We start from the raw sequence: 57,671 nt of genomic DNA, 5'->3' as shown, positions 1-57,671 counted from the left end.
GCCGGCAACCCCGGCGCACAGCCTCCAGCGCCAGGGTCCGGGTCTCCTCGGTGGTGCCCGAGGCGGAGACGGCGATGACCAGGTCGGCGGCGCCCACCCAGCCCGGCAGACGGTAGGAGCGCACGGTCAGGATCGGGATCGGGACCCCACCGCCGCACACGGCCGCGAGCATGTCGCCGGCGATGGCGGAACCGCCCACACCCGCGATCACGACCGCCCGGGGACGGTCGCCGGCCGACAGCCGGGAGACGCCCGCCTCCAGCGCGCCGCGGTGCGAGGCGCGCACCTGCGCGCCGGAGGACGCCACCGCGGGCAGCATGCCCGCCGGATCGGTCTCGGTCAGGAACGCCGCGTCATCCAGCCGCTCGGGCTCGAACGGGCTCACGCCTTGCGAGCCTCGTCGACCAGCAGCACCGGGATGTCGTCGCGCACCGGATAGACCAGCCCGCAGGTCTCGGAACTGCACGCCAGCTCATCGCTCTGGGTGACGGCGTTGAGCGGTGACTTGCAGGCCGGGCAGGCCAGGATGTCGAGCAACCAATCGTCGATCTTCACGTCAACTCCTCACGACGGCGAGGACCGCGTCTCGGGTCGCCGCCATTAGCTTCTCGTCGGCCGCCTCGGCATTCAACCGGAGGAGCGGCTCTGTGTTGGACGGACGGAGATTGAACCACCAGCCGGACCCCGACACGGTGAGGCCGTCGAGCTCGTCCACGGTCACCCCGTCACGGCCGGCGTACTCGGCGCGGACCCGCGCCAGGGCCGCGGCCTGGTCGGCGACGGTGCTGTTGACCTCGCCGGACGCCGCGTAGCGGGAGTAGCGCCCAAGGAGGTCGGACAGCGGGTGAGGCTGCTCGCCGAGGGCGGCGAGCACGTGCAGCGCCGCGAGCATGCCGGAGTCGGCGAACCAGAAGTCGCGGAAGTAGTAGTGGGCGGAGTGCTCGCCGCCGAAGACGGCCCCGGTGCGGGCCATCTCGGCCTTGATGTAGGAGTGCCCCACCCGGGTGCGCACCGGGACGCCGCCGCTCTCGGCGATGATCTCGGGCACCGCCCTGGAGGTGATCAGGTTGTGGATCACCCTGGACCCCGGGTGCTTGGCCAGCTCACGCACGGCCACCAGGGCGGTGATCGTCGAGGGCGACACCGACTCTCCGCGCTCGTCGACCACCCAGCAGCGGTCGGCGTCGCCGTCGAAGGCCAGGCCGAGATCGGCGCCCTTGTCGAGCACGGCCTTCTGCAGGTCGCGGAGGTTGTCCGGCTCGATCGGGTTGGCCTCGTGGTTGGGGAAGGTGCCGTCGAGCTCGAAGAACAGCGGGGTGACCTCCAGCGGAAGGCCCTCGAACACCGTCGGGACGGTGTGACCCCCCATGCCGTTGCCGGCGTCCACCACGACCTTGAGTGGCCTGATGCCGGAGAGGTCGACCAGGCCGCGCAGGTGGGCGGCGTACCCGTCGAGCAGGTCACGCCTGGTGACCTCGCCGGTGCGCCCTCCTGCGGCCCGGACGCCCGAGGCGAGCAGCTCGGCGGCGCGGTCGCGGATCTCCACCAGACCCGTGTCGGACCCCACGGGGACGGCGCCCGCGCGGCAGAGCTTCATCCCGTTGTAACGGGCCGGATTGTGACTGGCCGTAAACATCACGCCTGGTAACCCGAGGCTGCCGCTGGCGTAGTAGAGCAGATCGGTCGAGCCGAGCCCGGTGTCGACCACGTCGGCGCCCCGGCCGGTCGCCCCGCGGGCGAAGGCGGCGGCGAGCGGGCCGGAGGACGCGCGCATGTCGTGCGCCATGACCACGGCCTCGGCTTCGAGCACCTCGACGAAGGCGGCACCCACTGCCTCGGCGACGCCCTCGTCGAGCTCGCCGGGCACGACGCCACGGATGTCGTACGCCTTGAAGATCTTGGCGAGGTCGCCCACTGCCGCTCCGCACCTAGTCACGTCTGTTCGACCCGAGCCTACTGCGTTACTCCGAGGCCTTTCACGAAGATCGGGAAGCGGCGGCGGGCCGGCACCGCGAGAGGATCAGGCGGGCTCAGCGCTCCAGGTTCTGCTGGGCGGACCGCAGGACCCGAAGGTGCCCGCGCCGGCCGACCTCCACGCCCTGCCCCACGGGCTCGCCCGAGGAGGGGGTGGGCCTGGCCGCCTCGCGCACGGCGTTGGCGAGGGCTTCTAGATCGTCGGTGCTCGGTTGCCCCGCCTCCGACGGCAGCCGGACGACCTCCCATCCGCGCGGGGCCGTCAGCCGCTCCGCGTGGTCCGCGCACAGGTCATAGCAGTGTGGTTCGACGTACGTCGCCAGCGGTCCGAGCACGGCGGTCGAGTCGGCGTAGACGTACGTGAGTGTGAAGACGGCAGGCTGCCTGCAGGCGGTACGGGAACAGCTGCGGACGGGGCTCACGGAGGGACCGTATCCGGTCCGCGTTCACATTGCCACCACCTGGCAGCTCTTAACGAGCGTGTCGCCACAATTCGGACACTTGCCGTCCCTTTACGGGCTGTATGGCCGGGCCCGGAAACCGCTTGGCGGACAGACCGTTCGCCTGGACGTCAGGGAGTGGGCGCGGGATCAGAGAGGCACGATCTAGGCTTGCTGTGTGAGTTCGGCCCCCGGCGGCAAGGCCCGCCCCAACGGCCCGCGGCGGCGCGACCGGCACGGCCGCGGCATGCGCGGTCCGCTGGCCCCGTCGCACGTGCCCATAGCGCGCTCCCGCAGCGAGCGTTTCGACGATTTCGTGCTGGACGCGGTCGACCGGCTGAAGCCGAAGTGGGGTGGGCAGCTCTCCGCCGTCGAGTTCGCCGTCGAGGAGGTTCCGCCGGCCGACGAGCTCATCGACGGGCCGGGCAGGCTCTCGTCCGACCCGATCCCCTTCGGCCGGGTGCAGCCCGCCGCCGGCGGCTCCCCGGCGGTCGTCGTGATCTACCGCCGCCCGCTGGAGGCGAGGGCCCGCGACCGCGACACGCTGGGCGCGCTCGTGCACGACGTGGTGGTCGAGCAGGTCGCCAACCTGCTGGGCCTCTCGCCCGAGACCGTGGACCCCGGGTACGACGACCGCCACTGAGCTCGCGGCACCACTGAGCTCGCGGCACCACTGACCTCAGGGCAGCACCACGGTGGGCGACTCCGCGATGCGCGGGACGATGGCCCAGGTGCGTGCCAGGCCCAGGGGCTGCGTGGTGAGGAGCAGGCCGTCAGGGGCGTGCTCGTCCATCACCCGCCCGCCGTAGACCGGGCCTGAGCCGGGCAGCGGCAGCACGACCACGCTGAAGTCGCCCCGCACACCCGGCGGAGCGAGCTTGATCTCCTTCGTGCGCGACGCGGGGATCCGCACCTCCACGGCCGGGGGCGCGGCGCCCTCCCGCGGCAAAGTCTGGACGCTGACCTTCCCCGCGGCGGCGGGCGCCGAGAGGATCAGCCGGGAGGAGATCTTCTTGCCCGTGCGGTTGTCGGCCACCACGCTGCCGATGTCGATCGGCACCGCCCCCGCGCTGAACGCGACGTCCTGCTTGGTGCCGGTGCCCGTGGCCATCACCCCGGCCACGATCGGGACGTCGGCGGTGAGCACGAGGGCCGACGGCTGCCCGCCGATGCCGGTCGACACGTCGATCGAGGCCGTGGACCCGGCGGTGACCTCGAGTGACTCGCGGTTCTTCATGGCGTAGAACCCGTCGGCCGTCAGCGCCTTGACGCGGACGACGGTGTCGGCCTCCCCCGGCGCCGTGACGTACAGCTCGCGCAGCCCGCCCCCGCCGGGGATGCCGGGGACGACGACGCTGGTCGCGGGCTCGGCGGCGGCGGGGAGCCAGTCGGTGCCCCTGCCCTTGCCGAGGACGGCCTTCGCGGAGGCCGCCACGCGCCCGCTGATGCTCCGCACCTCCACCGCCATGATCAGGGGAGAGGTCACGAGGTCGCGCACCCGTACCGCGCGGTGCTCTCCAGGCTTGAGCACGAGGCCGTTGCCGGAGTCGTTGACCACGGGACCCTCGCCGGCGTAGACCATGACCTCAAGGACGGCCTGGGCGGCGTCCGCGTTGGTGAGATAGAGCACGACGTCGGCGGCGGCCGGGCCCGGGCCGACGAACCACGCGCTGGAGCCGGGCTCGGCGCACCGCACCCCGGCCAGCCCGCGTGCCGTGCCGTCGGCCTGACGGGTCGTCTGGGTGGCCTCCAGCCCCGCCGCCATCACGCCGGCGCCGGCGATCTCCAGCGGCCCCGACCTGGCGGGCACGTCGCGCTGCCACAGCCGGCCGGGCTCGTCGAGTCTCGCGAGCGGCGAGGACTTGGCACTGACCTCGGAGATCGTGGTGCGGCCCGCGCCCTTGCCGCCGGGCGGGGTGATCGTGCTGACCCGCGCGCCGCCGGGGTCGGGGCAGACGGTCGAGACCGTCTCCACGGCCACCTTGTCCAAGGTGACCGCGGGCACGGCGACGACGCCGGGGCGGGTCACGAACGCCACGCCGAACAGGGCGGTCAGGACTATCAGGACCAGGGCGAAAAACCCGAAGCGGCTCTCGATCAGCGCCCTCACCGGACCAGCACTCCCTCGGTCTCGCGCTCCACCGGCATCTCGGCGTACTCCTCGGCGGCCTCCGCGCTCCGTGCGCCGGGAGAGGCCAGGACGAGGACCAGTGCCACGAGCGCGACCTGGCCCCAGAGCCAGACATCGTGCCAGAACGCCCCGTGCTCGGCCGTGACGCGGCCACCCGCGGCGGGAACGTCGAAACCCTGAGCCCAGCCGTCGACGGTGCGCCCGGCGAGTGACGAACCGCCGGCCGTGGCGGTCCACCCCCCGGCGGGCTCGGCGAGCACCAGAGTGCGCGTGCCCTGCCCGGCCGGCACCGCGGCCGTCAGGCCGCCGCCCGCCGCCTCGGTGTACTGGACGGGCGTGCGCACCCCGGCCTGGTCCTGGAGGTAGGCCCGGCCCAGGGGCTGGGCCATGGCCCACAGCCCGGCGGTCGCCGAGAGGTTCACCCGGACCAGCGCGGGATCGGAGTCGAGCGAGCGCCGCACCTTGGGATCGATCGGAGCGGGGACGGCGACGAACCGGACGCCGTAGGTGGCGAGCGTGAGGGCGTCGTCGCCGCCGCGCCCGGACACGACGCCCGCGACCAGGTCGGAGAGCCGCCCGCGCATCGCGGCGGACACCGGCAGGTCGGTCTCGCCGATCAGGGGGGTGCGGCCGCGCAGCACGGTGAAGGTGAGCCGCCCGTCGGCCTCGGAGCGGAGCACGACCGTGCTCTCACCCTCGGTGGAGCTCGCGGCGGCGAAGTCGCTGATCACGCTGGGCACGCCGCGCTGGAGCGGCCCCCGCGTGCCGTCCTTGATCCACAGAGCCGCCGCGGCGACGGGCGTGGCGCAGGCCACGAGGACCATCAACGCCGCGCCGGCCCTGCGCAGGCCGCCGGCCTGGTTGAGCTCGATGATGCGGTGCCCGGTCAGCGCCGCCGCGACGATCAGGCCCGTGGCGGCGAACGCCAGGGGCACGCCTGGCCAGGCCGCCGTGCCGTCCACGGGGACGCGGCTGGCCACGATCGCGACCAGGACGCCGAAGACCGTGACGCCCCAGCCGACGATGACCACCATCTGGTGCCGCCGGAACAGCAGGGCGGCCAGCGCGGCGGCGACCAGGCCACCGGTCACCCACACGGGCGGCACGCCGGGGCCGCCCGGGCTGAGCAGCAGCAGCGCCTCGGCGGTGAGCCGGGGATCGGCCAGCCCGGGGCGGTGCAGCCCCGCCTCAAGAAGGATGCGCCCGGGGTCGCCCGCGATCTGGACCAGCCACGGGAACAGCAGCACGATCGGCACGGCCATCGCGATGCCGAGCGAGAGGCCCACCCCGCGCCGCACCCCGCCGAACGACACGGCGGCGAGGCCGCCGAGCACCGCGACCAGTACGTAGACCAGGGGCGCGAACGCGGTGCCGACCGCGAGCAGCAGGCCGAGGGCCCATGCCGCCCGGCGCGCGCTGCGGCGCTCCCCCATGATCACCCTTGCGGCCAGCGCGGCGTAGGCGGGGAGCAGGACGAAGACCACCGCCGTGCCGAGCCGCCCGCCCGCGACGGCTCCGGTCGCCACGGGAAGCAGCGCGTACGAGGCGGCCAGCCAGACCCGGGCCAGCGGATAGGAGATCATCGAGCGGGTCGCGACGTAGGCGGACAGGCCCGCGAGCGGCACGCATCCGAGCAGCAGGACCGAGACCGCGAGCCAGGTCTTACCGAGGAAGATCGTCGACAGCGCCGCGAGGACCGCGACGTACGGCGGCGCCCAGCCGTCGGAGCCGAGCCCGGTCGCGTGGTATGCCGAGGTGTAGAACTGCCACAGGTCGGAGGCGCCGCCCACGACCGGGACCAGCGCGCCACCGCCGAGCAGCCCGCCGTAGAGCAGCGACCGCTCGGCGACCAGCGTGACGGCGATGAGGGCGAGGCAGAGCAGCACGCCGGGGTTGCCGAAGACGCGCTGCATGAGACCTGCGTCGGTCAGCAGCTCGTCGCCCTCGTCCTCCTTGGAGGGCTCGGAGATCACCGCGTGGTGCCGCCCGGCGGAGTCGATCGGCCCCGACCCGGACAGGTAGTTCTGGACCATGTCGGCGAGGCGCCGGTAGGCCATGCCCGAGGGCGTGAGCAGCCGCTTCACGTGGGCATAGCCCTGTTTTCTGCCCTGTTTTCGCGCCTTTCTGGCCTTCATGAGGCGGCGCGGAGCGGCCAGCACGGACGCGAGCGCGACCACCTCGTCGAGGGCGTTGGCCGGCTGCTTGGCCAGCAGCAGCAGGAGCGTGCGGAACAGCGAGCCGAAGATGTTGCGCACCAGCGACCACACCAGCGACCGGAAGGGGAGGTTCGCCATGATCACGAACATGGCGTTGCGGCGGTCGAGCCTGCGGGGATGGTCGGTGCTCGCGGTCATGCGGCGCCTGCGGCGCGTCGCGGCCTCGGCGTGCCAGGCGACCGCGTCGGTGACGTTCAGCACGTGGTAGCCGGCGGCGGTGGCCCGCCAGCACAGGTCGAGGTCGTCGCGGAAGAGGGGCAGGCCGGGGTCGAGGCCGCCGAACTGGTCCCACACGTCGCGGCGGATCAGCATGCCGGCCGTGGACACCGACAGCACCTTGCGGGTGCCGTCGTGCTGGCCCTGGTCGTACTCCCTGGGCTCCAGGCCGGTGTCGCGGCGGCCCGACCTGTCGACCGTGACGCCGACTTCGAGCAGGATGCGGCGGTCGAGCCAACTGCGGAGCTTCGGGCCGAGGATCGCGACCTTCTCGTCCTCGGCCGCGGCCCACAGGAGTGCTTCGAGCGCCCTCGGGTGGGGCGCGCAGTCGTCGTGGATCAGCCAGATCCACTCTTGGCCACCGGTGCGCGGCAGCCGCTCCAGCACCGCCGCCACCGCCTCGCCGAACCCCGTCGAGCGAGGCAGGGTCAGGATGCCGTTGGCGCCGAGCGCCTCGGTGAGGATCTTGCCGCTGCCGTCGCGGCTGCCGTTGTCGACGCCGACCACCCTGTCGAGCGGACGCGTCTGCCGGAGGACGCCCTCCAGTGACTCCCTCAACCAGCGGGCCCCATCATGGGCGACGACGATCGCTGTGACGGATTGACGCGGCGGGTGCACGGAGGTGGTGTCCTTGGGGGCTCGTGTGGCTTGCGCCGATCACGATACGGCACCCCGAGCGTGCCGGGTCTGCCACTCTTCCAATCAGGTCCACCGATCGCCGGCCGGCGGTCACGTCCCCTCGCCCGGCCTCCGGCTATGGCCCCCCTAGACCCTAGCCGTTTGCCGTGACCGTGTTCGCTCAGTGTTGACGGTGGAATCTCAAACCGTAACCGTCCGCCTCGCGGCGGCTACCCTTCCTCAGCCGGCCTCTCGCTTGATCCGGCGGCGCTCACGCTCGGACAACCCTCCCCAGATCCCAAATCTCTCATCATGCTGTAGTGCGTACTCCAAACACTCGGCCCGCACCTCGCAGGACCGGCACACTTTCTTGGCCTCCCGGGTGGAACCGCCCTTCTCCGGGAAAAACGCCTCCGGATCCGTCTGCGCGCACAACGCGCGCTCCTGCCATCCCAGCTCTTCCGCGCCGAGCACCTGTGCCATGACCAGATCGGTCAATGCACACCTCCTGCCGATCGCCCGCCCGCCCCGCAACGGAGCCCCCCTTTTGAACACCTTCCTCAATACCCACCCTGTGAAAGGCGTAACAACACAGTTGTAATTACACGCGTGTGCCGCGTGTGGCGTCAAGCAGCATGGCAGTATCCGGGGAAAGACCAGCTCACCCCGGTATGCGGGCCTTGGCGGAATATGCGGCCGTCCTCGGCGTACGCCGTCTAGGCGGGATCCGACGGCGTTCTGTTATCCCCGATCTTCAATGCCCTCAGCGGTCGGAACCGTACCAGCGTGATCCCTGATCTACACCTGGACCTGCCGGTTCTCTACTTCCGCTTTCCTCTGGCCTTGCCTGGGCCGACCGGTCGGGGGCGTAGATCGCGGTCGGGTCGATCGGCTCGTCCCTGTGCCCCTGCGGCCCGGACGGGGGCATGGGGGCGTTCAGCGGGTCGTTCTGGAAGGCCTTCGGGTCGAAGCGCACCGTCTTCTCCACGGCCGGCTCCTCCCAGGCCTGCTGCTGCGGCTGGTACGGCTGCTCCTGCGGGTACGGCTCGGGTGCCTGCGGGTACGGCTCGGGTGCCTGCGGGTACGGCCGGTCCTGCGGCTGGGGGTAGCCCTGGTCCTGCGGGCGCTGGTACGGCTGGTCCTGGTAAGGCTGTTCCTGGTAAGGCTGCTCCTGGGCGGGCCGGTAGGGCTGCGCGTCCGCCGGGGGGCGCGAGTAACCCGAGGAGTCGCCCGCCGACTGCGGGTGGCCGAACGGGCTGCCGCTGTAGCCGGGCGCGTACTCCGGGGTCCTGACCGGCTGCGTGCCGGTGGTGTACTCCTGCCCGCCCGGGGTGCCGGTGTGCTCGGAACGGCCCTCGGAGGGCGACCCGCCGCCCTGCGACTGCTGGTAGCTCTGCGCCTGCTGGTAGGCCTGCGCGATCTGCTGCTGGCGCGCGTCGGCCGCTTCCGCGTACAGCGGCGACGGCTCGGGCTGGCGGCCGAAGTCGGCGCCCGAGTAGCCGCCGTACTGCTCGCCGGCCTGCGTGCCCATCTGACCGTAGACCTGGGTCTGGTCCATCGGGTTCGCCTGCGGGCCGCCCTGACCGTAAGACGACTGGTCCAGGGTCTGCGGACCGGTCTGACCGTAAGACGGCTGGTCCACGGCCTGCGGACCGGTCTGACCGTACGAGGGGGGCTGGTCCAGGGGGCCCGTCTGGCCATAGGCCGGGGCCTTGTCCAGCGGGTTGGTCTGCGGACCGGTCTGACCGTACGACGAGGACGGCTGGTCCAGCGGGCTCGCCTGGCCGTACGGGCCGCCGCCCTGCGCCGGCGGCCGGCCGTAGGCGTGAGGCTGGTCGAAGGCGGTCGGCGCCGTGAGCGGCTCAGGCACGGCCTGGCGGGCGCCGGTCGTGAAGGCGTCGTGCATACCGAAGGCACCTGCGCCCCCGCCCGAGGGCGCGTACGGCGAGGCCGCCTGGGGAGCGTACGGGTCGGAGGTCTGCTGGCCCGGCTGCTGGTTCTGTTCTCCGTAGGGAGCGGAGGGCTGTGGAGCGTACGGGGACGCGGGGGGCTGCCCGTATGACCCGGACGGCTGCGAGGACGCGGAGTCGCCCTGGGAGCCCTGAGGGCCCTGCCCGTACGGCTCGGACCTCAGCGCCGCCGCGTAGGCGTCGAGCGGCTGGGAGTGCTGGGGAGCGTAGGCCGTGTCGCCGAGGGGGCCGGCCTCGCCCGCGGGGGCGTACGGCCGCGCCTGCGACTCGTCCTGCCGTCCGAACTGCTGCTCACCCTGCTGCCCGAACTGCTGGCCGAACTGCGGCTCGCCCTGGCGGCCGAACTGCTGGTCACCCTGCTGCTGGCCGTATCGCTGCTGCTCACCCTGCTGCGCGAACTGCGGCTGGTGCTCTCCGGAGAACTGCGGCTGCTCTCCCTGCTGGGAGAACTGCGGCTGCTCGTTCTGCTGGGCGAACTGCGGCTGGGGATAGGGGTCGGCACCCGGCTGCTGCCCATAGGCCTCCGCGGGCCGCTGGTCGCCCGGCCCGTACGGCTGCGGGGGGTTGTGCGGAGCCGGGGGCAGCGCGGGAAGCGCGGAGGCGGGAGCGTTCTGGGCAGGGGCGTTCTGGGCGGGCCCGTACGGCGGCTGGTCGGGATGCCCGCCGGGTCCGTACCCGGGGTGCTCGCCCTGGAAAGGCTGCGGGGGGAACAGCCCCTGGCCGTTGCCGTGCGGCGCGGGCTGCTCGGCGTGGCCCTGCCGGGGCCGGACGGCCGAGGGCGCGCCGGGCGGCAGGATGGAGAGCGCGTACACCAGGGAGACCGCGGTGAGGGCGAGGGCGGGCACGCCGGTCAGCAGGTACTCGATGAGACTCCAGCCGCCCGTGCCGCGGCCGAGGAGCACGCCGACGAGGCTGACGAACCCGAAGAGCGCGGCGGCCGCGAGCGCGGCGACGGCGACGAGGTTCACGAGACGGGCACGCGGGGTCGGCTCGCCGAGCCTGGTGACGAGCACGACGGCGCCGATCGCGAGCGCCAGGGCGAGCGGAGAGGTCAGCGTGCCGAGCGCGCCGGCCGACTTGGCGCCGAACGGCCCTTCTCCGAAGACCAATGTCACGACCGCGACCAGAACCTGTGTGCAAACAACCGCAAGCATGATCAACGCCGCAGGCTCGCGGAGCCGTCCGGGCTCAACTTTCACCACAACTACCCCCCAATGGGTCCATACGGCATCCGCAGTTTCGCACATCTCCCCACTTCGAGGACGCCGGACCCAACAACCTCATTGATCACACAAGCCCCGCATGAAAGTCATTCAACCCTTTCCACGAGCCCGTGAGCAGGCGTTTCACAGATCAGTTCGCGGATCGCCCGGCCCGGGCCCAGGCAAGAAGATGGCAATGGAACACTTGACAGCATGCGCATCGTGTCCCTAGCCGGTGGAATCGGCGGCGCCCGTTTTCTCCGCGGACTCCTGGCCGCCGTCCCCGACGCCGAGATCACCGTCATCGGCAACACCGGTGACGACATCACCCTTTTCGGACTCCGGGTCTGCCCTGATCTCGACACCGTCATGTACACCCTCGGCGGCGGCATCAACGAGGAGCAGGGCTGGGGCCGGGCCGGCGAGCAGCACCTGATCAAGGAGGAACTGGCCGCGTACGGCATGGAGCCGCAGTGGTTCGGCCTCGGCGACAAGGACATCGCCACCCATATAGTGCGCACCCAGATGCTGAACGCGGGCTATCCCCTGTCGGCGATCACCGAGGCGCTCTGCACGCGCTGGCGGCCGGGTGTCCGGCTGATCCCGATGACCGACGACCGCGCGGAGACCCACGTGGTCATCAGCGACGAGCAGGGCCGCCGCGCGATCCACTTCCAGGAGTGGTGGGTGAAGCTGCGCGCGTCGGTCCCCGCGGAGCAGATCCTGCTGGTCGGCGCGGACGAGGCCAAGCCCGCCCCCGGCGTGATCGAGGCGATCGAGGAGGCCGACGTGGTGATCCTCCCGCCCTCCAACCCGGTGGTCAGCATCGGCACCATCCTGCAGATCCCCGGCATCCGCGAGGCCGTCGAGGCCAAGACCGTGGTCGGCGTCTCCCCCATCATCGGCGGCGCCCCCGTCCGGGGGATGGCCGACGCGTGCCTCACCGCGATCGGCGTGGAGACCAGCGCCCAGGCGGTCCTGGAGCTGTACGGCTCGCGCCTGGTCGACGGCTGGCTGGTCGCCGAGGAGGACAAGGACGTCGCCCTGGACGGGGTTCGCGTGGTGGCGAGGCCCCTGCTCATGAGCGACCCCGACGCCACCGCCGCCATCGCCCGCGCCGCGATCGAGCTGGCCGGATGAGCGGCACCACGGCCGCCCACGAGAGCACGGTCACCGTCCAGGGGGTGCACGGCCTGCCCGAGGTACGCCCGGGCGACGACCTCGCCGAGCTGATCACGCGGGCCGTTCCCGGCCTCGCGGACGGCGACATCCTCGTCATCACCTCCAAGATCGTCAGCAAGGCCGAGGGACGCGTCCGGCGGGGCGACACCCGCACGGCGGCCATCGCCGAGGAGACCCGGCGAGTCGTCGCGCGGCGCGGCGAGACCGTCATCGCCCAGACCCGGCACGGCTTCGTGATGGCCGCCGCCGGAGTGGACGCCTCGAACACCGAGCCCGGCACCGTGCTCCTGCTCCCCGAGGACCCCGACGCCTCCGCCCGCCGCATCCGGGCCGGGCTGAAGGCGAAGGCCGGGGTCATCCTGTCGGACACCTTCGGGCGTCCCTGGCGCAACGGCCTGACCGACGTGGCGATCGGCGCGGCGGGCGTCCGGCCGCTGGACGACTTCCGCGGCAGGTCCGACACCTACGGCAACCCGCTTTCTGCGACGGTCACCGCGCTGGTCGACGAGATCGCGGCGGCGGCCGAGCTGGTCAAGGGCAAGCTCGACGGCGTGCCCGTGGCGGTCGTCCGGGGGCTGTCCCACCTGGTGACCGCAGAGGACGGCCCGGGCGTCCGGCCGCTCGTGCGGCCCGCCGACGAGGACATGTTCCGGTACGGCTCCGCCGACGTGCTGTTCGCCCGCCGGACGATCAGGGAGTTCTCCCCCGAGCCCGTGGACCCGGCCGCGGTCAGGCGGGCCGTGGACGCCGCGATCAGCGCGCCCGCCCCCCACCACACGACCCCGTGGCGCTTCGTGCTGCTGGAGTCCCCCTCGGCGCGCGAGAAGCTGCTGGACGCCATGCTGGAGGCCTGGATCCGCGACCTGCGCGCCACCGGCTTCACCGAGGAGTCGATCACGCGCAGGGTCAGGCGCGGCGACGTCCTGCGGCGGGCGCCCTACCTGGTGGTCCCCTGCCTGGTCATGGACGGCTCCCACACCTATCCCGACGACCGCCGCAACGCGGCCGAGCGCGAGATGTTCGTCGTCGCCATGGGCGCGGGCGTGGAGAACCTCCTGGTCCACCTGGCCGTCGAGGGCCTCGGCTCGGCGTGGGTGTCCTCGACGATGTTCTGCCGCGAGGTCGTGCGCGAGGTCCTCGACCTGCCGGAGTCATGGGATCCCATGGGCGCCGTGGCCGTGGGGCACCCCGCCGCCCCGCCCCGCGACCGTCCCCCGCGCGACGCCGCCGACTTCGTCGTCACCCGCTGAGCCCTGGTAGCCGCCCCGGGCGCGGCGGTATCTCGGGTAGAGCGCCAGCAGCACGAGCGCCATCGCCACCGGGCCCGCCAGGGCGAGATGGCCGGTCACCTGCCTGATCACCTCGGGCGCGAGGTAGCGGCTGAGGGTGACCAGCGTCGCCGCCCACGCGCAGGCGACCGGCACGCTCGCGCTCGCGAACGTGCGGTACGGCAGGCCCGCCCAGCCCGCGAGGCGCGGCACCAGCGTGCGGGCGCTGCCCAGCCACTGGGCGCCCACGACCGCCCACACCCCACGGCGTACCACCAGGCGGCGTCCGCGCTCCCAGAGGCCGGGGGCGAGGCGGTCGGCGAGGACGTGCGCGGACGGGGAGCCCCTGCGCCGCCGTCCCCACAGGTAAGAGAGCTGGGTGCCGGTGACCGCCGCGGAGGCGGCCACCGCGATCGTCACGCCGAGTGGCAGCACCCCGAGGTGGGAGAAGTAGCCGAGGGCCACGAGCACGCTCGTCCCAGGGAGCACGACCCCGATCAGCAGGCCCGCCTCGGCGACGATGAGCAGCCAGCCGACGGCGAGCAGCAGTGGCGGGGAGAGCTGCCCGAGCAGGTCAGACATGCTCGCCCGCCTTCACGGACGGGTCGCGGGGCCTGCGGCACACGTAGGTCATCCCCGGGGGGATGTTCCGCCAGACCGGCCCGGTCGTCAGGACCTCCTCGAAGACGCCCCTGAGCCGCCGCCGGAAGGCCCTCGCCCTCGCCAGCGGGAGGGCGTGCAGGTAGGTCACCGTGGTGAACGCCCCCGCGGGGTCGAGCACCCGGCCGATCTCGTGGAGCATCGCCGACTGGCGCGCGTCCGGGAACAGGGACCACGGCAGCGTGCTCACCACCGCGTCGACCTTCCGCACCCCGGCCGCCGCCAGGAGCGCGCCGAGGTCGGCCGCGTCGCCGTGCACCACCTCCAGCCACGGCTTGGCGCGGCGCAGGTGGGCGACCATCGACGGCTCGATGTCGATGGCGAGCTGGCGGGAGCCCGGCGCCAGCCTGGCGCGGATGGCCTCGCTGATCGGTCCGGTGCCCGCCCCGAGCTCCACCACGACGGAGGGGCCCGACGAGGGGACCACCGCCGTGAGCGCCCTCGCCAGCACCGGCGAGCTCGGCGCCACGGCCCCCACGACGCCCTGCCTGCGGAGCGCCACCGCCATGAACGCCCGCAGGCCGGTGGCCCCTTCGGCGTCTCTTCCCGGCCACAGCCGCACTGTCTCGTCCATGGAGGCAATCAGACCGGCGGCGCCTTTCCGGGCGCAGGGACAGAGAACCTAGTCTTCGAGGTAGGCTTGGCCCTACCTCGCAAGTAGTCCAGAGCCCCTGGGGAAGCGCTCTGAGCTGCCCATAAGGTCGAGGGGTGCGTCCACGACAGGCCTGGCGGGCCCTCACCCGGCGAGATCTGCTCCTGTCGTCATGGCCATGGCGCGCGATGCTCTACCTGATCTCGGGTGTGTGCGTCGGCGCGGTGGTGCTGGTGCTGTTCCTGGCCTTCCTGCTCACCGGTGCGGTGATGACGCTGGTGCTGGTCGGCATTCCGATCGTGCTGGCGATGGGGCTCGGCGGCGTTCCCGTCGCCGCGCTGGAGCGCGCGCGCCTGCGCCTGGTCGACCACGATCCGGTCGTCTCCCCGCATCGCGAGCCCGACCGGCCGGGGCTTCGCGCGTGGGTGGAGCTGCGCTTCAAGGAGCAGGCCACGTGGCGTGAGCTCGCCTACACCGGCCTGCTGGTCACCGTGCTGTGGCCCGTCGAGCTCGCCATCATCCTGTACGGCCTGGTGGTGCCGGTCGTGATGATCAGCACTCCGCTCGCCCTCGTCGAGGGCGACCAGATCAACGTTCTCAAGGCCTGGCGGGTCGACACCCTTCCCCAAGCGCTCCTGGTGGCGGCGCTGGGGGTGGTCGCGCTGGCCGTCGCGGCGTACCCGCTGACCGCGCTCGCGATGGCCCACGCCATGCTGGCGAGGCTCCTGCTCGCCCCGCGTGACGACGAGTCGGGCGAGCGGCTGGCCGAGCTGACCCGATCTCGCACCCGGCTGCTGGAGGCGTTCGAGGCCGAGCGGCGGCGCATCGAGCGCGACCTGCATGACGGCGCCCAGCAACGGCTGGTGGCGCTGACCATGACGCTCGGCCTGGCCAGGGTCACGCGCGCCGAGGAGACGGCTGAGCTGGTCGGCGAGGCCCACGAGCAGGCGAAGCTCGCCCTGGCCGAGATCCGCGACCTGATCAGGGGCATCCACCCCCGCATCCTGACCGACCGGGGCCTGCCGGCGGCGGTGGCCGACGTCGCCGACCGGTCCCCCGTGCCCGTCGAGGTCTCCGTGGAGTGCTCCGAGCGGCTGCCCTCGGCCATCGAGTCCGTCGCCTACTTCGTGGTCTGCGAGGCGCTGGCCAACGTCGCCAGGCACAGCCGGGCGACACGCGCCACGGTCGAGGGCCGCTTCCGCGACGACCGGCTCGTCGTGGAGATCAGGGACGACGGCGTGGGCGGCGCCGACGCCTCGGCGGGCACGGGGCTGGCCGGCCTGGCCGACCGCGTCTCCGTGGTGGACGGCAGACTGATGCTCTCGAGCCCTCCCGGCGGCCCGACCCTGTTACGTGTGGAGATCCCTTGCGCGCCCATCGCCCACTCAAGATAGTCATCGCCGAGGACGGCGTGCTGCTGCGCGAGGGGCTGTCCGGGCTGCTGGCGCGGTTCGGCCACCAGGTGGTCGCGTCCGTCGGCGACGCCGGCGCCCTGCTCGCCGCCGTCGCCGAGCACGCCCCCGACATCGTCGTGACGGATGTCCGGATGCCGCCTGGGTTCTCCGAGGAGGGCCTGCGGGCCGCCGTCACGCTGCGCGCGGCCGACCCGGGGCTCGCCGTCCTGGTCCTGAGCCAGTACGTCGAGCAGACCTACGCCTCCGAGCTCCTCGACTCCGGAGACGGCACCGGAGTCGGCTACCTGCTCAAGGACCGCATCGGCGACGTCGAGGAGTTCGTCGACGCGCTCCACACCGTCGTCGAGGGCGGGACGGTCGTCGACCCCGAGGTGGTCAGGCAGCTGCTGCGCCGGCGCCGCGACCCGCTGGAGCGCCTCAGCCCGAGAGAGCGCGAGGTGCTCGCCCTCATGGCGGAGGGCCGGTCGAACACCGCGATCGCCCGGGCGCTGGTGGTGTCCGAGGCCGCCGTCGGCAAGCACATCGGGAACATCCTGGCCAAGCTCGACCTGCCGCCCGCAGAGGACGACCACCGCCGTGTCCTGGCGGTGGTCACCTACCTGCGCGGCTGACGCGCGACCTGGGGCCTCAGCCGGGCTTGACGCAGGTGGGGTGGCACAGGCGGCGGGCCAGGGCGCTCAGGAACACGTCGATGATCTCGCCGGGCCCGGTGGCCACGTGCAGGGACCCGTTGGTGATCGAGGTGATCTCGCCCAGGGCGGCGCGGTCGACGCTCTTGCCGAAGGCCAGCACGATGATCTGCACGGGGTGGTCGGGATCCCAGTCCTTGCGCAGCCTGTCCACCAGGGCCTGCCGGGAGAGCCCTTTGCCGTCGTCCCTGCCGGCCGTGATGATCAGGAGAGAGTTGTTCATCGCGGGGTCGTACTTGCCGGTCACCTCGCGGAACCCGGCCAGGATCGCGTCGTAGAGCGAGCTGTCCCGGCCCTTGTACGCTCGCAGCGTCCGGGTGAAGCCGTCCAGGCGGCTCTGCCTGGTGAACTGGTCGCCCTCGCCGTCCGGCTGGGTGATCGGCCCGAGTCGCACCAGCGAGCGGTACCCCTTGCCGCCGCCCAGCCCGTCCGCGAACTCCCACAGGCCCATCCGGGTGGAGCCGGGGAAGAGCTGGAGCCCGAGGTGGGTGGCCTCCAGCGCCACCGACAGCGGGGTGTCGCCCTTGTCGCCGGAGATGGGCTCGGCCATGTGCCCGGCGGCGTCGGCCAGCACCAGGATGTTGCTCGGCGGCGCGAGGCGGCTCCACGCGTCCAGGGCCTCGTCGATCACCAGGGGCGTGATGGACGGGCGCGGCCTCGGCCGGCCGGACGGGATCCCCGGTCCCGCGTCCGGCGGCGCGTCCATGCCGTCGGGGCCGTCGGGGAGCCGGAACCCGTCGCGGCGCACCGCCGCCCTCACCTCCGCGGAGGTCAGCCAGTTCCCGAAGAGCCGCGCGCCGGCCGCGTCCGCGGGGTCCTCGGAGGTGACCACGTACGGGTAGTCGAGGATGATCGTGCCCTCTTTGGGGGTGAGCGCCACCACGGGGTCGGCGGAGGGCGTCCGGTTGTGCAGCCACACCGACTGCTCGGGCACAACGACGACCGGCCGCTGCCAGAACGAGCGGTCGTCCACGGCGGCGAGCATCGAGCGGTAGTCCGGGGCCGAGCCCGCCTGCGCCATGCGGACGAAGGCGGTGAGCTCCTTGTCGCCCTTGCCGCCCTCGCCCGCGATGTCCCTGGCGGCGGCCACCGTGGCGATGCCGGCGCCCGCCACCGAGGGGTCCGGGATGCGGACGATGTCCGGCTCGTCCGCGGTGGGCTGGAGCCGTCCTCTCGCCGTGGCAGGGAAGACCATCTCCCAGCTCATCTCGGTGTTCCTGGTGGCGAACCGCTGGGCCAGGGTGCCCCTGGTCGCGAACACCAGCGGCGAGGTGGCCACCACGGTCTCGCTGGGCGCGAGGCTGGGCGCGCCCTGCTTGCGCGCGAGCCGTACCCACGCGGAGGAGTCGGCGATCCAGGCGTCGGGCCGCTGGGCGAGCACCCCGGCGCGGTCGCCGATCAAGGTGCGCAGGACCGGCGCCGGGGACTGCTCGGTGACCTGCACGAGCACGCAGCGCCCGTCCACGCCGGCCCTGGTCGCGTTGAAGCGCCCGGCGGCCTCCATGACGACCGGGGCGATGTCCACCGCCGCGTCCACGCCGACGAGCACCGGATCGCGGGACGAGCACGAGCCCGCGCCGCCCCGGCCGGCCAGAAAGAGCACCCCGGCGACCAGGACGACGACGATGGCCGCCGCGAGCACGCCGCGGCGCCCGGTCCGCCGGCGCGGAGGCTCGAAGACCGGTTCCGCGCGGTGCCGACCGTGTCCACCGGGTCGACCAGACGCCACGGGTTCGCCTCTCGGTGTCTCTTGTTACGTGTCTCTCGTTACAGGGGAGGAGTCGGACGATTCTCCCAACGGACACCGTAGACAGCGCAAGTATCCCTAAGGTGGAAATGTAGAACTTGTTATAAGCGTGTCTGATAAGCCTTCCTTCGGACGGGACCGCGACTACGGCGCCAGCAGCGGGACGGTCCTCCGCACGCTGCGGCAGACGCCGTCACTGGCCCTCGCCGCCGCGGCGCGCTCCTCGGACGGCCGGCCGTACCCGGTGACGCGCTGGCGCAGCGGGCGCCCCGTAGGCTCCACCATCGCGGCGATCTCGGTGATGGTCTTGTACGACCCGTTCTCCGACCCGGCCATGCGGCTGATCGTCTCCTCCATCAGCGTGCCGCCCAGGTCGTTCACGCCGCCCGTCAGCACGGCCCTGCACAACTCGTCCTGGAGCTTCACCCACGAGCACTGGATGTTGTCGATCGCGCCGTGCAGCATGATCCGCGCGAGCGCGTGCACGGCGCGGTTCTCCCTGGGGGTCGGGCCCGGCCGGGCGATGCCCGCCAGGTAGATCGGCGCGCTGTGGTGGACGAACGGCAGCAGCACGAACTCCGAGAAGCCGCCGGTCTCCTCCTGGATGCGACGGATCAGCCGGATGTGCGCCACCCAGTGCGCGGGCGTGTCCACATGGCCGTACATCATCGTCGAGGTCGTCGGGATGCCCACGCGGTGGGCGGTGGTGATGACGTCCACCCACTCCCTGGTGGGGAGCTTGCCCTTGGTCAGCACCCAGCGCACGTCGTCGTCGAGGATCTCGGCCGCGGTGCCCGGCAGCGAGTCGACCCCCGACTCCTTCGCCGCCACCAGCCAGTCGTGGATCGACATGTTGGTGCGGCTGGCGCCGTTCATGACCTCCATCGGCGAGAAGGCGTGGACGTGCATCTCCGGGCACCTGGCCTTCACCGCCTTGGCGATGTCGAAGTACGCCGTGCCGGGCAGGTCGGGGTGGATGCCGCCCTGCATGCAGACCTCGGTCGCCCCCGCCTCCCACGCCTCGGCCGCCCGGTCGGCGACCTGGTCCAGGGACAGGGTGTAGGCGTCGGCGTCGGTACGCCGCTGCGCGAACGCGCAGAAGCGGCAGCCGGTGTAGCAGACGTTGGTGAAGTTGATGTTGCGGTTCACGACGTAGGTCACGTCGTCGCCCACGGCCTGCCTGCGCAGGTCGTCCGCGACCCGGCACAGCTCTTCCAGGTCGGCCCCGTCGGCGCTCAGCAGGGTGAGGGCCTGGGCGTCGGTGAGCCGCGCGGGGTCAGAGGCGGCCCGGCGCAGCGCCTCCCGCATGTCGGCGCCGATCGCGGTCGCCGGCGCGCCGTCAGGGGCGGGCGTCCGCTCGCGCAGGGCGTCCCAGTCACCGTAGACGTTGTCGAAGTCGTCGCGCCTGTCCTGCGAGCGGCCCGTGGAGTCCACCTCCACGTGCAGGTCCGTACGGCCCGTCGAGGCGAACCCGCCGTCGGGCTCCTGCCACGGCCGGCCGGTGGGGACGGTGTCCAGCGCCAGGCCGGTCTCCGGGTCGGCCAGCGCGTCCACGTGGCCGCGCAGGCGCGGGTCCAGCCACGGCTCCCCCGCCAGGACGTACTCCGGGTAGATCGTGAGCCGCTCCTTGAGCGTGAACCCGGCCTCGGCCGTGCGGGCGGCGAGCTCCTCGATCTGCGGCCAGGGGCGCTCGGGGTTCACGTGGTCGGGGGTCAGCGGCGAGACCCCGCCCCAGTCGTCGATGCCGGCCCTGATCATCAGGCCGTACTCGTCGCCGATGAGGTTCGGGGGCGCCTGGACGCGGGTCTTGGTGCCGAGCACGAGCCGGGTGACCGCGATCGTCGCGGCCAGCTCGTGCAGGTCGGCGTCGGGCATGCCGCGCATGGCCGTGTCCGGCTTGGCGCGGAAGTTCTGCACGATGACTTCCTGCACGGCCCCGTACTCGCGGGAGACCTTCCGGATGGCGAAGATCGACTCGGCGCGATCGGCGACGGTCTCGCCGATGCCGATCAGGACGCCCGTGGTGAACGGCACGTTGGTGCGGCCGGCGTCCTCCAGCACGCGCAGCCGTACGGCCGGGTCCTTGTCGGGCGAGCCGTAGTGGGCCTCGCCCTTCTCCTCGAACAGCCGCCGGGAGGTCGTCTCAAGCATCATGCCCATGGACGGGGCCACCGGCTTGAGCCGCTGCAGGTCGCGCCAGGTCATGACGCCCGGGTTGAGGTGCGGGAGCAGCCCCGTCTCCTCCAGGACGCGGATCGCCATCGCGCGCACGTAGGACAGCGTGTCATCGTACCCGTGGGCGTCCAGCCACTCTTTGGCCTGGTGCCAGCGGTCCTCGGGGCGGTCGCCCAGCGTGAACAGGGCCTCCTTGCACCCCATGGCGGCGCCCTTGCGGGCGATGTCCAGCACCTCGTCGGGGCTGAGGAAGGCGGCGGGGAGCTTGCCGGGCGCCGTGGCGAACGTGCAGTAGCCGCACCGGTCGCGGCACAGCCTGGTCAGGGGGATGAAGACCTTGCGGCTGTAGGTGACGACCCCCTCCCGTCCCACCGAGGCCAGCCCCGCGTCCCGCACGCGGCCGGCGTATTCGAGGAGCCGGTCCAGGTCGGCTCCCCGGGCATGCAACAGAACCGTGGCCTCCGTCACGTCGAGCGCCTTGCCGTCCCTGGCCCTGGCCAGCGCCCGCCGCATCGCGGCGTCTGTGGGGTTCACGTCCATGGAACGCACAGTACGGAACCGCCCGGGCCCGGCACGCGGGCGGGGTCCCGTAGATCAATCCGTCTTTAGCGATCCTTAAGTGTAGGAGTCACGAATTCTCGATAGACGTAAACATATGCAGAGGAACACACTTACAGGGTCACTCCTCCGCATCCTCCAAGGAGACCCCGATGTCCTGGATGGTTCTCGCCTTCATCGCCGCGGCGGCCCTGCTCGCCCCGTTCTTCGGCGCCGACTCGCGTGACGGCCGCGACTGGAAGCCCAGCACGCCGCCGGCCCCGGACGAGCGGCGCTCGTACCCCCCGCAGCCGCCGCTCAGAAGGCTCGATAGTCGCGAACGGCCATCCGAGGTCCGCGTGCCGGTGGCCTGCGCCCGCCAAGTTCGAGCAGGCGGATGATCCGGTGGCGGTGCCCCAGGTAGGGAGCGAGCAGCTCCAGCATCCCGGCGTCGTCGGTCTTCCGGCCGGTGAGCGACCACCCGACCAGCGAGGGCAGGTGGTAGTCACCGACCGAGACGGCGTCCGGGTCGCCGTGGGCCCGCTGCCGCGTCTCCGCCGACGTCCACACCCCGATGCCGGGCAGCGCGCGTAACAGCCTGTCGGCCTCCAACGGCCCGGCCGCCTCCAGCTTCTCCGCGTACAGGGCCGCGTTCACGATCGTCCTGGCCCGTACGGCCTCCGCCCCCGCGCGGTGCCAGTCCCACGAGGGGACCTTCCGCCACACCTCCGGCTCGGGGAAGACCCGCATGGCCGTGGGCGCCGGACCCGGCGCGGGCTCGCCGTGCTTCAGCAGGAGCCACCGCCACGCCCGCCACGCCTCCCGGCCGACGACCTTCTGCTCCAGCACCGCGGGCACCAGCGCCTCGAAGACCCGCAGCGTACGGCCGACGCGCAGCCCCCCGTGCCGCGAGGCCAGCTCCCGGATGAGCTGGTGGCATTCGAGCCCCAGCCGCTCGACCAGCCCCTGGAAGGCGGAGACCTCGTCGTCCGCGCCGAGGAGCCGGGGCAGCGTCTCCAGCATCCACTCGGCCCCAGGACCCCACGCCTGGGCGACCACGACGGCCTCGCGCGCCTGGACCGTGACCCGGAGCGTGCCCGCCCCCTCGGGCGTGCGGCAGGTGCGCCAGATCGCCCTGTCGGGCGCGACCTGCCAGGCGGGGTCGCCGCTTCCACGGCGATGCGGCGCCAGCGTGCGCTCCACGTCGAGGGGCCCGTCCGGGCGCCACCTGCGTTCTCGCACGATGTCAGGCTATGGGTGGTCTGGAGCCCACAGCGACGGCGATCAGATGTCGCTGGAGAAGCGGACCGCGCGCGTGGGCAGTGTCACCCCTGGCCAGACGCGGGCGCCGGCCAGCAGCTCGTTGCCGGGGCCGACGACGGCGCCGTCGCCGATCACGGCGTTCCTCAGCACCGCCCCCGAGCAGACGCGGGCTCCCACGCCCACCACGGAATCGACCACCGTGGCACCCGACTCCACCACGCACCCGGCGTACAGCACGCTCCCCCGTACGGAGGCGTCGGACTCGACGACCGCCTGGGGACCGACGACCGTGCCGCCCGCGACCTTGGCGCTCGGGGAGACCCGGGCCTCCGGCAGCGCGAGGAACTCCCCGCAGGGGCCGGGAAGAGCCGGAGAGGCCAGGCGGCCCAGCACCAGATCGCACGACCCCTGGACGAAGGCCGCGGGGGTGCCCACGTCGAGCCAGTAGGACCGGTCGGCGTACCCGAGCACCAGCTCGCCTGCGGCGATCATGCCGGGGAAGGTCTCGCGCTCGACCGATACGACCTGGCCCGCGGGGATCTGGTCGATGAACGACCGCTGGAACACGTAGCACCCGGCGTTGATGCGGTTCGTCACGGGGTTCGGGGTCTTCTCCAGGAAGGCGGTGACCCGGCCGTCCGCGTCGCTCGGCACGCACCCGAACCGCGACGGGTCGTCCACCTCGGTCAGGTGGAGGGTGACGGCCGCCCCGCGCGAGACGTGCAGCCCGACCTGCTCCGAGATGTCGTGCCCGGACAGGATGTCGCCGTTGAGCACGAGCACCGGGGCGTCGGGGCCGCAGGTCAGCGCGTCGGCGGCGTTGCGGATCGCCCCACCCGTGCCGAGCGGGGTCTCCTCGGTCATGTATTCGAGCGAGAGCCCGAACGCCGACCCGTCACCGAACGCCTCCTCGAACATCGAGGCGCGGTAGGAGGTGGCGAAGACGATGCGCCGCACGCCGAACGACCTGGCTCTCGCGAGCTGGTGGGCGAGGAACGGGACGCCGGCCGTCGGGAGCAACGGTTTGGGGGTGCGCAAGGTCAGAGGGCGGAGCCGGGTGCCCTGGCCGCCGACGAGGAGAATGGCCTCAAGGTGCGCCGACTCCGGCGAGTAGCTCTCCGTCACACCGTGAGGCTAGCTCACTGATCGACCGCGCGTTGGTAGGACACCATATGCGCCTCGGCCGACGCATCCCACGTGAACTCCCGCGAACGGGCGATACCGGCCGCGGAGAGTGACGCGCGCCGCTCCTCCGACTCCAGCAACGTCTTCAGGGCGTCTCTGATGCTCTCGGCGTCCGGCTCGGTGTAGGCGACGGCCTCGCCGCCGACCTCCGGCAGGGACGTGCGGTGGGTGGTGAGCACGGGCGCCCCGCAGGCCATGGCCTCCAGCACGGGCAGGCCGAACCCCTCGCCGCGCGAGGGGAACGCCACCACGACCGCGCCGCCGAGGAACCCCGGCAGGTCGGCGAAGGCCAGATAGCCGGGGCGGACGACCCGCACGGTGACGGGAAGCTCGCTGATCGCGGCGTTCACCTCGTCGTTCCAGCCGGCCCCGCTGGCCAGCACCAGTGCCGGCGGCGACGGCAGGTGGCTGACGGCCTGGCCGAAGCCCTTCACGAGGTTCGGAACGTTCTTACGGGGCTCGAAGGCGCCGAGGAAGGCGACATAGGGACGGCCGTGCAGGCCGAGGCGGCCGACCGTCCTCTTGATCTCCTGCTCGGACGGCGGGTGGAACAGCCCGGTGTCGACCCCGTGGTAGGCGACGTCGATGCGCGTCGGGTCGCCCGCGAGCACCCGCACGAGCTCGTCGCGGGTGGCCTTGGACGGCACGATCACCCGCGTGGAGTTGCGTACGGCCGTGCGGGTGGCGGCGCGGAAGAAGGAGGCCCTGACGGTGTTGTGCTGCTCGGGCTCGGTGAACCACGTGACGTCGTGCACGGTGGCCACCGTGGGCAGCCCTGAGTGGAGCGGGATCGAGTAGAAGGGGGCGTGGATGACCTGCGCCCCCACCTGGCGGGCCAGCACAGGTATGCCGGTCTGCTCCCAGACGAGCCGGGTGCCCCTGCTGGAGATCGCCGGAGGACCGGCGAGGATGCGGGCGGAGGGGGCGATCTTCCCGTATCGCTCGGCGTCGGCTCGCTGGCAGACCACCGCGAGATCGGCGCCCGCTCGGTCGAGAGCGGCAAGGAGACCGTCGACATAGCGGATCAGGGCCCCGCGATCCGCGGGAACCGCTGCGGCGTCGACGAGCACTCGGGGCGTCAAGAGCGATCGCTCCTCTCAAGTCTCCGGGCCGGTCAAGGACGGAGACCAGATGCGGGCGAAGGCCGCCTGCTCGTGCGAACCGGCAGGGTCACTGAAATGTCCGCCGGCTGCCGCCGGCACCGTCGCCGCCGATCCCCATCAGCTTCACTCTATTGCGAGGCTCCCCGAATCCGTGAGAGAAATCACAGGCCATTTCATCCTTCTCTCCGGCGACCAATGGGGAAACATCAGTCTCTCCGAGCGGTCGCGGGGACGGCCTCCGCGCGGCGCGCGGCCAGGCCGGCGAGCCCGGCGCAGACCAGGTCTCCGGCCGACACGACGAGCCGCGAGCACAGCGCCGCCGCGATCGTCGAGCCCCCGTCGAGCACCGGCGCGAGCGCCGCCACCATGGCCACCTCGCGCACGCCCGCCCCGGCGGGAGCGATGACGACGATGAAGCCCAGGCACCAGGCGAGCGCGAACGCCCCGAGGGACAGCACCAGCGCCCTCGCCCCGGGGGCGCCCAGCCCGGCCACGATCAGCGCCAGGTGCACCCCGTACGCCGCCCAACCCGCGAAGGCCCATCCGACCGAGGTGAGCACGCCCCTTCGGGTCAGCGGGCGCTCCAGCGGGGGCCTCTTGATCAGCTTGAGCCCGAAGCCGAGGACGGCGTTGACCACGCGGGGATGCAGGCCGACGACCAGCAGGGGCAGCAGCAGGAGCATCCACGCGTAGCCCTCCACCGAGTCGCCGGCGAACGCGGGCAGGGTCACGAGGGCCACCGCGAGACCGCTGACCAGATAGATCGGATATGTCAGGAAAAAGGCGGCGGCGCTGCGGGGGCGCGGGACGCCGAGGTCCTTGCCCATCTCCATCTGGGCGAGCACCGGCCAGAGCGACCCGGGGATGTACTTGCCGAGCTGGCCCACGAAGAACACCTTGGCCGCGTCGGTGAACCGCAGCGGCGACCCGAGATCGGCCAGCAGCGCCCGCCACATCATCATGCCCGCCGTCAGGGCCGCCAGCACGGCGACGAGGGACCCGGCGAGCAGCGGCCAGGAGAGCCTGGTGAAGCCGTCGGCCACCTCGGTCCACCGCCCGGCGATGGCCCAGGCGCCGAAGCCCAGCGCGACCAGCAGGAACGCGAACCTGACGAGCTTCTTGCGTGTCACGGCGTGCGTACCGTGCGTACCGTGCGTACGGGCTCTGGAGGCTGCGGGAGGGACGGGCCGAGGGGCCGGCGCGGGGTCTTGGTCGCGACCCACAGGTAGGTCGGCACGACCGGCAGCAGCGCCCGCAGCGCCGTGCGAGGAGTGCGCGCCAGCGTGCCCTGGGCGGCGCGGCCGACGGCGCCGGGGAACAACTCGGTGCCGGCGAACCGCTCCGGCGAGGCGAGCACGGGGAACGAATAGTCCCAGACGTGGAAGTCCCCGAGCATCCGGCGCAGCCCGCCCCGTGTGCGGAACCGCTCGTAGTAGTGGTCGGCCCGGCCGGACGCGCGCACGTAGCGGTCGGCGAGCGACGGCGGCAGGTACGACAGGAAGGGCAGCTTGTAGTGCGGCTCCATCACGCCGAGCCGGTTGCCGAGGCCGAGGTACAGCACGCCGTCGTCGGCGAGCACCCGGTGCATCTCCTTGACGACCGCGTCGGGGTCGACCACGTGCTCGTAGATGTGGTTGAAGACAAGAACGTCCATCGACCCGTCGGGGAAGGGCAGCGCGGTGCCGTCGGCGCAGACGAACTCCACCCGCTTGCCGAAGCGCTCGGCCGCCCTGCGCAGGCCGGGGACGTCGATGTCCACCCCGAAGGCCCGGTGGGCGCCCGCGGAGGCCAGCTCGTCGGCGATGAACCCGGCCGAGCACCCGATGTCGGCGACCGTCAGCCCGTCGAGCGCCGGGGAATCGGGATCGCGGCCCAGGAAGTGCGCGAGCACAGCGATGATCTTGGCGGCCTTGCGGCGTCGCTTGGCCTCGTCCAGCATCGCGGCCTGGAGCTCGGAGTACTCGAGCTGCGCCACGCGTTCCTTACCCACGCCGCCCAAGAGTAGTGGGTTCGGGACCTCTGCTCCCTGTGCACGGCACTCGTCCGCCCGGCCCGGCCATGGACGGCACCGTGTGGAGTAAGGAGGCGGGAAAGGATCTACCGGCCGGTAACGAGTGGTCGTACGCTGGGCGGATGCTGAGCCGCCTGCGGTCGAGTCCCCTGCTCCGGGTGGGACTGGCGCTACTCGCCCTGGCCTTCCTGACCTACGGTCTCTCCAGGAACTGGAACGACTCCGTAACCGCGCTGAGCAGGCTGTCGTGGTGGACGGTGGCCGGGTCGCTCGCCGCCGTCCTGATCGGCCTCGCGTTCATGCTGCTGGCCTGGCGGGCCGTATTGGCCGGGTTCGGGTCCCCGCTGCCGCTGGGCGTCGCCGCCAAGGTCCTGTTCATGGGACAGCTCGGCAAGTACGTCCCCGGCTCGGTGTGGGCGTTCGCCGCGATGATGGAGCTGGCCCGCGACCACGGCTCACCGCCCCGCCGCACGTTCGGCGCGACGGTGGTGGGCCTTGTGACCTCGCTCGGCTGCGCGCTCGCGCTCGCCGCGGTGACGCTGCCCCTCACCTCACAGGCGGTGGCCAGGCAGACGTGGTACCTGCTGCTGCTGATCCCGCTCATCGTCGTCGGCCTGCATCCCCGAGTGCTGACCTTCGGGCTCAACCTCGTGCTGAGGATCGGGCGCAGGGAGCCGCTCGACCGGGTGCTGTCCGGGCCGGCGATGCTCGTCGCGACCGCCTGGACGATGATCGGCTGGCTGTTCTACGGCGTGCACATCTGGCTGCTGCTCACCGACATGCGACCCGGCGGCCCGTCGCTGTTCGCGGTCGCCGCCGGGGCGTACGCGCTCGCGTGGGTCACCGGCCTGCTCACCGTGATCGTCCCGGCCGGCATCGGGGTCCGCGAGGGCGCCATGGTGCTGGTGCTCGCACCCGTGCTGGATGCTCCCCGCGCGCTGGTCATCGCGATCGTGTCCAGGCTGGCCTTCACCCTCGCCGACGTGCTGTGGGCCGGGCTGGGCTTCCTGCTGGCGCGCCGTCAGGCCTCCGCGGACAGCAGGGCCTCGGCGTACGTCGCCCAGTAGGGGTCGGGGTCCACGGCCTTCACGCCCTGGCGCAGCCGCTCGGGCTCGCCCTCGGCGTAGAACCGGGTGATCGCCTCGGTGAGCGCCTCGGCCGAGCCCGGCTCGACGAGCAGCCCGTCGACCCCGTCGGTGACGTGGTCGGCCAGCGCGCCCACACGGGTGGCGATCACCGGCAGGCCGTGCTCGTGGCCGAGCCAGGCGTTCTGGCTGGCCGTGGCGCTGCGATAGGGCAGCACGAGGGCGTCGGCGTCACCGAACAGCGCGGGCAGGTCGTCGGCCGGGACGTACCCGGGCCGCAGCTCGACCCGCTCGCCCAGCCCGAGCTCCGCGATCAGCGCGCGCGTCTCGTCCAGCCCGCCCCAGAACTCACCCGCGACCGTGAGCGAGACGCCCGGAACGCGCGCCAGCGCGCGCAGCAGCAGGTCGAGCCCCTTGTACGGCCGGACCATGCCGAAGAACAGCAGCCGGTGCCGCACGCCCCCACCGGGTCTGGCCTCGGCCGTCGTGGGCAGGTGCGGCGGCAGCGCGGCGACCCGGACCGGCGCGGACGCCAGGTCGCGGGCGAGCCCCGCCTGCTCCTCGGAGTGCGCGAGCACCCGGTCGACCCGTCGCAGCAGCGCCTTCACCAGCGGCGCGTCGTACGGCTTGCGCTCGTGCGGCAGCACGTTGTGGCAGAGCGCGACCACGGGCGTGCCGCGGCGCAGGCCGTACAGGACGCCCAGGTAGGCGGGCACCTGCACCGGGCTCAGCAGGGTCAGCACGACGAGGTCGGCGCGGCGCAGCCGCCGCCCGCAGCGCACCCACCCGTCGGGACGGCGCCAGTCGAGGTCGCGCCGGATGCCCGGGAACGGCCGGCCCTCGGGCGCCGAGATCGTCTGCTGCCCGGGATACAGGAAGGAGGGATACTGCGCGCGCCAGGACTCGATCACGGCGTCGTGGCCCAGGGCCGCCAGCCGGTGCGCCAGCTCCGTGGTGTGCTGCGCCCCGCCGCCCTTGTACGGGTAGGCGGGCCCGACGATGGCGACCCGCACGTCAGGCGCCCCGGGACCGGACGATCAGGTCGGCCAGCAGCGCCAGCGATCCGATGATCAGGCCGGAGAGGAAGAGCATGACCGTGCTCGCCGGGAAGTAGAACGGGTGCCGGAACATGTCGACGACACCCTTCCCCAGGCCGATCACGACCAGCCAGATCGCGGGCGGCATGAGCACCTTGAGCGGGTTGAAGTACATCACCATCCGCAGCACCTGCAGGATGTAGCGGTAGGCGTCGGAGATGAAGCTGAACTTCGACTTGCCCGCCCGCTTGCTGTACTCGATGGGCATGTAGTGCACGTCGTGCTGGTTCGACAGGAACGCGAGCGTGATCGTCGTCACGCAGGAGAAACCGGGGGGCAGCAGCCGGAGGTAGGGCAGGGAGACCGACTTCCTGAAGGCCCGCAGGCCGGAGTTCAGGTCGGGGATCTCCTGACCGGCCAGCCGCTCGGCCACCTTGCGGATGAACCACTTGGCCGGCACCCGGAGGATCTTGTGCGAGCCCTGCTCGCTGGTGCGGGCGCCGACGACCTGGTCGATCGTCGGGTCCTTCTCCAGGAGCTGCACGAGCTCGGGGATGCGCTCGTTGGGGTAGGTCATGTCGGCGTCGGTCCACACGACGATCTCGCCGAGCGCGTCCTGGGTGCCGATGCGCCGCACGGTGCCAGAACCGCCGTTGCGGTGGAAGGCCACGATGCGCATGCTGGGAAACCGGGGCGCGGCCTCCTGCAGGCGGGCGAGCGTCTCGTCGGTGGAATGGTCGTCCACGGCGACCAGTTCGTAGGTGTAACCGCTGACGTCCATGGCGCCGCAGATGCGCTCGACCTCTTCGATGACGTGGTCCTGCTCGTTGTAGCAGGGCAGGACGATCGTCACGTACGGCTTCGCTTCCACGGCGGATCCAGTCTCAGGCGTCTCGGTCACACTCACGTCGGGCGAGGATACAGTGCCCAGCCCGCCTTCGAATCCACCTCTTCCTCACCTGGGACTCTTCCCACCCGCCCGGCCACTACTCCGCGCCGTACATCTCGCTCGCCAGGACTCCCGGCATGCCCTTGACCGCCCTGCGGACCAGATCGGCGACCTCGATGGTCCGGCCCTTCACGTGGAAGGCCTCGACCACATCACCCTCGGCCGGCCCCTTCGTCTCGGGAAAGTAGTGCTTGAAGAGCATGACCGCGTGCGCCCGGTCCTCGAAGTAGACCTTCTCCACACCGTCGACCGAGCGGATGCGGTCGACGATGGCCTGCTTCTGGTCCTCGGTCATCTGCCGGTTCGCCAGGGTCCCGCACTCCTTCTGGAAGCCGTCGCCGCACAGGTAGATGGCGAGGTCGGCCTTGTCCCTCCAGAAGGTCGTCGGGGAGCGCGACACATTGCGGACCCCGGCGAGCGGCCTCACCCGCTCGGCGAACCGGGGATAGTCCGCCGAGCGGCGCAACGTGCCCTTGAACGAGTTCTGGAAGTACTCCGGCTTGATCCCCACCCGATACTTCTCTTCCAGGAACTGCGACGACGACCGGCGCCACATCTGGTAGGCGTCCTCCCTGCTGAGGTACCTGACCGAGGTCACCTCCGGGATGGCACGCAGGGCGTCCTCGACGCGCCCCGGGTCATCCGCGATCTCGAAGACCCCCTCCGCGCAGGGGCGGGGCAGGTCGGAGTCGCACAACGTGACCGTGAACCCAAGTTGCTCGGGCAGGGGACCGGCCGGGGGCGGAAGCGCCTTGCGGGACTGGTCATAAAGGTACCGGCCGCCGCCCGCGAGCACGCCCAGCAGGACGAGCACGGCGACACCGGCGGCCACCAGCCCGCGATGGGCCGACACCCAGGCGCGCAACCGCGGATCCCGGTCCGGATCGCCCCCGAACGACAGCTCCTCTGCTCCGGTGCCCCCCGCCGGTAAGTCCATACGCCCCACTTTCCCGATCAGCGCCGCCCCCGGTCAACCGCTGCCCGCGTACGGCTAACGGCCGCCCGGCTCACCGATCCTGCGAACCATCCGGACCCCCGGCATGTCCTTGATCGACTCGCCGATGACCTCGACGGCCCGGCGGTCGGTGAGCTTGACGTACAGCGACTCCGTCATGTCTTCCATGCTCACGATGCCCGGGTCGCGCGGGCCCGTGTCTCCGGGGGCGTAGTGCTCGCGGATCTTCCTCGCGTGAGCGCGGTCCTCGAAGTAGATCTTCTCCACCCCGGGGATGTCCCAGAGACGGTCGACGATGGCCCGCTTCTGCGGCTCGGTCACCGATCGGTCCTTGATGCCGGTGCACACCAGCCCCGGGCCCTTCGAACAGAGGTCGATCGCCACGTCGGCCTTGCCCTCCCAGAACGTGGCCTGGGACCTGACATAACTCACCCCTTCGATGGATCTCACCCGCGCGGCCACGCGAGCGTAGTCGCGGGTGCGCACCGTCCCTTCGAAGTACGCCAGGCTGACGTAGAAGGTCTGGTCGGGCGCATCGAGCGTCCCGCTGAGGACACGTGACGTCCAGAAGGACTTGTTCCGCTCGCCGCCGGAGACAATCCGCTCCTCGGAGAACCGGATCGTGGCGATCTCGGGAACGGCCCGCAGCGCGGCCTCGATCCCCGACGGCTTTTTGGCGGCCAGTTCCTCCGACGGTGTGCATTCGGGGGATGGTGACCACTTGCCGCAGAGGCCGACCGCGAAGCCGAGTTGTTCGGGCCAGGGCCCGTCCGGCGGCGGCAGGGGCTTGCGTGACCGGTCGTACAGATACCAGCCACCGCCTCCTGCCAGCCCCATCGCGACGACCACCGCCACGCACACGGCCAGCAGCCTGCGGTGGGCCGATACCCAGGTCCGTAACCACGGCTCCCGGTCGGGGTCGCCTCCGAACGACAGCTCCTCGGCTAAAGGCGGGTTCGCGGGCGCGTCCATGGCGTCCACTCTCTCGATCGGCGACGCTCAAGGTCAACTTGTCGGGGGGACGGCCATCCAGACGTCGATGGTCAGTGACCATGTGCCGTTCGGGGGGTCGACCAGGGAGCGCTCGTCCTGGCGCGTGCGGAGTTTCACGACCTGTGTGGCCGGGCCGTACGGGGCGAGCTGGGCCTGCTGGGCCGCGAGGACGACCGGGCTGCGGCCCGCGGAACGGATGCGCCCGGCCAGGCGGGTGACGTCGGCGGGCGCCGCGAGGTTGATGTCGGCGTTCGCCCCCGCGGCGGCGCCCGCTTCGCCGGAGGGGCGCACCTGGGCCACGGGAAGGCGGCACATGCCGCGTACGACCTGGGTGAACCGTTCGCCGGTGACACGCTCGACGATCAGGACAGAGGCGTCACGGGGCAGCGCCTCGCAGAGCTTCGCGACCTGCGCCGACTCCCCCCGCTCGATGGGCGAGAACGCCGTGCCGATCGAGGTGACCACGGCCGGGAGGAGCACCAGCGCACCGCCGGCCGCGAGGAGCGACCGCTGGACACGCGGGCCGTACCCCGCCTGCCGCGCCCTGGCCCACATCCAGCGCAGGCCCCAGACCGCCAGCAGGATCAGGCCGGGGACGATCACCGGCACGAGCCGCCGCGACGCGAAGGGGTGGTCGGGCGTGATGGCCGGACGCCAGAGCGTGGTGACCGTCGTCCACCCGATGATCGCCAGCGGCAGCAGCCAGACGAACCCCCTGCCCAGCGCCATGCGCCGCGCCAGCACCGCCGCCGCCAGCGTGGCGAGCACGACGACCGGGACGCCGACGTACCAGATCACCCAGTAGAGGGAGTTCTCGTAGTAGAGACGGCTCGGGTCGGGCGGCAACCCGTTGGCCAGCTGCGTCATCACGATGAACTTCGCGTTGAGCACGTCGCCCTCGGCCTTGGCCACACGGTGCACGGTCTGCACCCAGGGACGTGCGGCCAGGCCGAGCGTCACCAGGACCACCAGGCCCGCCGCCAGGCCGGGCAGCCATCGCGCCGCCCGCCCGCCGCGCATCGCCTTCCAGCCGGCCGGGATGATCCTCGGCCCGAGGACCGCGCCCGCCACCGTGGCCGCGAGAACGACCGCGCAGATGGCGAGCAGCGGAAGAACCGAGTCGGACAGGTACGAAAGGTAGGGCCTGGCCAGGCTGTACGCCGCCAGGAAGCCCAGCCCCACGCCCACGGCCAGGCCGCCGAGCAGCGGCAGGCCCATCCGCGCGTACCGCTCGCCCCGGCCCTGCCTGCGGCGCAGCGCGATCAGCAGCCCGGCGTAGGCCAGCACGGGGAGCACGTCCCTGAGGCCGTCGATGCGCACCAGGACGGCCAGGCCGAAGACCAGCCCGGCGAGCGCCGCCGCGCGCGGCCGGGCGCGGGTGTCGAGGGCGAGCGCGATGCCCCCGAAGATCAGGATCAGCGACGGGATCTCGCTGAACGTGGTGCGCGAGGTGTAGAGAACCGGCAGCGCGACCGCGAAGGCCAGCGCGGCGAGCGGGGCCCAGCGCGCCCCGACCAGCCGGGCGACGACGCCGGCGACGGTGAGCACGGCCAGGCCGCCGAGCACGGGGGGCACCAGCAGCAGGCCGGAGACCCCTCCCAGCCAGTGCCCGATGGCCTGGACGATCGGCGCCCCGGGCATGAACTGCGGCACGATCGCGCCGCCGTAGTCGTAGACCCCCACGCTGCTGGGGACCAGCGCCGGATCGGGCCCGCCGAACGCCGCCGTGCCGTACGGGATCGGGAGGGACCCGTGGTCGGCCAGCCAGACGGCGTACTGGGCGTAGGTGGCGGGGTCCCTGCGTATGACGAGCTGCTCGCTGTGGAAGATGCCGTTGAACACCGCCGAGGCGGCCGCGATGCCGCAGGTGGCGGCGACGTGCCAGACGGTGGCGTCGGCCGCGTCATCCTCGCGTTCGAGGCGCGCGCCGTACACGCACAGGGCGACGGCGAGCGCTCCGCCGAACAGCAGCATGGGCAGCGGGCGGAACCAGCCGAGCAGGAGCAGGGGCAGCCCCGCGAGCAGCCAGCCCGCCAGCGCGAGGGCAGGCATGATCGACACCGCGGCGAGCACCCGGCCCGCCGACGGCCATCGCGAGTGATCGAGCCAGGTTCCGTCCATCTGTTGTGCGCGAGCCTAGCCTCAGGAACGCCCCGCGTGGATGCGGGCACGGCCTGTGGGACCAGGTAGCGTACGGCCCGGCCGCGTGGATCGTTCGGGGTGTGGGGGTACGGAGTGGTGGCTGCCGGGTGGGACCGCGTCTTGCGGACCGGCGGCGGCCTGCGCGAAGCGGTCGGGCGGCTCCTGATCGCACCGTCACGCGGGTTCCTCACGGCGCTGTCGGCCCATGGGGGCGCACGTGGCGTGGCCGGGCGGCATCGGTGGTTGGTCGTGGTGGTGGCGGCCGGCGCGGTGCTTCGGGTGGTGGCCATGGTCGGCTACCGGCCCGCGCTGTGGTTCCCCGACTCCTACACCTACGTGGTCACCGCTATGCGGCCCCGCCCCGACCTGGTGCGGCCCGCCGGCTACTCCATGTTCCTCAGACTGCTTGAGCCCTTTCACAGCTTCGGGTTCGTGGTGCTCGTACAGCACCTGCTGGGCCTCGCCACGGGCGTGCTGGTCTACGCCGCCGTGCTGCGCCTGCGCGGGCGGCGCGGGGTGGCGGCACTGGCCGCCGCGCCGGTGCTGCTGGACGCCTACCAGGTCGAGCTGGAGCACCTCCTGGTCTCCGACACGCTGTTCATGTTCCTCGTCGTGGCGGCCGTCTTCGTCGCCATGGGCCCCCTCACCTGGCGTACGGCCTGCGCCGCCGGCCTGCTCCTGGCTACCGCGACGCTCACCAGGACGGTGGGGCTGCCGCTGATCGCGGTCGTGGCGGCCTGGCTGCTGGTCCGGCACGCGAGCCGGCGACTGGCGGCACGCCGGTCGGGCACCGCGCTGACCGGGGGGCCGCGCCTCGTGGGCGTGCTCGCCGTCGTGGCCCTGCTGCCGATCGCCGGGTACGCCGCCTGGTTCTCCTCGACCTACCACCGGTTCGGCATCGTGGGCTCCAACGGGGTCTTCCTCTACGCCCGCACGATGTCGTTCGCGGACTGCGGCGTCATGCGCCCGCCTGCCGACCTCGCGGTGCTGTGCGACGCCACCCCGCCCTCGCGCAGACCGCCGTCCCAGGAGTACGTCTGGGACGCGGGCTCGCCGCTGGTCGCGCTGCCCGGCATCACCTTCACCGCGGAGACCGACCGGCTCGCGGGGCGGTTCGCGTTCCTGGCCCTGCGCAGCCAGCCGGTGGACTACGCGGCCTCGGTGCTGTCCGAGCTGGCCCGGTCGTTCACGTGGGGCCGTCCGGTGTACCCCGACCAGCAGATCTACGACCACTACGAGTTCCCCGCCGCTACGCCCCCGCCGCCTGACCGCGACCCCGCCACGGCCGGGGCGAGGTTCGCCGTGCGCTACGAGCGGGGTCCCATCGGCACGCGCGTCGCGGAGCCGTTCGCGGGCTGGATGCGGGCCTACCAGGACGTGGTCAGGGTGCCGGGCACGGTGCTGCTGGCACTCCTGCTGGTGCCGCCCATGGTCGCGGCCGTACGCAGGCGCCGGGGCGGGCGTACGGAGGCGTCCTGGGCGCTGCCGTGGGTGACATCGGTGTCCTTGCTGGTCATCCCGGCCGCGACCGCCGAGTTCGACTACCGGTACGTGCTGCCGGCGGTGCCGCTGGCCTGCCTCGCCGCCGCGCTCATGACCACCGGACGGGCGGATCAGTCAGAGAAGCCACTACCTGCGAATTCTGTGAATTTCAAGTAAAGCGGCGGATTAGGATATTCCAGCAAATATCCTCCTGTCGGTAAGCTTGGCCGCCGTGTCGACCCCTCTGGAGTATTCATGATCATGAGCCTATTCACCCGATCATGCTGCCCAGAAGCGGGCCGGTGACCTAACCTCATGACGAAATGAGCGAGCACCGACACGGCGCCACGGTCAGGGACCAACGTGCGGATCCGGGCCAGCCCGGCCGCAGGTCGAGCCGAGGCCGGGCGCCGGAACCCCCAGGCGGCCTCCCCCCTGCCGAGGCCGAGCGTCCCCGCCGCCGCCGGGCCGCCTCCCAGGGCCCGCAGGAGCCCGAGCCCCCCTACGGCCGGCAGGATGCCTACGGCGCGCAGGACGCGTACGGCGCGCAGGACGCCTACGGCTCCCGCGATCCCTACGGTGCGCGCGACGCCTACGGTTCCCAGGACCTCTACGGTGCGCCGGACGCCTACGGTGCGCAGGCCGCCCCGCCGGTCGAGGAGAAGCGCTCGCGCCGTAGGGCCGTCCCCGCCGAGCCCGCTCCCCCGCCGCCGGACGACCCCGGCCGGCGCGGGCGGCGCCGAGGCGGCAAGGGCCCCCGTGACCCGAACGGCGGTCGCATGCGGGTCATGGCCTACATCAGCATCGCGCTCACCGCCGTGCTGGTGCTGATCGCGCTGACCGGGTACACGCTCTACCGCAACGTGCTCGGCAACTTCAGCTTTGAGGACGTCACCCCCGACCTCAACGCCAACCGGCCCGTCAACTCCACCGGCGCGCTCAACGTCCTGCTCGTCGGGTCCGACTCCCGCGCGGGCGACAACAAGAAGTACGGCCAGCACATGGCCGGCGAGGGCGAGCGCACCGACACGATCATCCTCATGCACATCTCGCCGAACCGCGACAAGGCGACGCTGATCAGCTTCCCCCGCGACTCGATGGTGCAGATCCCGGCGTGCAAGAACGCGCAGACGAAGGTACCCCTCGCCCCCCGCCTCGACATGATCAACTCCGCCTTCAACGAGGGCGGCATGGCCTGCACGATCAACACGATCGAGGCGACCACCAACATCCGCGTCGACCACTACATCAAGGTCGACTTCACCGGCTTCAAGAGCATCGTCGACGCGCTCGGCGGCATCCAGATCTGCGTGCCATCGGCGGTCGACGACAAGCAGGCCAAGCTGCACCTCGACAAGGGCAAGCAGATCGTGAAGGGCGAGACCGCGCTCGCGTACGTGCGTGCGCGCCACTCCATGGGCGACGGCAGCGACATCAGCCGCATCAAGCGCCAGCAGATCTTCCTCTCACAGGTGGCCAAGAAGGCCACCAGCGGCGACACCCTGACCGACCCCGCCAAGCTCCTGAACCTCGTCACCGCCGCCGCCAAGTCGGTCGTGATGGACCCGCAGCTCGACGTCGACACCCTGATCCAGATCGCGCAGAGCGCCCGTAGCCTGACCGCCAAGGGTGTCAAGTTCGTCACGGTTCCCTGGGAGCCGTACCCCGCCAACAAGAACCGCGTGCAGTGGAAGCAGCCGGACGCCGGGAACATGTTCGAGTCGCTGCGCACCGACGTCGAGGTCACCCCGACGGCCAAGCCGAGCGCTGAGTCGTCCGCCTCGGCCGGGCCCGCCAAGCCGGCCATCAAGCCAGGTCAGGTGCGGATCCAGGTGGTCAACGGCACCAACACGGCGGGCAGGGCCAAGGAGGTCGCCGAGGCGCTGGCGGCCCAGGGCTTCAAGGTCACCCAGGTGGGCGACGCGCGCAAGCCCGACGGCACCGACCGGCCGCAGACCATGGTCCTTTACGCCAAGGGCTCGGCCGACGGCGCCGACTACGCCGCTCCCGTGGCCGCGAAGCTGATGACCAAGGTCACCCCCGCCGCCGGCAAGGTGACGGCCGGGCTCATCACCCCCTTCACCCCCACGGCGGCGCCCACGCCTTCCGCCGGTACGGCGGCCACGCCGCCGCCCGGCAGCCCGGTGATCCAGCTGGTCATCGGCGCCGACTTCAAGGGTGTCAAGGTGCCGGTCACCATCCCTGACAGCGCTCGCGTGGTCGACTCCAAGACGGACGTCTGCAGCACCTGAGCCGATCAAGGAAACGGCCCGGTCTCCCTGTGGGACCGGGCCGTTTCTCATGATTCCCCCAGGTCCAACTTCCGGCTCCGTCGCGACAATCCCTGACGAGGGCGTTATGGTGGATCACCTGGCAGGCGTGCCCGCACGCTCCATTCCGCCGCATCCTTCGAGGGCACCTACCAGTGTCAGAAGCTACCCCTGGTCTCCCGACAGATAGCTGAGCGTTTCCCCCGTGAGTGACACCAGATCCTCCTTCCAGGTTCCGGCTCCACGCACCGACGGCGTCTCCACCGACGCCGACGAGTCAGGGGCCACCGCCAGACGAGGACAGGCACCGACAGACCCTGCCCCGGAAACGGACGCCGGCGAGGATGCGCCGACGGCGCGCTGGCCCGTCCCCGACTACGCCGAGCCCCCTACGGGCGCGTGGGACCGGCAGCGGCCTCACTCCGGTGAGCACGCCCGGGAGCCCCTGTGGCCGGTCGCCGAGCAGGCCGCGAATGCCGCCAGAGATGGCGTCCACGCCCGGCCGGGCCAGCACACGGCCGAGGACGACCCCGAGACGTTCACCTTCGACAAACCGAAGTGGGACGAGCCGGCGTCCGGCGCTGCCGTGCGCGAGGCGCCCGCCGCACCGGTTCCCGCGTGGGAGGCGCCGCCGCAGCCGCAGGAGCTGCCTGAGGGCACCGCCTCCGACGGCTTCTCGTACTGGGAGCGGCGCCCGGTTCCTGATGCCTCTCCTGCGGCTTCCGCGGGGGCTCCGCCCGCCTGGGCCGGGCAGCCCGGTGTCCGGCAGCCCGGGCGCGCCCGCGAGGCCGCGTGGGACGACTCCACGCCCGAGGCAGAGGAGGCCCCCGCGCCCGCGCCGGTGAAGCGCCCGCGAGAGCCGTACCTCGACAACGTGAAGTTCGTGCTCATCGCGCTGGTCGCCACCGGGCACTCCCTGGTGCCCACGCTCGCGACGCACTCGGCCCGGTCGGCCTACCTGTTCATCTACGTGTTCCACATGCCGCTGTTCGTGCTCATCAGCGGTTACCTGAGCAGGAACTTCTGGAACTCCAACGCCAAGACGAACAAGCTCGTCGACACCTTCCTGGTGCCGTACGTGATCGTGGAGATCGGCTACGCCGCGCTCCGCTTCGCGCTCGGCCACAAGTGGAGCCTGACGATCATCGACCCGGCCTGGCTCAACTGGTACCTCCTCGCCCTGCTCCTCTGGCGGCTCTCCACGCCGGTGTGGAAGCGCATGCGCTATCCCCTGCCGATCGCGGTCGCCGTCTACCTGCTCGCCGGGCTGTCCGATCTGCCGGGTGACTTCAGCATGGACCGCTTCTTCGGTCTGATGCCGTTCTTCGTACTCGGCCTGTGGCTCCAGCCGCGCCACTTCGACATGCTGAACCACCTCTGGGTGAAGATCGTGTCGGCGGTGGTGCTCGTCGGGGCCGCCGGGGTGGCGATCCTGATCTCCAAGCGCGTGCCGCTCGGCCCGATCTACTTCAAGGACAGCTACGCCGAGCTCCACCTGTCATGGTGGATGGGCATGGGCATGCGCACGGCGCTGCTGATCGCCGCGCTGACCGTCTCGGTGGCGGTGCTGGCGCTGGTGCCGCGCAGGACCACGTGGTTCTCCGACCTCGGCACGCGCACGCTCTACTGCTACCTGCTCCACGGCGTTCCGGTGCTCATCGCCAAGGAGATGGGCTGGCTGAGCTTCCCGTGGCTGCACGGCCCGCTCGGCGTCATGGCCATCACGAGCAGTTGCTTCGCCCTGGCCATCATCTTGTGCCTGCCGGAGACCCGCACGGTCTTCAAGTGGCTGCTGGAGCCCCGCCTGGTCTGGCTCTACCGCAGGCCCTCCTCGTAGGGCCACCCGGCGACCGCCTCAGGGGCTGATGTTCAGCGGCATTTTCATTCTGATTCACGGTCCGCATCCGGGCAGGAAGGGAACGCCACCCAGCATCGACATATGAAGGTATGTGTCGGCACGATCGTCCACCACCCGGAGGACGCCCGGATCATGCATCGGCAGATCCGCGCGTTGCTCGACGCCGGGCACGAGGTCACCTACATCGCGCCGTTCACTCACTGCAACGTCACCCCGCCGCAGGAGATCCAGGCGATCGACGTGCCGCGCTCCGTGGGCCTGCGCAGGGGGCGCGCGCTCAACGCGGCGCGCATCGCGCTGAAGAAGGGCTCCAGGGACGCCGACCTGCTGCTCGTCCACGACATCGAGCTGCTGTTCGCCCTGCCCCGCCGCCGCCCCACGACCGTGTGGGACGTGCACGAGGACATCGTGGGCGCCCTGGACACCAAGCCCTACCTGTCCGACTCCGCGCGCCGGATGCTCCCGCACCTGATCAACAGCGTCGAGAGGCGGGCGGAGCGCCGCCTGCACCTGATCCTGGCCGAGGCCGCCTACCGCGACCGCTTCGCCGGGAACCACCCGGTCATCCCGAACACCACGTACGTGCCCGCCACGCCGCCGCCCCCGCCTGGCGAGAACCGCGTCGTCTACGTCGGCCACCTGTCCGAGGCCAGGGGCGTCGCCGAGATGGTGGAGCTGGCCCGCAGGCTCCGCCCGCACGGGATCCGCCTGGACCTGATCGGAGCCGCCGACGCGGCGGTGCGCCCGATGCTGCGGGACGCGCAGCGGGAGGGCCTGCTCGACTGGTTCGGGTACGTGCCGAACGACCACGCGCTGCGCATGGCCCAAGGCGCGCTGGCGGGGCTCTCGCTCCTGCACGACGTGCCCAACTACCGGCAGTCCCTGCCGACCAAGGTCATCGAGTACATGGCCAGGGGCGTCCCCGTGATCACCACCCCGCTGCCCATGGCCGCCTCGATCGTCGGGCGTACGGACTGCGGCATGATCGTTCCTTACGGCGACGTGGACGCGGCGGCGCAGGCCGTACTCCGCCTGCGGGACGACCCCGAGCGGCGGGCCGTGATGGCCGCCCGAGGGTACGCCGAGGCCCGTGGCCACTACCACTGGCCGGACCACGCGCGGGAGTTCGTCGCCAGGCTGGAGGAATGGGCCGTCCGCGTCCCCGCCTCCGCCGTCCACCGCGTCGTCCCCGCCTGACCCGGCCCCGCGGCCATCAGCGGACGGCGCCGGTGTCCTCTCCGGCCTGCTCGGCGACGGCCGGATGCCGGCGGGGCCGGCGTACCAGGTGCCGACCGAGAGCGAGCACCGCGACCAGCGCCAGCAGCCCGCACACGCCCGCCCACCCCAGAGTGGTGTAAGCGCGCACTCCCAGCCACGACCCGGCGCTGCCGCCGGCGAACGAGCACGTCATGTACGCGGTGTTGAGCCTGCTGCGGACCTCGGGACGCAGGGCGAAGATCCGCGCCTGATTGGCGGCCTGACCGCACTGCACCGCGATGTCGAGCAGCAGCATCCCCACCACCAGCGCGGCCAGGCCGATGGCGCCCCCAAAGCCGCCCGCCGTGAGCACGCCCGCCGCCACGATGGCCCCGAGGATGCAGGCCAGGTTGACCGGGTCAGGGCCGCGGCGGTCGACGTAGCGTCCGGCGGCGGGCGTGCAGAAGACGCTTCCCGCGCCCACGAGCGCGATCAGCCCCACCGCCTGGGCCCCGAGGCCGTACGCCGGCCCGCTGACGAGAAGGGCCAGGCTGGTCCACGCGGCGCTGAAGCCCCCGAACAGCGTCGCCCCGTAGAAGCACGAGCGCCGCAGATCCGGCTCCGTGCGCAGCAGGCGTAGCGACTCGGCCAGCAGGGACGGGTACCGCTGCCGCGACGGCGGGTTCGTCCTGGGCACGGCGAAGGCGAGGACCACCGCGAGCAGCAGCGCGAGTGCCGCGGCCACGACATACGGGGCCCGCCACCCCAGCCATTCGCCCACGGTCCCGCCGAACGTGCGGGCGAGCAGGATGCCGCCGAGTAGACCGCCCAGCAGCGTCCCGACTATGGCGCCCCGCCGGTCGTCGGCCACCAGTCCGGCCGCCATCGGCATGATGACCTGCGGGACGACCGTCGTCACCCCGACGACCGCGCCGGCGGCCACGAGGAAGGGAAGCGCGGGCGCGGCGCTCGCGGCCAGCAGGCCGAGGCCCGTGAGCGTGAGGAGGGTGACGATGAGAGGACGATGCGGCAGCCGGTCGCCCAGCGGGACCAGCAGGAAGATGCCGACCGCGTAGCCGATCTGCGTCGCGGTCGCCACCAGGGCGGCGGAGTCCGGCGACACGTGTAACCCGGCGGCGACGAGCGGGCTGATGGCCTGCGGGAAGTAGACGTTGGCCACGCTGACGCCGCAGGCGAGAGCCAGTATCAGCACCATGCGCCGGCCCAGGGGCGACCGGGGTACGTCGGGGGACACGCACACTCCTTCTCACAACCGATCCCCGCAATCTAGCGACCCCCCTGAACCCCGCCCGCACCTCCCCTCACCCCGCACGACCGTTCACCTCGTCGTTCCGTTCTGTCGTTCTTGTACGGCTGGCGCCCCGCAGCTCGGGTTGGTGTACTGGACGTTATGGCTAGCCATCTCATCCAAGGGCGCCGGGTCGATGTGCCGGTAGAGGTCAGGGATGCCACGATGTGCAGCGCGATGTACCTCGTGCGCGCGGACGCCGCCCGGGCGGTGCTCGCCTACGCCGATCTCGACGTCACCGAAGTGCTTCCCGGCAAGGCCCTGTGCACGCTGGCGTTCGTCCGTTATGGCGACAGCGACCTCGACTCCTACAACGAGTTCGGTGTGGCGTTCATGGTCCGCCCTCCGGAGGCCGGGCGCCTACCCACGCGCGGCATGCTGTCGGGGTTGAAGGATCTTCGCCTGAACGGCACCGGGGCGTTCATCCACTGGCTCCCCGTGGACCAGGGCTTCACCATGGAGGCCGGACGCACGATCTGGGGCTTCCCCAAGGAGCTCGCGGAGATCGACCTCCGGCTGACCTCGCCGTACAAGCGGTGCGTGCTGCGCAAGGACGGTCGCCTCGTCCTCGACCTGCTGATCCGTCCGGGGATGCCGGTGGTCGGCGCCCCGACCCCGATGGAGGCCTACTCCCGCCTCGACGGCGTGACCCGGCGCACCAGCTGGACAATGCGCCCCCACGGCGTACGCGCCCGCCCCGGCGGAGCTCTGATCAGACTCGGCAACCACCCCATCGCCAAGGAACTCAGCGAACTGGGCCTCCCCAAACGCGCCCTGATGACCACCACGGCCTCCCACCTCAAAATGACCTTCCACGCCCCGATTGAGCTCCCGCACTCCTGAGACGCTCGGGGTGCCGACGCCTTACCCACGTAGAGTCCTCCCCGAGCGTAGAGTCATCCCCGAGGGAGTGAGCTCTAGGGCGATCTTCAAGAACGCCTCGCTCAGGGGACTGCGTCCTGCGTCCTGCGACATCACCATCGTCTTCTGGCGCCGGAGTGCCGGGTCTATGTGCGGGGGTGCGGGCGGGGCTGCTGGCTGGGGTGGCGTCCGATGTAGGTGTAGGTCCAGCGGTCTTTTCCGGTGCGGTGGCGTTGGTAGCGGTCGGGGTGGCGGTAGCGGTCGCGGTTGTGGAACTGGCAGGCGGGGCCGAGGTTGGTCAGGTCGGTGGGTCCGCCGTGCGCCCAGCCGTCGGCGTGGTCGATCTGGCACATGGTGGCCGGTAGCGGGCAGCCCTGCACCCAGCAGGTCGCATACCGGGCGATCACCGCCCGCCGCTGGGCAGCCGTGGCCAGCCGTACCCGCCGTCCCATGTCCAGCACCTGGCCCTGGGCGTCCATCACGATCCGCACCAGAGCCGAGGTGCGCGCCAAACGGTGAACATCACCCACCGGCAACAACTGCCCGGTGCCCGGCAGCATCGCGGGCAGCCCGCGATCGGCCCGCTGCCCGCACGTCCCGCAAACACCATCACCGGCCCCGGCGCCCACTTCGGGCCCGGCATCCCCTTCATGCCCACCGGGTCCAACGAATCCAGCAGCGCCGGCAGGTTCAAGATGCCTGGTAGGTCCAGCCGGTCCGGGCTCCGTTTGGGTGTTCCGGGAGTCCGGCGCTGGGTGGGCAAGATCGTCAGGGAGGGAAGCGGCGTTGACCAGGACCAGCAGCTCGGTGGTGATCTGCTGTTCCAGCAGAGCGATGAACGCGTCGGCGTTGCGTACCCGCAGCGGGCGGTCATCACCCTCGGCCCGGGGTTTGGCGTAGGAGTCCAGCAGGGACTTGAGCCGGGCGGCGGCTTCACGCGGCAACCGGAACTCCCCCTCCATCCCACCCCAAGCACTCTCACGCACGACCAAGAAACGGGACGCATGATCCGCCTCGGCCTCACCGGCGGTCCCACCGGGGGTGAGCACCTCACGCAGGTAACGACCCGCCTTGGCCACCTCCGCCGGACTCGCCTCATCAGCCAGACCCAGCAGGATCGGCTCGGCCAGCCCCACCTGCTCGTCATTCAGGTGCGCGGTCGCGGCGCAGATCGCCGACACCATGCCCTCGCCCAGGGTGCCTGAGGCGAACCGGGCACGCACCCCATCAAGGCGGGCCAACTCCACCGCCAACCCCACCAGACGTCCAGCCCCGGGCATGCTCATCCCGCATGCAGAACGCAGCCACGTCTTGGTCGAGGCATGCCCCTGGGCCCGGGCCTCACCGGTCGCATGCACCCGGCCCACCCGCGCCGCGATCGCCGACACCAGCCGATCACGCGCGACCACCAGATCCTCCACCTCGGCCGCACAGACCGCCGCAGAGTCCGGCACCCGGCCAGCCGCCAACGCCCGAGCCGCCTCCCGTACCCGCCCCACCAACACCCACGACGCGGGCCCGCCGCCACTCTCCCCACCGTCCGCCTGGTCATCGCCACCAGCATCAGCAGGCCGGCCACCCGCATCCTCTCGGTCGCCAGTGTCAGCAGAGCCGACCCGCACGCCATCCCGCTCATTACCCAGACCCCGGTCAAACGGCTCGCGTACGCTGCCGGGCAGGTCACGGTCACGCAGGTCACGGTCACGCAGGTCACGGTCACGCAGGTCACGGTCACGCAGGTCACGGTCACGCAGGTCACGGTCACGCAGGTCACGGTCACGCAGGTCACGGTCACGCAGGTCACGGTCACGCAGGTCACGGTCACGCAGGTCACGGTCACGCAGGTCACGGTCACGCAGGTCACGGTCACGCAGGGAGGGAACATGCAGGGAGGGAGAACGCGGCGCCCGGTTGTGGCCGCCACGAGCTTGCCGGTCGCGATGGCTGGGGCCGGGCTGGGGGTCGGGTGGGGGGTCGGGTGGGTCATTCAGCGGAGGGAGGTCGCGTGCGGCGGACCCGTCGCTGGACCAGCCGGAGGAACGCGCTACCACCGCCTGCCACCACTCAGGGCCGAGCACACCCCCGCCCAGCGAACCCGGCTGCGGGTGCGATCGACCGAACCTCGAGACATCTGCCACCCGCCGCCACCCCCAAAGCGAATTCGAAAACCCGTACGAATATTTTCACATTCCAGAGTCACTCGCAACTCAAATTCCTGCCACCAACAAATAGCACCGAAAGCGAAATAGATAGTTATTGTCCACAAGAAAAACCATCACTATAATTATAGGCACCTGTCCGAGCTTGCCCCATTTAGCGCGGGTAATGCTCTACATCAAACGGGACGCCACCTGCAATCCCATCAGCAAAAGCACCGCTTCCCCACACCGGTCACACATTTCAGATACCGCGCCATCCATGCCATCTGAACAGCAGGTATGCCAACACGAACCCCGTCTGCGGCATAACGGACCACCCACCGACATGCTGGACGCAAACGAACCCCGTTAATGCCCGCTTTGTCACCCGGTAGATCAGCGGCACCTATCCACGTAATCCGACCGCTGGAGCCCAGCGGCAAGCCGACCACGTCGCCACGGCCATCGGCACCCTCGCTCTACTTCACACCGATTCAAAGAAGCCACATGGTCCCGACCGCCCAAACCACACCACCACAGGCCTGCACAGCGGGCGGAAGTCCGAGGGTGCGCTTTCCGTAGCGTCAACTTCTACGGTCGTCTGTGTGGCCGGATTAGTGAGATCGCCAAAGTCCTGGACGACCAGCTCGACCGAGTGACGACGCTACGGGCGCACCATCAGCGGCTGGTGCGGGAGCGCGACCGGTTCGACACGCTGGCCCATACCGTGAGCCGCACCATCGCCGAACCGCAGGCAGGAAAGGACGACAGAACGCCGAAGATCAACGAGCCGGAGAACCTGTTCGAGGGATTCGACGCCTCACACCACGGGTGTCGACGACCCACAGTGGCGATCGGTGTACGACCGGGTCGCCGACGGGCCGGCGGAGTACCAGGGTGACGCGATGGCCGTCTACGCCGGCGTCCGGCTGAGCTGACCACAGTTTGAGCTCACCACAGTTTGAGCTCACCACAGTTTGAGCTCACCACAGTTTGAGCTGACCACAGTTATGGCACCGCTGGAGGGGCTGCGGCCCCCGGCGGCGCTGCCGGATCCGTGCCGACCACGCCGCTGATCCGACCATCAGAACCGGCGAGGATCACAGCCGTACGAGGAGGCCACGGTCGTGACGGTTCAGACGATCGGGGGGCGGCCGAGGCGGAGCATGCGCCAGGCGGTGCGCCAGGCCATGGGGCGGCGCTCGCCCGCCGGCTCCCGGAGGCCTTCCTTGAAGCCCCGGAACCATGACTTGACCGCGACCGAGGAGCGCTCGCGCACCAGCGTCAGCACGGCCCAGTCGAGCAGGTAGAGCACCGCCAGCGCCCAGGGAAGGTTGCGGCGGGCCAGCCAGACCCGGTTGCGCGCGTTCAGCCGGTAGAAGTCGGCGTGGCGCGTGGGCGGCACCTGAGGGTGGTACATGACGGCGTCCGCGTCGTACTCGATGCGGTAGCCCTCGCCGAGGAGGCGCCAGGCGAGGTCGGTCTCCTCGTGGGCGTAGAAGAAGCGGCCCGGAAGGCCGCCGACCTGCAGGTAGGCCGAGCGTCTGATCGCGCAGGCGCCGCCCAGGAAGGTGGTCACCGGCGAGGAGCGCTGCGGGTCGCCGGCCCGCAGGCGGGGCACGTGGCGACGCTGGCCCACGCCGCCGTCGGGGTCCATGACGCGGAAGGAGATCACCGCGAGGTCGGGCTCGGCGGCGAACCGCTCACGGACGTGCGCGGCAAGCTTGTCGTCGGCGTACCAGCCGTCGTCGTCGAGGAACAGCACGACGTCGCCGGTGCACTCGCGAACGCCGTGGTTGCGGCCTTCGGGAATGCCGACGTTGTGCGGGATGCGCACGGTGCGCACGGAGGTGGCGCCGGGCATGGGGACCTCGGCGAGCTTGGGCACGTCGGCACCGTTGCCGACGACCACGACCTCGACGTCACCGTCGGTCTGGTTCAGCGCGGATTCGACGGCCCTGTCGAGCTCGGCGATCCGGTTGCCCATGGTGAGGATGACACACGAGATCTTCAACGCGTCATCGCCTCGACGCACGGAGAACGCATGGAGTCATGATCACCGAGTCTGTGTGAGCGGGCAATCCAGCTTGTGTCTGCATACTGCGAAATAAGGGTATCGGAACTGTCAGCGAACCCCCGCCAAACAGTAACTGTTGGCTTGGCGGTGGCTCTTGACAGAGATACGACGCCGGAGGGCCGCCGCCGGTTCCGATGCTTTCTCATCTCACCCGAGCCGCTTCGACGCCAGGATGCTCACGAGGTGGAGGATCGTCTGAAGCCCCGCGAAGACGACGCACGCGATCGTCAGCACCTGGGTCGCCACCAGGGTGCCCGCCACGGCGTCCCAGACCGCCGCGATCACGGCGATGATCGACAGCTCCACCGCCTGGATCACCCGGTGGAACCGGAGGGCCGCGGCGACCTTCCTGGCCGCGCCGAGCCGCCGCGACTGGAAGTGCTCGGCCGCCGCTTCGGTGGTCGCCGTCAGCCCTGAACGGGCGCGGGCGACGTCGACCAGGTCGGTCTCCGACTTGATCAGGATGGCCCCTAGCGCGGCGGCGACGCCGAGCACGGTGTACCAGTCGGGAAGCGTGGCCGAGGCCCGGAACCCGAGCCCGATCAGCAGCGCGGCCTCGCAGAAGTAGTGACCGACACGGTCGAGGTAGACGCCGGTGATCGAGGTGCGGTGGGTCCACCTCGCCAGCTCGCCGTCGGAGCAGTCGAGCAGCAGGTAGACCTGGATCAGGACGGCCGCGGCGACGGCCGCCCACAGGCCCGGCAGGGCCAGCACCACGCCCGCGAGCAGCCCGGCCAGGATCATCAGACCGGTGACCTGGTTGGGGGTGATCGGCGTGCGGGCCAGCGCCCAGGTCACGTAGATCGACAGCTTGCGCATGTAGAGCGCGCCGGCCCAGTGCTCGCCGGAGTTGCGCTCCATGGTCGTGTGCGGCTGAGCGACCGCACGCAGCTCAATGACCGAGGGCCCGGACATATTCCTCCACCCGGTCACGCACTTCGGCCTCGGAGAGGCGCAGGTGCTCCAGAATCGTGTATCGCCCGGGACGGGTCGACGGCGCCAGCATCACCGCTTCGGTGAACTGCTCGGCCGTCAGCCCGACGTCGCCGGGGGTGACCGGAAGGTCATGCCCGCGCAGGCAGTCGGCGACCAGCGAGAGCCGGCGCTCGTCCCCGCGCAGGAAGAAACAGAAGGCGGCCCCGATACCGGCGAGCTCGCCGTGGTTCGAGGTGCCCGGAAAGAGCTGGTCCACGGCATGCAGGATCTCATGATCTCCACCGCTGCTGGGACGCGACGAACCCGCGATGACCATCGACATGCCCGACAGCACCAGAGATTCCGCCAGGACCGTGAGGAAGGCGTCGGACTCGATGGAGTCGCTCCTGCCGAGCACGGCCTCGGCGCTGGTGCGGGCCATGGCGACCGCGAGGCCGTCGATGGGCTCGCCACGCTCGACGTTGCCGAGCTGCCAGTCCTCGATGGCCGACAGGTTGCTGATCACGTCGCCCACGCCGGCCCGTACGAGCGAGGGGGGCGCGCCGTGGACGAAGTCGAGGTCGACCAGGATCGCCAGGGGCATGGGGACGCCGAACGACCCCTTACCCCCCTCGTGCTCCAGCGAGGAGACGGGCGAGCAGATGCCGTCGTGCGAGAGGTTGGTGGCCACCGCGACCATGGGGATGCCGGTCAGCGACGCGGCGTACTTGGTGACGTCGATGGTCTTGCCGCCGCCGATGCCCACCACGGCCTCGTACGCGCCCTTGCGCAGGTCGGCGCCGAGGGACACCGCGGAGTCCACCGAGCCGTCGGGGACCCGGAACACCTCCGCCTCGCCCAGCGTGGGCGCGATCATGCTGGAGATGTGGTCGCCCTGCCCGGCGCCCACCGCGACCGCGACCCGGCCGGAGGTGACCACCCGGCTGTCGGCGAGCAGCGCGCCAAGCTGGGCCACCGCGCCCCGGCGGACCTCGACCGTCAGCGGTGCCATGAGCATTCGCGCTAGGAGCGGCATGCGTTCTCCCGTACCGTCGAAGAGCACGACACGCCGGCCGTCCGCAGGCCCGCGGGCGGCTCGGCTAGTAGGTGCACGCGATCTCCCTGGCCTTGGCGAGGTCGTCGTGGTTGTCGACTTCCACCCAGTCGACCTTGCCGATGGGGGCGACGGCGATCTTCTCACCGCGGGCCACCATCTCGCCGTACCCGTCCTCGTAGTAGAGCTGGGGGTCGCGCTCGAAGGTGGCCTTCAGGGCGTCGGCGAGGCGCGCGGCGGCCCCGGGACGGATCAGGGTGGCGCCGATGTACTCGCCGAAGGCGTCGGCGGGGTCCATCAGCTTGGTGATGCGCCGCAGGTGGCCCGCCTCGTCGAGTGTGACCTTCATCTCCTCGTCGGCGAGGGATTTCACGTCGTCGACCGCGAGGAGGATGTCGCTGGTCTCGGGCGCGTCGAGGAGCGTGCGCTCGACCGACACCGGGTGGACGGTGTCGCCGTTGACCAGGAGCGCGCCCTCGGAGAAGTGGTCGCGCGCGCACCACAGCGAGTAGGCGTTGTTCCACTCCTCCGCCTTGTCGTTGTGCACGAGGGTGAGCTTCACGTCATGCCGCCGTTCGAGCTCCGCCTTGCGGTCGTGCACCGCCTGCGCCGCGTAGCCGATGATCACCACGACGTCGCGCAGACCGACCGCCGCGAGGTTCCGCAGGGCGATGTCCAGGATCGTGGTCTCTCCGTCGACCGGCACGAGCGCCTTGGGCAGCGTGTCGGTGTACGGCCGCAGGCGTCGTCCGGCCCCGGCGGCCAGCACCATTCCCAGCAACGTGCACTCCTCAATAAAGCCAGAATCTGTAGGCCAAAGGTTAGTTGCCTACAGGTGGTGATCGTGTAATCCGGAGTTCACCTATTCCGTAACAAGACCAATCGTTGGCAATGACCGGCCGTCAGTCGAGCCCGCCGAGGTCGGCCGCCTCGACGCCGGATCTGGGCGCGGCGAGCCAGCAGGTGATGCTCTCCCAGCAGAAAAGCGCCACGAGGTACAGCGCGGCCAGCGCGAACACGGCCGTGACGACGCCCAGCAGGACTCCCATGGCGATCAGCAGCATCCGTCCCTCCCAGCCGAGCCCGGCGGAGGCGAGCCAGGCGGGCGGGTAGACGTGCTGGCGGCAGCGGTACACGACGTCGTAGTGGTGGAAGAGCATCGCGCCGAGCAAGGCGAACAGCAGGACCTTCGGCACGTCCCACGCGAAGCCCACGCAGGCGATGAAGCCGTACTCGGTGAGCCGCAGGATCGGCGGCACCAGCCAGTCGAGCCGCCCGTCGTGGGCGTGGGAGCTGCCGGGTCCCGCGAGCAGCAGCGCCACGGCGGGCGCGAAGACGGACGGCCCGTCGGCGCCCGCGACGCCGAGGAACAGCATCACCCCCGTGACGAACGCCCCGGCGATCGCGGGCGGCAGCGGCGGTAGCTGGCCCGCGACGAGCAGGCCCATGCCTCGTGCCAGCACCCCGTCGTCGCGGTAGGTCACCACGGAACTGCGCGGCACCGGCGCCATGTGCACCTTGGTCATGCTCACAGAGACCTCGCGATCCGGCCGGTCAGCGTGTAGAGCGCCGCGAGCCCGCCCCAGGCCAGCAGCGCGAGGAAGGTCACCCGCGCGTTGAACAGCGCGGCGGTCACCGCGATCAGCACCATGCGCTCGCCGATGGGGAGCACGACGATCTTCTTCAGCCAGCGGGAGGCGGTGTTCCTGTCGAGGCGGGCCGAGAGCCGCACGACGGAGCCGTCCGCCCGCCCGCGCACCGGCACGACCGGATCTCGCCTGAGCGCTCCTGGCAGCCCCAGGGAGCCGCCGTGCCCGGGACGCTCCCAGACCGCGCCGGCGCCGGCGGCGTCCGCCCGCGCGGCGGCGTACGAGAAGTCGATCATGTGGCGTATCGCCTGGACCAGCATGGCCGCCACCGCCAGCGCCCAGATGCCGCCCGGGCCCGTCGACCCCAGCTCGACACCGCCGGTGTATCCAAGGGCGAGCCCGACATAGACGACATACTCCTTAACGCGGTCGAACGTGGCGTCCAGCCAGGCCCCGAGCGGCGAGAACATGCGGGTGTACCGGGCGAGCTGCCCGTCCACGCAGTCGAGGACGAACGACAGGTAGAGCAGCGCCGCGCCCGCGACCTGCGCGCGGCGCTCCCCCGCGGAGAAGGCGACCGCCGCGAGGCCCGCGAGGCCGACCGAGAGCCCGGTGACGGAGTTCGGCGTGAGCCCGAGCCTGGCGGCCAGCCGCACCACGTGCCCCGACCACGAGCTCACGAAGTACGTCGCGACGAAGCCGTCATCGGACTTGACCGCGGCCTCCAGCCGGGCGCGGTCCTCATCGACCTCGCCCAGCCTGGCGATGGCGGCGTCTGCGCCGAGCCGGCCCGTGACCCTGTCGCAGTGCAGCCGCCCGAGGGGCGCCGCCCGTACGGGCACGCCGACGCGCACCAGGCCCGCGAGCAGCAGGTCGGCCACCTCGGTGTCCTCGGCGGCGCCGAGCCGCTGGTCCTGCGCGAGGTCGGCGAGCTCCTCCGCGACGTCGGCCAGGCTCACGAGATCGGCCTCCCCCACGTGCAGGACGCCCCGGAAGCCGCCGTTGGCGCCGCTCACGGTGTGGAAGGAGTTGCCCGCGGCGACCACCCTGCCGCGCTCCGCGCGGATCGGAGGAAGCCGATCGTGCTCTGGGGAGACCAGCGCGCCGGTGCCCCGCGCGGGGTCGGCCAGCAGCAGGGCGAGCGCCTCGGTGTGGGCGACCAGGTCGCCCGGGAACACCGCTAACGGGCCCGAGACCGCGCGCGCGACCTCGGCCACCGCGCGCAGGTCGCCGGTGAGCCCGGCGCTCCGGGTGACGTCGGGCCCGGCCAAGGGATCGGCCAGGGGCCCGGCAAGCGGCTCGGTCACCGGCTCGACCGCGGGCCCGGCGACGAGCACGGCGGGACGGGACGGGAGCGCGGGCAGGTCGGTGGAACGGGTCACGACGTGCACCCGGTGGACATGGAGCGTCGCGAGCTGCCGGACCAGCCGGTCGGCCAGCGTGCCTTCGGGGCATGCCAGCCTTGCCGCCGGGGTGGTGGCGAGCAGCACCGCGACGGTCGCCGGCGGCTTCCTCTCCGAAGGGGCGCCTGAATGCTCCGCAGATGTGCCGGAAGGCTTTCGGGGAGGCCTCACAGGGGGCGGGTACGCGGAGTCGGGCAACCGGGGGTCTCCTTCCGCGACCGGGGATCGTCCACCCCGCAAAGTAACCGAGCCGTCACGCGCCTCGCAATCCCATCGGCGCGTCACGCTGCGCGCCGCTGCGTTATAAGGGGACGTGGGCGCCGCCTCCGGGTAGTGATCAGTAGGGTGAGTCGTTACCGAGTCGCATAAGGAAGTCCTATTTTGGCCACACAGGAACCACGCCTGCGGACCGTCGGAGTGGTCCTCGCGGGCGGCATCGGGCAACGCGTCGGGCTCAACACCCCGAAGCAGCTTCTCAAGATCGCGGGACGCACGATCATCGAGCACACCCTCACGGTCTTCAACGACGCGCCGGAGATCGACGAGATCGTCGTCCTGATGGCCCCCGGCTTCACGGCCGAGGTCGAGCGGTTGGTCGAGCGGGGCGGCTTCCACAAGGTGAGCAAGGTCGTGGAGGGAGGCGCGAGCCGCACCGAGTCGACCTGGCGGGCCCTGCGGGCGCTCGGCCCCGACGAGTGCGACGTTCTGCTGCACGACGCCGTGCGCCCCCTGCTGGAGCCGCGCATCATCTCCGAGTGCGTCGAGGCCCTGAAGGTGTACTCCGCGGTCGACGTCGCCATCCCGTCGTCCGACACGGTCGTGGTGGCCGCGCCGGGCCCGCGCGGCGAGATCATCCGCGACATCCCCGACCGCTCGCGGCTGCGGCGCGGCCAGACCCCGCAGTGCTTCCGGCTCTCGGTGATCCGCGAGGCGTACGAGCGCGCCTTCGCCGACCCGGACTTCGACCGGCAGCCCGCCACCGACGACTGCGGCGTGGTGCTGCGTTACCTCCCGGACGTCCCCATCTACATCGTGCCGGGCAGCGAGCACAACATGAAGGTCACCCACCCGGTCGACGTCTACATCGCCGACAAGCTGTTCCAGCTCGCCTCCAACACCGCTCCGGTGCCCGCGAGCCCGGAGGCGTACCGGCGGGCGCTCGCGGGCAAGACCGTGGTCGTGTTCGGCGGCAGCTACGGCATCGGCGCCGACGTCGTCGACCTCGCCGGCGAGTACGGCGCGAACGTCTACTCCTTCTCGCGGTCCCAGAACGGCGTGCGCGTGGAGGACCCCGTGTCGGTGGCCGAGGCCCTCGACCAGGCGGCCAAGGAGAGCGGCCGCGTCGACTACGTCGTCAACACCGCCGGAGTGCTCCACATGGGCAAGCTCGGGGAGGCGGACGACCTCACCGTGGAGGAGACCGTCGGGGTGAACTACCTCGGCCCGGTGAACATCGCCAGGGCGGCCATCCGCCACCTGCGCGAGACCCGGGGCCACCTGCTGCTCTACACCTCCTCGTCCTACACCAGGGGCCGCGCGGACTACAGCCTCTACTCCTCCACCAAGGCGGCCGTGGTGAACCTCACCCAGGCGCTCGCGGACGAGTGGGCCGAGTACGGTGTCCGCGTCAACTGCGTCAACCCCGAGCGCACCGGCACGCCCATGCGGCACCGCGCCTTCGGCGACGAGCCCCCGGCCAGCCTGCTGTCCCCGCGCGCGGTCGCGCAGACCTCCATCGACCTGCTCGTCTCCGGCCTCACGGGTCAGGTGATCGACGTACGCCGCGCCCCCTGACGTACGCGGCGCCCCCTGAGTGGGTACAAGACCATCAACGCGCGGGGAAACGACCGGGGGGCCGTCGATGGGGTGGGTGCGCCGAAACACGCCTGGAGCGTTGCTCGCGGGACTGCTCCTGCTGTCCTTCCCGGCGCTGATGGTCACCGCGCTGTACCCGTTCCCCACGGCCTTCGCCGTCGTGGTGGCGGTGTCGTACGGCGCGGAGGCCGCGGCCGGGCGCCTGGCGCGGCCGGTGCTCGACCGGCTGGGCCGGATCCACCTCGGGGTGACCGTGCGGTTCCTGGCGCGGGAGGCCGGCGCGGTGCTGCTCGTGGCGCGCACGGCCGGCGCGGGCTCCCGATGGTTCATCCTGCTCTGCGGGGGGCTGCTGCTCATGCACGTGCTCCGGGTGCTCCAGGCGGGCACCGCGCTCTATCTCGACCGCTGCCTCAACCTCATGCCGGTGACGACCAGGAACCTCGACGTGCCCTCGCTGCGGATCCCCGGGGAGCCGCCGGGAGGGCTGGCCGGATGGCGGGGCGCGCGGCTGTTCTACGTCGACGTCCTCCCCGTGGGCGCGATCGCCTTGGGCGCCCTCACCGTCCGGGAGAGCTCCGGTACGGCCGTGCTGGGAGGGGCCGGGCTCGGCGCGGCCATCGCGCTCCAGGCGGCGGCCGTGCTCGTCCTGCTGGTGCACGCGCGGCGGGCGGCGCCGCTGGCGAACCGCGAGCGCGTGATCGAGGCGGTCGACCGGCGGGTCCAGGCGTACGGGCCCGAGGTGATCTTCTACTTCTCGGGCCCCGCCACCTCCGTCTACCAGGCGACCATGTGGCTGGACACGCTGGCGCGGCTCAGCCGCCGCACGATCGTCGTCCTGCGGGAGCGCGAGATCCTGCCCCTGCTCGGGGCGACGACGCTCCCGGTGCTGTGCGTGCCGTCCGCCGTCGACCTGATGAACCTGCGCGGGCTGGACGGCGCCCGGCTCGCCCTCTACGCGTCGAACGTGGGCAAGAACATCCACCTGCTGCGCGCCCCGGGCCTGCGCAGCGTCTTCATCGGCCACGGCGACAGCGACAAGGAGGCCTCGTTCAACCCGTTCTCCAAGGCGTACGACGAGGTGTGGGTCGCCGGGCAGGCCGGGCGCGACCGCTACCTGCGCGCCCAGGTGGGCGTACGCGACGAGGACATCGTCGAGGTGGGCCGCCCGCAACTGTCGGGGATCAGGCGGAACGGGCCCGGCCTGCCGGTGCTCAGCGTGCTCTACGCTCCCACGTGGGAGGGCTGGACCGACGACCTGTTCCACACCTCGCTCATCACGATGGGCCCGAAGCTCGTACGGGCCCTGCTCGCGCACTCCCCTGCCGTACGGGTGATCTACAAGCCGCATCCGCTGACGGGCGAGCGCGACCCCCGCGCCAACACGGCCCATCGGCGGATCGTCGAGATGATCAGGGCCGGTGCGGCGCCGCATCGGGTGGTCGCCGGCCGGGAACCGCACCTGTACGACTGCTTCAACGACTGCGACCTGCTGGTCAGCGACATCTCCAGCGTCGTCGCCGACTTCGTGGCGAGCGGCAAGCCGTACGCGGTGACCAACGTCGCGGGGATGGCCGGCCACGTCTTCCGCGAGCGCTACCCGAGCACGGAGGCGGCCTACCTGCTCGGCCCGGACCTTCGGGAGCTGCCGGGGATCCTCGCGCAGCTCCAGCGCCCGGGCGAGGACGAGCTGGCCGAGGCGAGGCGGGCGATGAAGACCTACCTGCTCGGGCCCGACCATCCGGACGCGATGACCCGCTTCGACGAGGCCGTCAACCGCGCCCACGACATGGCGGGGCTCAAGGGCACGCTACGGCTCTAGGGTCTCCGGGAGCCCAGGAGGACCCCCGGAGACGGCGTACGGGCTAGGAGGACGCCCCTCGCGGCGGCCTGGCGAGGCGGGGCGGGCTGGTGAGGAAGCCCCAGCCCCACGAGATGTGCATGGTCGCGTACACCACCGGCAGCCGCAGCAGGGCGGCGGCGGACAGCCCCCGGCCGGTGAGCACCGAGCCGGCGAGGATCGCCAGGATGTACGCCCCGGGGACCAGCAGGCCGAGCGGGAAGAACGGCGACACGACCAGGCCGAGCAGCATCGCCAGCACCGCGAGCGGCGGGGCGAGGTAGCGGAGGTTGATCGTGCCTTCGTGGGTGCGGGCCACGACCCGCCGCCAGCGTCCGTAGTGGAAGTACTGCTTGGCGAGTGCCTTGACCGTCGGGCGCGGGCGGTACGAGACGCGCATGCGGGGCTGGAACCACACGAGGCCGCCGGTCTCGCGGATGCGGTGGTTCATCTCCCAGTCCTGGGCGCGCTGGAAGTGCTCGTCGTAGCCGCCGACACGCTCCAGCGCCTCGCGGCGGAAGACGCCGAGGTAGACGGTGTCGGCGGGCCCGGGTTGGCCTCCGGTGTGGAAGCGCGCGTTGCCCACGCCGATCTTGGACGTCATGGCGCACGCCACGGCCTGCTCGAACGGCGTGACGCCCTCGGCGGCCATGATGCCGCCGACGTTGTCGGCGCCGGTCCGTTCGAGGGTGTCGACCGCGACCTGGAGGTAGTCCTCCGGGAGCATGGCGTGCCCGTCGACGCGGGCGATGATCCCGTTGCGGGATGCCCCGATGGCGGCGTTGAGCGCGTTCGGGGTGCGTCCGGTGGGGTTCGGCACGACCGTCACGCGGGGATCCTCGGCCGCGAGGGCGTCGGCCACCTCCTGCGTGCGGTCATGGGACGGGCCGATGGCGAGGACGACCTCGATCGGTCCGTCGTAGCGTTGGGCGAGCACCTGCCGCACGGCCTCACGCAGATGGCGCTCTTCGTTGAGCACCGGCATGACGACCGAGATCGGCGGCCAGACTCGTGTGGTCTGGCTGGTTCGGGGCGAGTCGGGGAACTCCTTCATGGCGGCGCTCACGCTACTGTACGAGCGGGTGGGGACGGCAACCCACGGGCGATCGAAAGCCTCCTCACCGGTGAGCGTTCTCGGCCTGAGGGGGGCACCACGGTGAGTGACGACGACTCCGGTGTTGGCGTCGGCGACTCCGGTGTCCACGTGGGAGGCGACGCGTACGGCGGCGTCAGGCTGTCACAGCGCCGCACGAGACGGGCACGGTCCAGCGCGCGCACCATCATGGTCACCGGGGCGCTGTCCAGCGCGGTGCTGCTCGGCTCGGGCGTGCTGTGGTTCCTTTCGACGTACGCGGCGAGCCAGATCAAGCGGGTCAACGCCGGCACCGTGGGCTCTGACGCCCGTGGCGCGATGAACATCCTGCTGGTCGGCGTCGACAAGCGCGACGACCTGTCGCGGCGGCAGCAGAACCAGCTCCACCTCGGCCGTGAGGTCGGGCAGCGCAGCGACACGATGATGGTGATCCACCTCTCGGAGGACCATTCGAAGGTCACCGTGGTGAGCCTCCCCCGGGACAGCTGGGTCGACATCCCCGGCAAGGGCACCCACAAGATCAACTCAGCGTACTCCCTCGGCGGCGCCAAGCTGGCCGTCCGCACGGTGCAGAACGCCACCGGGCTGCCCATCAACCACTACATCGAGGTCAACGTCCTCGGGTTCATCAACGTCGTGGACGCGCTCGGCGGGGTCTCGGTGTGCACCCCCGTCGCGATCAACGACCAGCACACGAAGTTCCAGCTCCAGCCGGGCACCTACGAGCTCGACGGGGTGAAGGCGCTGTTCTACGCGCGCACCCGCGCCACCGCGCGCTCCGACCTCGACCGCATCGACCGGCAGCAGCAGGTCATCTCGGCCCTGCTCCAGCGGGCGCTGAGCGGCGGCACCCTGGCCAACCCCGCGAAGCTCGGTGGGCTCGTCAGCTCGACGCTCAAGACCCTGACCGTGGACGACGCCCTGGCCAAGGACGTGCTGGGGCTCGCCGACCAGCTCAAGGACGTCTCGACCGACGACGTGGCCTTCACCACCGTCCCGCTCGCGGACGTGAACTACA

Annotated in this window: 45 protein-coding genes (2 of these 45 only partly in view); 14 read left to right on the top strand and 31 right to left on the bottom strand. The window is 71.6% G+C overall.

What is annotated here, in order from left to right; translation table 11 throughout:
• The 4 genes from OG589_RS43955 to OG589_RS43940 all read right to left on the bottom strand — a co-directional run.
• Positions 1-385, bottom strand: partial view of an SIS domain-containing protein gene (locus OG589_RS43955; RefSeq protein WP_405144873.1) — the beginning only. 737 nt of this gene lie to the left of the window's left edge; 385 of the gene's 1,122 nt are visible here — the first part of the coding sequence; the start codon lies at positions 383-385; its stop codon lies off the left edge, out of view.
• Entirely contained in the window at positions 382-555 is a 174-nt protein-coding gene (locus tag OG589_RS43950) for a Trm112 family protein (protein WP_358548907.1), read from the bottom strand. The genes OG589_RS43955 and OG589_RS43950 overlap by 4 nt, the downstream gene beginning before the upstream one ends.
• A 1-nt stretch (position 556) precedes the next feature.
• Positions 557-1,915 (bottom strand): phosphomannomutase/phosphoglucomutase, encoded by a 1,359-nt coding sequence (locus OG589_RS43945; protein ID WP_405144872.1) that lies wholly within the window; start codon positions 1,913-1,915, stop codon positions 557-559.
• 115 nt (positions 1,916-2,030) lie between these two features.
• The gene (locus tag OG589_RS43940) at positions 2,031-2,396 is read right to left on the bottom strand and encodes a DUF3499 domain-containing protein (RefSeq protein ID WP_405144871.1); all 366 of its coding nucleotides are present in this window, start codon (positions 2,394-2,396) and stop codon (positions 2,031-2,033) included.
• 196 nt (positions 2,397-2,592) lie between these two features.
• Between OG589_RS43940 and OG589_RS43935 the strand changes: the two genes are divergently transcribed.
• A complete protein-coding gene (locus OG589_RS43935; protein WP_405144870.1) occupies positions 2,593-3,057 on the top strand; it encodes a metallopeptidase family protein in 465 nt (154 codons plus the stop codon).
• 36 nt (positions 3,058-3,093) lie between these two features.
• Here OG589_RS43935 and OG589_RS43930 read toward each other — a convergent pair whose 3' ends face one another.
• From OG589_RS43930 to OG589_RS43915, 4 genes are all read right to left on the bottom strand, one after another.
• Positions 3,094-4,524 (bottom strand): DUF5719 family protein, encoded by a 1,431-nt coding sequence (locus OG589_RS43930; protein WP_405144869.1) that lies wholly within the window; start codon positions 4,522-4,524, stop codon positions 3,094-3,096.
• Positions 4,521-7,595 (bottom strand): glycosyltransferase family 2 protein, encoded by a 3,075-nt coding sequence (locus OG589_RS43925; protein ID WP_405144868.1) that lies wholly within the window; start codon positions 7,593-7,595, stop codon positions 4,521-4,523. The genes OG589_RS43930 and OG589_RS43925 overlap by 4 nt, the downstream gene beginning before the upstream one ends.
• 240 nt (positions 7,596-7,835) lie before the next feature.
• Positions 7,836-8,078, bottom strand: coding sequence for a WhiB family transcriptional regulator (locus OG589_RS43920; protein WP_114031515.1), 243 nt, complete (start codon positions 8,076-8,078; stop codon positions 7,836-7,838).
• Positions 8,079-8,358: 280 nt separating this feature from the next.
• A complete protein-coding gene (locus tag OG589_RS43915) occupies positions 8,359-10,680 on the bottom strand; it encodes a hypothetical protein (protein ID WP_405144867.1) in 2,322 nt (773 codons plus the stop codon).
• 300 nt (positions 10,681-10,980) lie between these two features.
• Between OG589_RS43915 and cofD the strand changes: the two genes are divergently transcribed.
• The gene (cofD, locus tag OG589_RS43910) at positions 10,981-11,907 is read left to right on the top strand and encodes a 2-phospho-L-lactate transferase (protein WP_405144866.1); all 927 of its coding nucleotides are present in this window, start codon (positions 10,981-10,983) and stop codon (positions 11,905-11,907) included.
• Positions 11,904-13,199, top strand: a complete 1,296-nt coding sequence (locus tag OG589_RS43905) for a coenzyme F420-0:L-glutamate ligase (protein ID WP_405144865.1) — start codon at positions 11,904-11,906, stop codon at positions 13,197-13,199. The genes cofD and OG589_RS43905 overlap by 4 nt, the downstream gene beginning before the upstream one ends.
• Here OG589_RS43905 and OG589_RS43900 read toward each other — a convergent pair.
• Together OG589_RS43900 and OG589_RS43895 are read right to left on the bottom strand one after the other, a co-directional pair.
• Entirely contained in the window at positions 13,101-13,799 is a 699-nt protein-coding gene (locus OG589_RS43900; protein ID WP_405144864.1) for a DedA family protein, read from the bottom strand. The two genes, OG589_RS43905 and OG589_RS43900, sit on opposite strands and share 99 nt — an antisense overlap.
• Positions 13,792-14,451 carry a class I SAM-dependent methyltransferase gene (locus OG589_RS43895; protein WP_405144863.1) on the bottom strand — a complete coding sequence of 220 codons (660 nt, stop codon included), beginning with the start codon at positions 14,449-14,451 and terminating at the stop codon, positions 13,792-13,794. The genes OG589_RS43900 and OG589_RS43895 overlap by 8 nt, the downstream gene beginning before the upstream one ends.
• A gap of 134 nt (positions 14,452-14,585) precedes the next feature.
• Between OG589_RS43895 and OG589_RS43890 the strand changes: the two genes are divergently transcribed.
• Together OG589_RS43890 and OG589_RS43885 are read left to right on the top strand one after the other, a co-directional pair.
• Complete coding sequence (locus tag OG589_RS43890) at positions 14,586-15,863, top strand: sensor histidine kinase (RefSeq protein WP_405144862.1); 1,278 nt, start codon at positions 14,586-14,588, stop codon at positions 15,861-15,863.
• The gene (locus tag OG589_RS43885) at positions 15,836-16,495 is read left to right on the top strand and encodes a response regulator (protein ID WP_405144861.1); all 660 of its coding nucleotides are present in this window, start codon (positions 15,836-15,838) and stop codon (positions 16,493-16,495) included. Before OG589_RS43890 ends, OG589_RS43885 begins: the two co-directional genes overlap by 28 nt.
• Before the next feature lie 16 nt (positions 16,496-16,511).
• On the opposite strand, the gene OG589_RS43880 is transcribed toward OG589_RS43885, so the two are convergent.
• The 7 genes from OG589_RS43880 to OG589_RS43850 all read right to left on the bottom strand — a co-directional run bounded on the left by OG589_RS43880 (position 16,512) and on the right by OG589_RS43850 (position 26,573).
• The gene (locus tag OG589_RS43880) at positions 16,512-18,302 is read right to left on the bottom strand and encodes a substrate-binding and VWA domain-containing protein (RefSeq protein ID WP_405144860.1); all 1,791 of its coding nucleotides are present in this window, start codon (positions 18,300-18,302) and stop codon (positions 16,512-16,514) included.
• A 162-nt stretch (positions 18,303-18,464) separates the two neighbouring features.
• Positions 18,465-21,035, bottom strand: coding sequence for a bifunctional FO biosynthesis protein CofGH (locus OG589_RS43875; RefSeq protein ID WP_405144859.1), 2,571 nt, complete (start codon positions 21,033-21,035; stop codon positions 18,465-18,467).
• Between the two features lie 315 nt (positions 21,036-21,350).
• A complete protein-coding gene (locus OG589_RS43870; protein ID WP_405144858.1) occupies positions 21,351-22,274 on the bottom strand; it encodes a DNA-3-methyladenine glycosylase family protein in 924 nt (307 codons plus the stop codon).
• Positions 22,275-22,316: 42 nt separating this feature from the next.
• A complete protein-coding gene (locus tag OG589_RS43865; protein ID WP_405144857.1) occupies positions 22,317-23,420 on the bottom strand; it encodes a sugar phosphate nucleotidyltransferase in 1,104 nt (367 codons plus the stop codon).
• 14 nt (positions 23,421-23,434) lie between these two features.
• The gene (locus OG589_RS43860) at positions 23,435-24,562 is read right to left on the bottom strand and encodes a glycosyltransferase family 4 protein (protein ID WP_405144856.1); all 1,128 of its coding nucleotides are present in this window, start codon (positions 24,560-24,562) and stop codon (positions 23,435-23,437) included.
• 227 nt (positions 24,563-24,789) lie between these two features.
• Positions 24,790-25,713 (bottom strand): lysylphosphatidylglycerol synthase transmembrane domain-containing protein, encoded by a 924-nt coding sequence (locus OG589_RS43855; RefSeq protein ID WP_405144855.1) that lies wholly within the window; start codon positions 25,711-25,713, stop codon positions 24,790-24,792.
• Entirely contained in the window at positions 25,710-26,573 is an 864-nt protein-coding gene (locus OG589_RS43850) for a methyltransferase domain-containing protein (RefSeq protein WP_405144854.1), read from the bottom strand. Before OG589_RS43850 ends, OG589_RS43855 begins: the two co-directional genes overlap by 4 nt.
• A gap of 143 nt (positions 26,574-26,716) precedes the next feature.
• On the opposite strand from OG589_RS43850, the gene OG589_RS43845 reads away from it, so the two are divergent.
• On the top strand, positions 26,717-27,661 hold the full coding sequence (locus OG589_RS43845; protein ID WP_405144853.1) for a lysylphosphatidylglycerol synthase domain-containing protein: 945 nt from the start codon (positions 26,717-26,719) through the stop codon (positions 27,659-27,661).
• Here OG589_RS43845 and OG589_RS43840 read toward each other — a convergent pair.
• The 5 genes from OG589_RS43840 to OG589_RS43820 all read right to left on the bottom strand — a co-directional run bounded on the left by OG589_RS43840 (position 27,616) and on the right by OG589_RS43820 (position 33,734).
• Positions 27,616-28,692 (bottom strand): glycosyltransferase family 4 protein, encoded by a 1,077-nt coding sequence (locus OG589_RS43840; RefSeq protein ID WP_405144852.1) that lies wholly within the window; start codon positions 28,690-28,692, stop codon positions 27,616-27,618. The genes OG589_RS43845 and OG589_RS43840 overlap by 46 nt on opposite strands.
• Position 28,693: 1 nt before the next feature.
• Positions 28,694-29,587: a glycosyltransferase family 2 protein gene (locus OG589_RS43835; protein WP_405144851.1), complete on the bottom strand. Its 894-nt coding sequence runs from the start codon at positions 29,585-29,587 to the stop codon at positions 28,694-28,696.
• A gap of 115 nt (positions 29,588-29,702) precedes the next feature.
• Positions 29,703-30,602, bottom strand: a complete 900-nt coding sequence (locus tag OG589_RS43830) for a permease-like cell division protein FtsX (RefSeq protein ID WP_405144850.1) — start codon at positions 30,600-30,602, stop codon at positions 29,703-29,705.
• A 54-nt stretch (positions 30,603-30,656) separates the two neighbouring features.
• The gene (locus tag OG589_RS43825; protein WP_405144849.1) at positions 30,657-31,592 is read right to left on the bottom strand and encodes a permease-like cell division protein FtsX; all 936 of its coding nucleotides are present in this window, start codon (positions 31,590-31,592) and stop codon (positions 30,657-30,659) included.
• Positions 31,593-31,625: 33 nt separating this feature from the next.
• Positions 31,626-33,734, bottom strand: a complete 2,109-nt coding sequence (locus tag OG589_RS43820; RefSeq protein WP_405144848.1) for a hypothetical protein — start codon at positions 33,732-33,734, stop codon at positions 31,626-31,628.
• A 117-nt stretch (positions 33,735-33,851) separates the two neighbouring features.
• On the opposite strand from OG589_RS43820, the gene OG589_RS43815 reads away from it, so the two are divergent.
• From OG589_RS43815 to OG589_RS43800, 4 genes are all read left to right on the top strand, one after another.
• Positions 33,852-35,414, top strand: a complete 1,563-nt coding sequence (locus OG589_RS43815) for a hypothetical protein (protein WP_405144847.1) — start codon at positions 33,852-33,854, stop codon at positions 35,412-35,414.
• 146 nt (positions 35,415-35,560) lie between these two features.
• On the top strand, positions 35,561-37,489 hold the full coding sequence (locus OG589_RS43810) for an LCP family protein (RefSeq protein ID WP_405144846.1): 1,929 nt from the start codon (positions 35,561-35,563) through the stop codon (positions 37,487-37,489).
• Between the two features lie 223 nt (positions 37,490-37,712).
• Complete coding sequence (locus OG589_RS43805; RefSeq protein ID WP_405144845.1) at positions 37,713-39,344, top strand: acyltransferase family protein; 1,632 nt, start codon at positions 37,713-37,715, stop codon at positions 39,342-39,344.
• Positions 39,345-39,446: 102 nt separating this feature from the next.
• The gene (locus tag OG589_RS43800) at positions 39,447-40,562 is read left to right on the top strand and encodes a glycosyltransferase (RefSeq protein ID WP_405144844.1); all 1,116 of its coding nucleotides are present in this window, start codon (positions 39,447-39,449) and stop codon (positions 40,560-40,562) included.
• Between the two features lie 16 nt (positions 40,563-40,578).
• On the opposite strand, the gene OG589_RS43795 is transcribed toward OG589_RS43800, so the two are convergent.
• A complete protein-coding gene (locus OG589_RS43795) occupies positions 40,579-41,817 on the bottom strand; it encodes an MFS transporter (RefSeq protein ID WP_405144843.1) in 1,239 nt (412 codons plus the stop codon).
• Positions 41,818-41,973: 156 nt separating this feature from the next.
• Between OG589_RS43795 and OG589_RS43790 the strand changes: the two genes are divergently transcribed.
• Complete coding sequence (locus OG589_RS43790) at positions 41,974-42,714, top strand: acetoacetate decarboxylase family protein (RefSeq protein ID WP_405144842.1); 741 nt, start codon at positions 41,974-41,976, stop codon at positions 42,712-42,714.
• A 164-nt stretch (positions 42,715-42,878) separates the two neighbouring features.
• Here OG589_RS43790 and OG589_RS43785 read toward each other — a convergent pair whose 3' ends face one another.
• From OG589_RS43785 to OG589_RS43755, 7 genes are all read right to left on the bottom strand, one after another.
• Positions 42,879-44,153, bottom strand: a complete 1,275-nt coding sequence (locus OG589_RS43785; protein ID WP_405144841.1) for a DUF222 domain-containing protein — start codon at positions 44,151-44,153, stop codon at positions 42,879-42,881.
• A gap of 1,852 nt (positions 44,154-46,005) precedes the next feature.
• Positions 46,006-46,884, bottom strand: a complete 879-nt coding sequence (locus tag OG589_RS43780; protein WP_405144840.1) for a glycosyltransferase family 2 protein — start codon at positions 46,882-46,884, stop codon at positions 46,006-46,008.
• A 210-nt stretch (positions 46,885-47,094) separates the two neighbouring features.
• The gene (locus OG589_RS43775) at positions 47,095-47,862 is read right to left on the bottom strand and encodes a CDP-alcohol phosphatidyltransferase family protein (protein WP_405144839.1); all 768 of its coding nucleotides are present in this window, start codon (positions 47,860-47,862) and stop codon (positions 47,095-47,097) included.
• On the bottom strand, positions 47,840-48,880 hold the full coding sequence (locus OG589_RS43770; RefSeq protein ID WP_405152241.1) for an iron-containing alcohol dehydrogenase family protein: 1,041 nt from the start codon (positions 48,878-48,880) through the stop codon (positions 47,840-47,842). Before OG589_RS43770 ends, OG589_RS43775 begins: the two co-directional genes overlap by 23 nt.
• 82 nt (positions 48,881-48,962) lie before the next feature.
• The gene (locus OG589_RS43765; protein ID WP_405144838.1) at positions 48,963-49,697 is read right to left on the bottom strand and encodes a sugar phosphate nucleotidyltransferase; all 735 of its coding nucleotides are present in this window, start codon (positions 49,695-49,697) and stop codon (positions 48,963-48,965) included.
• 121 nt (positions 49,698-49,818) lie between these two features.
• Positions 49,819-50,442 carry a DUF5941 domain-containing protein gene (locus OG589_RS43760; protein ID WP_405144837.1) on the bottom strand — a complete coding sequence of 208 codons (624 nt, stop codon included), beginning with the start codon at positions 50,440-50,442 and terminating at the stop codon, positions 49,819-49,821.
• A gap of 2 nt (positions 50,443-50,444) precedes the next feature.
• Positions 50,445-51,995: a CDP-alcohol phosphatidyltransferase family protein gene (locus OG589_RS43755; RefSeq protein ID WP_405144836.1), complete on the bottom strand. Its 1,551-nt coding sequence runs from the start codon at positions 51,993-51,995 to the stop codon at positions 50,445-50,447.
• 294 nt (positions 51,996-52,289) lie between these two features.
• Here OG589_RS43755 and OG589_RS43750 point away from each other — a divergent pair, with 294 nt between their 5' ends.
• Together OG589_RS43750 and OG589_RS43745 are read left to right on the top strand one after the other, a co-directional pair.
• A complete protein-coding gene (locus tag OG589_RS43750) occupies positions 52,290-53,702 on the top strand; it encodes an SDR family NAD(P)-dependent oxidoreductase (protein WP_405144835.1) in 1,413 nt (470 codons plus the stop codon).
• A gap of 76 nt (positions 53,703-53,778) precedes the next feature.
• Positions 53,779-55,542, top strand: coding sequence for a CDP-glycerol glycerophosphotransferase family protein (locus OG589_RS43745; protein WP_405144834.1), 1,764 nt, complete (start codon positions 53,779-53,781; stop codon positions 55,540-55,542).
• 43 nt (positions 55,543-55,585) lie between these two features.
• Here the strand turns inward: OG589_RS43745 and OG589_RS43740 are convergent, their stop codons facing one another.
• Complete coding sequence (locus OG589_RS43740; RefSeq protein ID WP_405152240.1) at positions 55,586-56,614, bottom strand: glycosyltransferase family 2 protein; 1,029 nt, start codon at positions 56,612-56,614, stop codon at positions 55,586-55,588.
• A gap of 102 nt (positions 56,615-56,716) precedes the next feature.
• Between OG589_RS43740 and OG589_RS43735 the strand changes: the two genes are divergently transcribed.
• Positions 56,717-57,671 carry the 5' portion of an LCP family protein gene (locus tag OG589_RS43735; protein ID WP_405144833.1) on the top strand. 551 nt of this gene lie beyond the right edge of the window, so only the first 955 of its 1,506 coding nucleotides appear in the window; its start codon is at positions 56,717-56,719; its stop codon lies beyond the right edge, outside the window.

The sequence above is a fragment of the Sphaerisporangium sp. NBC_01403 genome (assembly GCF_045040145.1).
Classification (GTDB): Bacteria; Actinomycetota; Actinomycetes; order Streptosporangiales; family Streptosporangiaceae; genus Sphaerisporangium; species Sphaerisporangium viridialbum.
The sequence above is the reverse complement of the archived record's forward strand: the minus strand, read 5'-3'. Positions and strand labels throughout refer to the sequence as shown.

Excerpts from the sequence above, each read along its gene's own strand:
- OG589_RS43920 (WP_114031515.1), bottom strand. The coding sequence starts at position 8,078 with ATGGCACAGGTGCTCGGCGCGGAAGAGCTGGGATGGCAGGAGCGCGCG.
- cofD (WP_405144866.1), top strand. The coding sequence starts at position 10,981 with ATGCGCATCGTGTCCCTAGCCGGTGGAATCGGCGGCGCCCGTTTTCTC.
- OG589_RS43905 (WP_405144865.1), top strand. The coding sequence starts at position 11,904 with ATGAGCGGCACCACGGCCGCCCACGAGAGCACGGTCACCGTCCAGGGG.
- OG589_RS43900 (WP_405144864.1), bottom strand. The coding sequence starts at position 13,799 with ATGTCTGACCTGCTCGGGCAGCTCTCCCCGCCACTGCTGCTCGCCGTC.
- OG589_RS43895 (WP_405144863.1), bottom strand. The coding sequence starts at position 14,451 with ATGGACGAGACAGTGCGGCTGTGGCCGGGAAGAGACGCCGAAGGGGCC.
- OG589_RS43875 (WP_405144859.1), bottom strand. The coding sequence starts at position 21,035 with ATGGACGTGAACCCCACAGACGCCGCGATGCGGCGGGCGCTGGCCAGG.
- OG589_RS43845 (WP_405144853.1), top strand. The coding sequence starts at position 26,717 with ATGCTGAGCCGCCTGCGGTCGAGTCCCCTGCTCCGGGTGGGACTGGCG.
- OG589_RS43830 (WP_405144850.1), bottom strand. The coding sequence starts at position 30,602 with ATGGACTTACCGGCGGGGGGCACCGGAGCAGAGGAGCTGTCGTTCGGG.
- OG589_RS43825 (WP_405144849.1), bottom strand. The coding sequence starts at position 31,592 with ATGGACGCGCCCGCGAACCCGCCTTTAGCCGAGGAGCTGTCGTTCGGA.
- OG589_RS43820 (WP_405144848.1), bottom strand. The coding sequence starts at position 33,734 with ATGGACGGAACCTGGCTCGATCACTCGCGATGGCCGTCGGCGGGCCGG.
- OG589_RS43810 (WP_405144846.1), top strand. The coding sequence starts at position 35,561 with ATGAGCGAGCACCGACACGGCGCCACGGTCAGGGACCAACGTGCGGAT.
- OG589_RS43800 (WP_405144844.1), top strand. The coding sequence starts at position 39,447 with ATGAAGGTATGTGTCGGCACGATCGTCCACCACCCGGAGGACGCCCGG.
- OG589_RS43790 (WP_405144842.1), top strand. The coding sequence starts at position 41,974 with ATGGCTAGCCATCTCATCCAAGGGCGCCGGGTCGATGTGCCGGTAGAG.
- OG589_RS43775 (WP_405144839.1), bottom strand. The coding sequence starts at position 47,862 with ATGTCCGGGCCCTCGGTCATTGAGCTGCGTGCGGTCGCTCAGCCGCAC.
- OG589_RS43770 (WP_405152241.1), bottom strand. The coding sequence starts at position 48,880 with ATGCTCATGGCACCGCTGACGGTCGAGGTCCGCCGGGGCGCGGTGGCC.
- OG589_RS43760 (WP_405144837.1), bottom strand. The coding sequence starts at position 50,442 with ATGACCAAGGTGCACATGGCGCCGGTGCCGCGCAGTTCCGTGGTGACC.
- OG589_RS43740 (WP_405152240.1), bottom strand. The coding sequence starts at position 56,614 with ATGAAGGAGTTCCCCGACTCGCCCCGAACCAGCCAGACCACACGAGTC.